48 protein-coding genes, 1 pseudogene and 1 riboswitch (1 of these 50 running past the window's edge) are annotated in these 57,671 nt (G+C 57.3%); of the genes and pseudogenes, 7 read left to right on the plus strand and 42 right to left on the minus strand.

Going from position 1 to position 57,671, the window contains the following annotated elements; genetic code table 11:
* The 11 genes from PEH01S_RS15935 to PEH01S_RS15980 form a co-directional block, all read right to left on the minus strand.
* A partial coding sequence (locus PEH01S_RS15935) for a chromate transporter (RefSeq protein ID WP_164827877.1) occupies positions 1-579 on the minus strand: 579 nt, incomplete at its 3' end.
* Between the two features lie 224 nt (positions 580-803).
* On the minus strand, positions 804-3,143 hold the full coding sequence (locus tag PEH01S_RS15940; RefSeq protein WP_127486630.1) for a hypothetical protein: 2,340 nt from the start codon (positions 3,141-3,143) through the stop codon (positions 804-806).
* Between the two features lie 38 nt (positions 3,144-3,181).
* Positions 3,182-4,360: an ABC transporter permease gene (locus PEH01S_RS15945; RefSeq protein WP_127486632.1), complete on the minus strand. Its 1,179-nt coding sequence runs from the start codon at positions 4,358-4,360 to the stop codon at positions 3,182-3,184.
* Positions 4,357-5,088, minus strand: coding sequence for an ABC transporter ATP-binding protein (locus PEH01S_RS15950; RefSeq protein ID WP_127486634.1), 732 nt, complete (start codon positions 5,086-5,088; stop codon positions 4,357-4,359). The genes PEH01S_RS15945 and PEH01S_RS15950 overlap by 4 nt, the downstream gene beginning before the upstream one ends.
* 22 nt (positions 5,089-5,110) lie before the next feature.
* Positions 5,111-6,823: an efflux RND transporter periplasmic adaptor subunit gene (locus PEH01S_RS15955; protein ID WP_127486636.1), complete on the minus strand. Its 1,713-nt coding sequence runs from the start codon at positions 6,821-6,823 to the stop codon at positions 5,111-5,113.
* A gap of 197 nt (positions 6,824-7,020) precedes the next feature.
* Positions 7,021-8,604, minus strand: coding sequence for a phosphoenolpyruvate carboxykinase (ATP) (pckA, locus tag PEH01S_RS15960; protein ID WP_025847181.1), 1,584 nt, complete (start codon positions 8,602-8,604; stop codon positions 7,021-7,023).
* Positions 8,605-8,830: 226 nt separating this feature from the next.
* Positions 8,831-9,700 carry an SDR family oxidoreductase gene (locus PEH01S_RS15965; RefSeq protein ID WP_025847183.1) on the minus strand — a complete coding sequence of 290 codons (870 nt, stop codon included), beginning with the start codon at positions 9,698-9,700 and terminating at the stop codon, positions 8,831-8,833.
* Positions 9,701-9,752: 52 nt separating this feature from the next.
* On the minus strand, positions 9,753-10,133 hold the full coding sequence (locus PEH01S_RS15970; RefSeq protein WP_127486638.1) for a DUF2188 domain-containing protein: 381 nt from the start codon (positions 10,131-10,133) through the stop codon (positions 9,753-9,755).
* Positions 10,134-10,672: 539 nt separating this feature from the next.
* Entirely contained in the window at positions 10,673-10,843 is a 171-nt protein-coding gene (locus tag PEH01S_RS34630) for a hypothetical protein (RefSeq protein ID WP_164827879.1), read from the minus strand.
* A gap of 98 nt (positions 10,844-10,941) precedes the next feature.
* Complete coding sequence (locus PEH01S_RS15975; protein WP_127486640.1) at positions 10,942-12,558, minus strand: glycosyl hydrolase family 18 protein; 1,617 nt, start codon at positions 12,556-12,558, stop codon at positions 10,942-10,944.
* Positions 12,559-12,739: 181 nt separating this feature from the next.
* A complete protein-coding gene (locus PEH01S_RS15980; RefSeq protein ID WP_084159462.1) occupies positions 12,740-12,886 on the minus strand; it encodes a DUF4023 domain-containing protein in 147 nt (48 codons plus the stop codon).
* A 208-nt stretch (positions 12,887-13,094) separates the two neighbouring features.
* On the opposite strand from PEH01S_RS15980, the gene PEH01S_RS15985 reads away from it, so the two are divergent.
* Positions 13,095-14,030, plus strand: coding sequence for an MraY family glycosyltransferase (locus tag PEH01S_RS15985; RefSeq protein ID WP_036713042.1), 936 nt, complete (start codon positions 13,095-13,097; stop codon positions 14,028-14,030).
* 165 nt (positions 14,031-14,195) lie between these two features.
* Here the strand turns inward: PEH01S_RS15985 and PEH01S_RS15990 are convergent, their stop codons facing one another.
* From PEH01S_RS15990 to PEH01S_RS16055, 14 genes are all read right to left on the minus strand, one after another.
* Positions 14,196-15,194 (minus strand): zinc-dependent alcohol dehydrogenase, encoded by a 999-nt coding sequence (locus PEH01S_RS15990; protein ID WP_025847192.1) that lies wholly within the window; start codon positions 15,192-15,194, stop codon positions 14,196-14,198.
* A gap of 42 nt (positions 15,195-15,236) precedes the next feature.
* Positions 15,237-16,049 carry a carbohydrate ABC transporter permease gene (locus PEH01S_RS15995; protein WP_025847194.1) on the minus strand — a complete coding sequence of 271 codons (813 nt, stop codon included), beginning with the start codon at positions 16,047-16,049 and terminating at the stop codon, positions 15,237-15,239.
* A 28-nt stretch (positions 16,050-16,077) separates the two neighbouring features.
* Positions 16,078-17,010 carry a carbohydrate ABC transporter permease gene (locus PEH01S_RS16000; RefSeq protein WP_174807139.1) on the minus strand — a complete coding sequence of 311 codons (933 nt, stop codon included), beginning with the start codon at positions 17,008-17,010 and terminating at the stop codon, positions 16,078-16,080.
* Positions 17,011-17,096: 86 nt separating this feature from the next.
* Entirely contained in the window at positions 17,097-18,380 is a 1,284-nt protein-coding gene (locus PEH01S_RS16005) for a sugar ABC transporter substrate-binding protein (protein ID WP_127486642.1), read from the minus strand.
* A 319-nt stretch (positions 18,381-18,699) separates the two neighbouring features.
* Complete coding sequence (locus tag PEH01S_RS16010) at positions 18,700-20,076, minus strand: extracellular solute-binding protein (RefSeq protein ID WP_127486644.1); 1,377 nt, start codon at positions 20,074-20,076, stop codon at positions 18,700-18,702.
* A gap of 179 nt (positions 20,077-20,255) precedes the next feature.
* Positions 20,256-20,636, minus strand: a complete 381-nt coding sequence (locus tag PEH01S_RS16015; RefSeq protein ID WP_025847201.1) for a YmaF family protein — start codon at positions 20,634-20,636, stop codon at positions 20,256-20,258.
* Positions 20,637-20,738: 102 nt separating this feature from the next.
* Positions 20,739-21,854: an aminopeptidase gene (locus PEH01S_RS16020; RefSeq protein ID WP_025847203.1), complete on the minus strand. Its 1,116-nt coding sequence runs from the start codon at positions 21,852-21,854 to the stop codon at positions 20,739-20,741.
* 143 nt (positions 21,855-21,997) lie between these two features.
* Positions 21,998-22,441 (minus strand): nucleoside-diphosphate kinase, encoded by a 444-nt coding sequence (gene ndk, locus PEH01S_RS16025; protein WP_127486646.1) that lies wholly within the window; start codon positions 22,439-22,441, stop codon positions 21,998-22,000.
* A 179-nt stretch (positions 22,442-22,620) separates the two neighbouring features.
* Positions 22,621-25,326, minus strand: coding sequence for a pyruvate, phosphate dikinase (gene ppdK / locus PEH01S_RS16030; protein WP_127486648.1), 2,706 nt, complete (start codon positions 25,324-25,326; stop codon positions 22,621-22,623).
* Positions 25,327-26,166: 840 nt separating this feature from the next.
* Positions 26,167-27,462, minus strand: a complete 1,296-nt coding sequence (gene murA, locus PEH01S_RS16035; protein WP_025847208.1) for a UDP-N-acetylglucosamine 1-carboxyvinyltransferase — start codon at positions 27,460-27,462, stop codon at positions 26,167-26,169.
* 29 nt (positions 27,463-27,491) lie between these two features.
* Positions 27,492-28,217: an FHA domain-containing protein gene (locus PEH01S_RS16040; RefSeq protein WP_174807140.1), complete on the minus strand. Its 726-nt coding sequence runs from the start codon at positions 28,215-28,217 to the stop codon at positions 27,492-27,494.
* 199 nt (positions 28,218-28,416) lie between these two features.
* On the minus strand, positions 28,417-28,986 hold the full coding sequence (locus tag PEH01S_RS16045; RefSeq protein ID WP_246062944.1) for a nitroreductase family protein: 570 nt from the start codon (positions 28,984-28,986) through the stop codon (positions 28,417-28,419).
* 18 nt (positions 28,987-29,004) lie between these two features.
* Positions 29,005-30,003, minus strand: a complete 999-nt coding sequence (locus PEH01S_RS16050) for an ABC transporter substrate-binding protein (protein WP_127486650.1) — start codon at positions 30,001-30,003, stop codon at positions 29,005-29,007.
* A gap of 274 nt (positions 30,004-30,277) precedes the next feature.
* Positions 30,278-31,996 (minus strand): AraC family transcriptional regulator, encoded by a 1,719-nt coding sequence (locus tag PEH01S_RS16055; RefSeq protein ID WP_127486652.1) that lies wholly within the window; start codon positions 31,994-31,996, stop codon positions 30,278-30,280.
* A gap of 163 nt (positions 31,997-32,159) precedes the next feature.
* Here PEH01S_RS16055 and PEH01S_RS16060 point away from each other — a divergent pair, with 163 nt between their 5' ends.
* Entirely contained in the window at positions 32,160-34,139 is a 1,980-nt protein-coding gene (locus PEH01S_RS16060; protein ID WP_127486654.1) for a sulfatase-like hydrolase/transferase, read from the plus strand.
* Between the two features lie 505 nt (positions 34,140-34,644).
* Here the strand turns inward: PEH01S_RS16060 and PEH01S_RS16065 are convergent.
* The 9 genes from PEH01S_RS16065 to PEH01S_RS16105 form a co-directional block, all read right to left on the minus strand.
* Positions 34,645-36,408, minus strand: coding sequence for an ABC transporter ATP-binding protein (locus tag PEH01S_RS16065; RefSeq protein ID WP_127486657.1), 1,764 nt, complete (start codon positions 36,406-36,408; stop codon positions 34,645-34,647).
* Positions 36,405-38,153, minus strand: coding sequence for an ABC transporter ATP-binding protein (locus PEH01S_RS16070; RefSeq protein WP_407669438.1), 1,749 nt, complete (start codon positions 38,151-38,153; stop codon positions 36,405-36,407). Before PEH01S_RS16070 ends, PEH01S_RS16065 begins: the two co-directional genes overlap by 4 nt.
* A 219-nt stretch (positions 38,154-38,372) precedes the next feature.
* Positions 38,373-39,455 (minus strand): VanZ family protein, encoded by a 1,083-nt coding sequence (locus tag PEH01S_RS16075; RefSeq protein ID WP_025846275.1) that lies wholly within the window; start codon positions 39,453-39,455, stop codon positions 38,373-38,375.
* A gap of 154 nt (positions 39,456-39,609) precedes the next feature.
* The gene (locus tag PEH01S_RS16080) at positions 39,610-40,053 is read right to left on the minus strand and encodes a GNAT family N-acetyltransferase (protein WP_025846273.1); all 444 of its coding nucleotides are present in this window, start codon (positions 40,051-40,053) and stop codon (positions 39,610-39,612) included.
* An 18-nt stretch (positions 40,054-40,071) separates the two neighbouring features.
* Complete coding sequence (locus tag PEH01S_RS16085) at positions 40,072-40,761, minus strand: metal-dependent hydrolase (RefSeq protein ID WP_025846271.1); 690 nt, start codon at positions 40,759-40,761, stop codon at positions 40,072-40,074.
* Positions 40,762-40,898: 137 nt separating this feature from the next.
* Positions 40,899-41,261 carry a response regulator gene (locus tag PEH01S_RS16090; RefSeq protein ID WP_025846269.1) on the minus strand — a complete coding sequence of 121 codons (363 nt, stop codon included), beginning with the start codon at positions 41,259-41,261 and terminating at the stop codon, positions 40,899-40,901.
* Between the two features lie 97 nt (positions 41,262-41,358).
* Positions 41,359-41,442: riboswitch (cyclic di-GMP riboswitch) on the minus strand.
* Between the two features lie 127 nt (positions 41,443-41,569).
* Entirely contained in the window at positions 41,570-44,002 is a 2,433-nt protein-coding gene (locus tag PEH01S_RS16095; RefSeq protein WP_127486661.1) for an EAL domain-containing protein, read from the minus strand.
* Between the two features lie 184 nt (positions 44,003-44,186).
* Positions 44,187-44,606 carry a DoxX family protein gene (locus PEH01S_RS16100; protein WP_025846266.1) on the minus strand — a complete coding sequence of 140 codons (420 nt, stop codon included), beginning with the start codon at positions 44,604-44,606 and terminating at the stop codon, positions 44,187-44,189.
* Positions 44,607-44,638: 32 nt separating this feature from the next.
* Positions 44,639-45,400, minus strand: a complete 762-nt coding sequence (locus PEH01S_RS16105) for a DODA-type extradiol aromatic ring-opening family dioxygenase (RefSeq protein ID WP_127486663.1) — start codon at positions 45,398-45,400, stop codon at positions 44,639-44,641.
* Between the two features lie 147 nt (positions 45,401-45,547).
* On the opposite strand from PEH01S_RS16105, the gene PEH01S_RS16110 reads away from it, so the two are divergent.
* Complete coding sequence (locus PEH01S_RS16110; protein ID WP_025846264.1) at positions 45,548-45,892, plus strand: winged helix-turn-helix transcriptional regulator; 345 nt, start codon at positions 45,548-45,550, stop codon at positions 45,890-45,892.
* 37 nt (positions 45,893-45,929) lie between these two features.
* Here PEH01S_RS16110 and PEH01S_RS16115 read toward each other — a convergent pair whose 3' ends face one another.
* Genes PEH01S_RS16115 through PEH01S_RS16125 form a run of 3 tightly spaced genes read right to left on the minus strand, consistent with a single transcriptional unit; the run spans position 45,930 to position 50,009 of the window.
* Positions 45,930-48,026 (minus strand): glycoside hydrolase family 31 protein, encoded by a 2,097-nt coding sequence (locus PEH01S_RS16115; protein ID WP_127486665.1) that lies wholly within the window; start codon positions 48,024-48,026, stop codon positions 45,930-45,932.
* 41 nt (positions 48,027-48,067) lie between these two features.
* Positions 48,068-49,087 (minus strand): glycoside hydrolase family protein, encoded by a 1,020-nt coding sequence (locus tag PEH01S_RS16120; protein ID WP_025846262.1) that lies wholly within the window; start codon positions 49,085-49,087, stop codon positions 48,068-48,070.
* 55 nt (positions 49,088-49,142) lie between these two features.
* Positions 49,143-50,009 carry an AraC family transcriptional regulator gene (locus PEH01S_RS16125; RefSeq protein ID WP_127486668.1) on the minus strand — a complete coding sequence of 289 codons (867 nt, stop codon included), beginning with the start codon at positions 50,007-50,009 and terminating at the stop codon, positions 49,143-49,145.
* Positions 50,010-50,360: 351 nt separating this feature from the next.
* Here PEH01S_RS16125 and PEH01S_RS16130 point away from each other — a divergent pair, with 351 nt between their 5' ends.
* From PEH01S_RS16130 to clpP, 3 genes are read left to right on the plus strand one after another with little or no spacing between them, the layout of a single operon-like run.
* A complete protein-coding gene (locus tag PEH01S_RS16130; protein WP_025846260.1) occupies positions 50,361-50,972 on the plus strand; it encodes an ArsR/SmtB family transcription factor in 612 nt (203 codons plus the stop codon).
* On the plus strand, positions 50,972-51,301 hold the full coding sequence (locus tag PEH01S_RS16135; protein ID WP_127486670.1) for a hypothetical protein: 330 nt from the start codon (positions 50,972-50,974) through the stop codon (positions 51,299-51,301). The genes PEH01S_RS16130 and PEH01S_RS16135 overlap by 1 nt, the downstream gene beginning before the upstream one ends.
* 32 nt (positions 51,302-51,333) lie before the next feature.
* Positions 51,334-51,912: an ATP-dependent Clp endopeptidase proteolytic subunit ClpP gene (clpP, locus tag PEH01S_RS16140; protein ID WP_025846257.1), complete on the plus strand. Its 579-nt coding sequence runs from the start codon at positions 51,334-51,336 to the stop codon at positions 51,910-51,912.
* Between the two features lie 67 nt (positions 51,913-51,979).
* On the opposite strand, the gene PEH01S_RS16145 is transcribed toward clpP, so the two are convergent.
* On the minus strand, positions 51,980-53,116 hold the full coding sequence (locus PEH01S_RS16145; protein WP_246062945.1) for an alginate lyase family protein: 1,137 nt from the start codon (positions 53,114-53,116) through the stop codon (positions 51,980-51,982).
* A 238-nt stretch (positions 53,117-53,354) separates the two neighbouring features.
* Here PEH01S_RS16145 and PEH01S_RS16150 point away from each other — a divergent pair, with 238 nt between their 5' ends.
* On the plus strand, positions 53,355-54,056 hold the full coding sequence (locus tag PEH01S_RS16150) for a TerC family protein (RefSeq protein WP_127486672.1): 702 nt from the start codon (positions 53,355-53,357) through the stop codon (positions 54,054-54,056).
* A 111-nt stretch (positions 54,057-54,167) separates the two neighbouring features.
* Here the strand turns inward: PEH01S_RS16150 and PEH01S_RS16155 are convergent.
* From PEH01S_RS16155 to PEH01S_RS16170, 4 genes and pseudogenes are all read right to left on the minus strand, one after another.
* A pseudogene (locus PEH01S_RS16155) lies at positions 54,168-55,742 on the minus strand (endonuclease); the annotation flags it as partial.
* Positions 55,743-55,853: 111 nt separating this feature from the next.
* Positions 55,854-56,564, minus strand: a complete 711-nt coding sequence (locus tag PEH01S_RS16160) for a hypothetical protein (RefSeq protein ID WP_025846252.1) — start codon at positions 56,562-56,564, stop codon at positions 55,854-55,856.
* Positions 56,565-57,009: 445 nt separating this feature from the next.
* Positions 57,010-57,438: a cell wall hydrolase gene (locus PEH01S_RS16165; protein ID WP_025846250.1), complete on the minus strand. Its 429-nt coding sequence runs from the start codon at positions 57,436-57,438 to the stop codon at positions 57,010-57,012.
* 104 nt (positions 57,439-57,542) lie between these two features.
* Positions 57,543-57,671: the 3' end of an elongation factor G gene (locus PEH01S_RS16170; RefSeq protein WP_127486676.1), read on the minus strand. The gene runs 1,851 nt beyond the window's last position; the window shows 129 of its 1,980 coding nt (coding positions 1,852-1,980); its start codon lies off the right edge, out of view; it ends in the stop codon at positions 57,543-57,545.

Consider the following 57,671-nt stretch of genomic DNA (forward strand, 5'->3'; position numbering starts at 1 on the left):
CGCGGCGATCAAGGCCACCTGCGTGACGGCGCTGGGGGCCAGCAGGGCGACCGCGGCCGCCGCAACGGCCAGCGTGGCGCGGGGCCGGTCGGACGCCAGACTGCGGCCCATGCCAAGCACCGCCTGCGCGACGATGGCGACGGCGACAAGCTTCAGCCCGTGAAGCCATCCGTCCTGGGCGACGGGCATCCCCTGCAGCGCAAGCGCAAACAGAGCCATGGCGAGAGCGGATGGGAGCGTAAAGCCGAGCCAGGCGATCACCCCTCCTAACAAGCCGGAGCGGATGATGCCGAGTCCGATACCGACCTGACTGCTGGCCGGTCCGGGCAAAAACTGGCACAAGGCGACCAGATCGGCATAGCCCCGCTCGTCCAGCCACTTGCGCTTGACGACATACTCGTCCCGGAAATATCCGAGATGGGCCACAGGACCCCCGAAAGAGGTCAGTCCCAGCTTCGCGGAAGCGGCGCCGATTTCCAGCAGCCGTAAAAATCCGTTCCGGGGGCGGGACGATCCGGCGGAGTTCGTATCTTCTTGATTTTGGAGCGGAGCGGATGAATCGTTCTGACCTGCAGCCATGTTGCGGTAACACTCCTTTTTTGTAAGTGCAGGGGATAATTGGTAGTCACTTTTTCATCAAAACAGATTTATCGTTCCGTTTCAAGTTAACTTTTTGTGATTTTTTTTACACCGGCCGAGCAAGGGCTCGACCGCTGAAAGATAAGGCATCCCTCCGGCTGTGGCAAAGCACGGCGGGGATGCCTTCTTTTGCTGCCCCTCTGGTTGACAAGGAGCGGTTCTGCTTACGGCTGGAACTCCCGTACCAGCCGTTTGGCCGGTCCGTTCGGCGTATCGACCGTCTCGTATACGCGGATCGTCACGCCCGATTCGATCTGCTCGGTCTTGACGTTCGTGAACGAAATGCGCTGCGTGCCGGTGATAAGCTTTTGCGTGCCGGTAAATCCGGCGGATTGAGAGCCGAGCACCCGGCCGAGCCCGTCGACAAGCTCGAACTCCATCTTCGAAAAGTTCTGGTCGACGATGACCGGCTCCCGCTGCTCGATCGTCAGCGATAAGTTCAGATGATACGAATAGCCGGTCGATTGGCTGTAGGTTGTCGCCAGATTGTTTGCATCGATGTTGACGTCGAACGGATAGAAGCTGATCTTGCCGTACTCCTCTTCCCGCTGCGCGGCGACGCGGAACGTGCCGAGATCCAGCTTGGCCGGCGCGACCGCTTTCGGGTCCGTCACCCGGAAGGCGATATTGTCCCCTTTTTCGTCCGCCGGCACCATGAACGAATAAGCGACGACATAGCTCGTTCCGGGCATAATGGAGGAAGCCGCGGACGTTTGACGGACCCCCGGGAACGCCAGTCCTTGCGAGTTCAACAGCTCCGTGCCGATGTCCGGAAGCGCGAGGACCGAGCTTCCGCGGTTCGTGTACTTCACTTTGGCGATGGCCGTTGTGTACCCGTAATCGGTATTTTCGTGCAAATGCAGCTCCACAAGCGACATGTCCAGCTTGGAGTCGATCAGGCTGCTTGGCGCAAGGGGCAGCGGCGTACCGTACTCGTAGCTTTTCGCAGCCATCGTCGGGTTGTATTGCTGCGCCATGCCTTGGAGGCCGACGACCATAACCGGACGCCCGTCCGTTTTCGCGCTTGATGCCGTGCCGGACGAAGAGCTGGTTGTGCCGCTTCCGCTTGTCGCCGTCTTCGTCTGTCCGCTCGTGCCGCTCGCAGCACTTGTGCTGCCGGCGCTTCCCCCGGCAGAGGACGAGCCGGATGTTGTGCCGGAGGTTGCTCCCGAGCTGGCGGCACTTCCGGCGGCCCCGCTGCCGGCCGTATTCGCGCTTGCGGACGTGCTCCCGCCGCTTCCGGCCGCTGTCGCGCCCGAACCGGCGCTTGTCCCTGCCGCGGCCGCGTCCTCTTTGACGCGGACCACAAGCTCCGCTGCGTCCGGCTCGACGCCGGACGGGAGCAGCGCCGTGTAGCTGAACGATACCGCAGCTTTCGGCGCCAAGTATGCGTCAACCGAGGAACGGGCTTCCGAAGCCGCCGCGGACCCGTCTTTCCCGAACTGGTAAGCGCCGGTCAGCGCAGGTACCGCGATCATCCGGTCGCTGTCATTGCGCACCGTCACGGTGGATTGCACGAGGACGCCGTCTTCCTGGCGGATTGCCGTCGCTTTCTCGGCGGCAACCGTCAGTCCGCTGCCCGTTCCGTATCGGGCCAGCGGCTTCTCGCTGCCGAGCTTGACCGCCGGCGGCAGCTCGCCAAGCGGCAGACTGCCAAGCACCTTGTCCTCGCCCGTATCTGAAATAACCATCTGCAAAGTCAACGGGCCGACGGGCAGCTCGGAAAGCTCGGCCTTCAGCGTCCGCTGAACGGCTTCATTCGGCAGCAGCGAAGAACTGTCCGAGCCTGTAAGAGCGCCGGGAAGCGTCCGTCCGTCGGACGCCAGCAGCCGGTATTGAAGAGCCGACGGAAGCGTGATGCCCGTTTTGCCGCTGCCGGTCACATACAGATTCATATACAGATACGGCTTGCCGTTCTCGACGACGCGGAAGCCGTCCCCCTGCACGAACGTCAGGAATCCATCCTCTTTGGCTGCAGGGTCTGCGTCCTTGAGCCTCATGACGGTCTGCGAAGCCGCCGACACCCCGCCGGGGAGCGAGTCCGCCACGGGCAGCGCGCCGATGTTGCGCGTCTGGTCGGCCCCGCTGCCGTCCCAGGCGTACAGGCCCACCTTCAGCCCCTCGGCCTTGACGCCCGGAGCCAGCTGGGAGTAAAAGTCGAACGTCTGCTCCTTACCCGGCTGGACGCGGGCGCTTTGCTTGCTGCCCAAGCGGGCCGGATAGCGGTTCCCCGCTTCGTCCACCACCCGGACGCCGTAGCCGTTGAAATCGACCGCGCCGCTGCCGCCGTTATGAAGCTTCAACGAGAACTGCATCAGCGGCGAATCGCCGCCCGCGGCAAGCGATGCGTTCTCCAGCGTAAAGTAAGTGTCGTTTGCCACAAAAACGCCCGGTTTCCCCGCATAAACGGGCGGCGCGGAAGCCGACAGGCACACGGCGCTGATCGCCAGCGCTCCGAGCCAAGCCGTACGGGACGGTTTCGTTAACATCTTTAAGCTTTTCACAAGCCGCTTCCTCCTTTAGTAAAAACGGGATGACAAGATTAATCGAAGCGAAGCGCGTCGATCGGGCGAAGCTTGGACGCTTTGTTCGCCGGGTACAAGCCGAACACGACACCGACCAGCACGGAGAACAAGAATGCATACAAGCCGATATCCATCGACAGCTTGGTCGTCTGGTCCGGATTGATCATCGGCCAGACAAGCGCCAGACCGCTGCCGAGCAGCAGTCCGACGAGGCCGCCGATGCCGCTGATGACCGTCGCCTCGACGAGGAACTGCATCAGAATGTTGCGACGCTTCGCCCCGATCGACTTGCGGATGCCGATTTCGCGCGTCCGCTCGCTGACCGTGACCAGCATAATATTCATAATGCCGATGCCGCCGACCAGCAGCGAGATGCAAGCTACGCTGATCAGCTGATTCGTAAGCGTGCTCGATGCGGCGACCCTCGCATTCATCAGCTCGTCCTGATTGACGAGGTTGAAGCCTTGATCGCTTTTGAATTTATAGGTCAAATACTGCTTCATCGTCTCTTGCGCTTTGTAGATGTCTTCCTTCGTCGGGGAATCGACATACGTCGTCCGGATATTGCCCAGCTTGAAGGCGCGCTGCGCCGTCGTGAGCGGGACGAATACCGCGTTGTCCATCGAGGTGCCGCCCGCCCCGGTACCCTTGCTTTTCAGCTTGCCGACCACGGTGAAGACGACGCCGTCGATGTTGATCTGCTCGCCCGTCGGATCGAGCGTGCCGAAGTACGTGTTCGACACCTCGCTGCCAAGCACGGCAACCGGGTTGCGGAATTCGAGATCGGCATCGACGATAAAGCGTCCGGTCTCAAGCTGGCCTTTCATAATGCTGAGATACCGGTCGTTCGTGCCGATGACCGTATATTTCTCCTGCGTCCGGTCGTACTTGATATTGGAGTTGGCTTTATTGATCGTCGGTGCAATCGAAGAAAACTCCGGCAGCTGCTCCAGCTGCATCAGATCGTTGTAATCGAGCTGCTGCGCCCGCCCCATCCCCAGCACATTGACAACGAGCATATTCGTGCCGAGGTTCTCGTACTGCTTCTCGATCTGGTCCGACGTCCCCCGTCCGATCGCAACGAGCGTGACGACGGAGCTGACGCCGATAATCACGCCGAGCATGGTGAGCATGGTGCGCATCGGGTTGGACAGCACCGTCCGCAGCGCCATGGTGATCAGTTCCGTCGTTCTCATGCCGTCACACCCGCCGCTCCGGCCGGGATCTCCGCCGGGATCTCCGCCAGCCTCTCGTCACGGACGATCAGGCCGTCCCGGATCGACACCACGCGTTTCGCATTCTCGGCAATATGCAGATCGTGCGTGATCAAAACGATGGTATTGCCCTGCTCGTTGAGCCGTATGATCAGCTCCAGCACTTCCTTGCCGGTCTTGGAATCCAGCGCTCCCGTCGGCTCGTCGGCCAGCATGAGCGACGGCGACACCGCCAGCGCACGGGCAATTGCCACCCGCTGCTGCTGCCCCCCGGACAGCTCGCTCGGTTTATGGTGGCCGCGCTGGCCCATCCCCAGCAGCTCCAGCATCTGGAGCGCCGTTTCGCGGCGCTTCTTGGCCTGCACACCCGAGTAAATCAAGGGCAATTCCACATTTTCCAGCGCGGTAAGCTTGGGAAGCAGATTGAACTGTTGAAAAATAAATCCGATTTTTTTGTTCCGCAGCTCCGCGAGCTGATTGTCCGTCATGTTCTCGGTCGCCACGCCGTCCAGCTTATAGGAGCCGGAGGTCGGCACGTCCAGCAAGCCGATCGTGTTCATCAGGGTCGACTTCCCGGAGCCGCTTGGCCCGACGATAGCGACGAAGTCCCCCCGCTCCACCGTAAGCGACAGGTCGTTCAATATGCGCAGCTTTTCCGCGCCCCGTTCGTATTCCTTCGTAATGTTTTTCAGCTCGATCATCGGTTCCATGCCGGGATTCCTCCTTTCACCGTTATCTGCCGGTCTGGCCGCCTCCGTTGACGCGTGTCCCGCCGCCGGTATTCCCGCCTCCTGCGCCGGCTCCGCCCGGGGCCATCTGGAACGTGCCGCCGCCCGGGAATCCGCCGCCTTGGCCGCCCTGGAACTGCTGCCGCAGCCTGTCGATCTCGGCCTGGCTTAAATTTTGCCGCTGCTGCCGCACGGGCACGACGACTTTATCGCCTTCCTTAAGCCCTTCGGTAACCTCCACCTCGGTTTTGCTGCGGATGCCGATCTTGATCTCCTTCTCCTTCCGCGTGCCGTCCGGCCGCTCCACGGTAACGAACCGTTTGCCTTTTTGCTGCTGGAGCGCCTCCATCGGCAGGACGAGAATGTCCTTTTTGTCCTGGATCAAAATATTCGCCGTTCCCGTCATGCCGTAGCGCAGGTCGCCGGTATTTTTGACCGCCACCACGGCGTCGTAGAATGTAACCCCGTTGGTCGTCGTTCCGACCGTAGACACCTGGGTCACTTCCCCCTCGAATTTGCGTCCTGGCAGCGAATCGACGGTCACTTCCGCCTTCATGCCGTTCTTCACATTCGGCAGATCAAGCTCGTCGACCTGAATGGGAAGCTGCATGAAATCGAGGCTCGCCACCGCTCCGAACAAGGTTGTCCCTTCGACTTTCGCTCCAACCGGATAGCTCGCCAGCACATTCGTTTTCTTGTTGGCAAAATCCGTGGAAAAGACCCCGTCAAAAGGCGCCTTGAGCGTCAATTGGTTTAACTTGTCTTCCAGTCCGGTAATCGTCGCCTTCTGTCGCTCGATCGCCGCCTGCTTGTTCAATATGTCGCCGGCGAGCGTATCGCTGCCGATGACGGCCAGCACATCGCCCGGATTCACATGACTTCCGTTCTTCACCTTCAGCTCGCGGATAGTTCCGTTCGCCCCGGCGAACACCGTCTCGGTTTTTATGTATTCGAGCGTTCCTTTCTCCAGCGAGTCGACACGGCGTCCGCCGATCGTCGCCGTCCCCTTCACTTTCATCCCCGCATCCAGCGTCCCGTCATTCGCTACGTTCACTTCGACATCGACCAGCTTGCCGCCGGAGCTGTCCGACCTTGTTAAGGTGCCAACCGCAGCGATCGTTCCTGTCTTCGTCAGCAGGAAGCCGTCGGGAGCCAGATCGAGCGTGTCGCCCTTCTTCAGCTGTGCAGCATCCTCCAGCAAAAACGGCAGCTTCACCGTAAGCGAGGACAAGTCCGCGATCGTGCCTATACGGCTCGATTTGGTCGTGTTCGAGCCCGTGTCCAGATTGCCGGACAACGTCAGCTTGCCGCCGATCGGAGCGGTAATTTGCAGATTCCCCTGCTGGGTCCGCAGATCGTTCAAATCATTTTCCATCTGTTGAAGGCTCGTTCGCGCCTCCTGCAGGTTCGTTTCGAGCGTCGGATCGGCGATTTCCACCAGGATGTCCCCTTTTTTCACCGGCTGGTTCCGGGTCAGGTTCATCGTCTTGATCGTTCCGTCCGCAGGCGCGATAATGTTCTGCATGTCCCTTGCCTCAAACTGGGAAGTGCCGGATACCGTTGACCGGATTTCCCCTTTTTGGACCTCGACCGTCTTGTCCTGTACGCTGGCGGCCGACTTTTTCGGTTTTTGTTGCAAATACACGTACGTTCCGGCTCCGACCACCAAGAGGCCGAGGACGCCGATGATCCATTTTTTGTAGCGCAGCCACGCCATCCGCGTCATTCCTTTCTAAATCGATGTAGCGTTGATCACCTCTTTCAATGTAGCACCCGTTTGTAAAAAAAAAGTGAAATGTCGCTTAATCCCAACTTAAAGTATGGAAGCGGCCCCTGCCGATCATTAGGGAACGCCAAAAAGCCCGCAGCAACGACAAAATCGTTATTGCAGGCTGGCGTATTTAAATTTCAGTTTTAGCTCAAACGCGGACCGGCAGCGCGAACCGCCTCAGGCGCATCCGCAAACTTCCCGAAGTTGCTGATGAACCGTTCGGCAAGCTCCCGGGCTTTGGCGTCGTAAGCTTGTTTGTCCTCCCACGTGCTGCGCGGCTGCAGCACTTCATCCGGTACGCCGGGAACGTGACTTGGCACCAGCACGCCGAATACCGGGTCCGGGGTAAACTCCCCTTGCTCCAGCTTGCCTTCCAAGGCTGCCGTGACCATCGCGCGGGTGTAGGCCAAATTCATCCGCTTGCCCACCCCGTAAGGTCCGCCGGACCAGCCGGTGTTCACCAGGTAGACGCGGGCTTCGTGCCGGTCGATCTTGCGTCCCAGCATCTCGGCATAGACGCTCGGGCTCAGCGGCAGGAACGGCGACCCGAAGCAAGCGGAGAACGTCGTCTCCGGCTCCGTCACGCCCCGCTCCGTTCCGGCCAGCTTGGACGTATAGCCGGACAGAAAATGATACATCGCCTGCTCCTTCGTCAGCTTCGCAATCGGAGGCAGCACCCCGAACGCGTCGGCCGTCAGGAAGACGATCGTCTCCGGATGCCCCGCCGTACCGGGAATCACCGCGTTCGCTATCGATTCAAGCGGGTAAGCAGCCCGCGTATTTTCCGTGCGGGAGCCGTCATGGTAATCCGCTTCCAGCGTGTCCGGACGCAGCACCACATTTTCCAGCACGGCCCCGAAGCGGATCGCATTCCAAATTTGCGGCTCCTTCTCTTCACTAAGCCCGATGCACTTGGCATAGCAGCCGCCCTCGAAGTTGAACACGCCGCGGTCCGACCAGCCGTGTTCGTCGTCGCCGATCAAGCGCCGGTTCGGATCGGCGGACAGCGTCGTTTTGCCCGTGCCGGACAGTCCGAAGAACAGCGCCACATCGCCCTTTTCTCCGACGTTGGCCGAGCAGTGCATCGGAAACACGCCTTGGAACGGCAGCAAATAGTTCAGCACGCTGAAAATCGACTTTTTCATCTCGCCCGCATATTCCGTTCCACCGATCAGCACGATGCGCTTCTCGAACGAAACGGCGATGAACGTGCCGGACTTCGTCCCGTCAGTCGCAGGGTCGGCCTGCAAGCCGGGCAGCGCAATCACCGTAAATTCCGCGCGGTGCTCCTTCAATTCCTCCGCCGTCGGGCGAATAAACAGCTGGCGCACGAACAAATTGTGCCACGCGTATTCGTTCACGACGCGGATCGGCAGCCGGTATTCCTCATCCGCACCGGCGAAGCCGTCGAACACGTACAGCTCGCGTTCCTTCATATATTGTGCCGCTTTGGCAAGTAAACGATCGAAGTGCTGCTCCGCCATCGGCTGGTTGACGGTTCCCCAAGCGATGTGTCCGTCGACGGAAGCCTCCTGCACGATATATTTATCCTTGGGCGAACGGCCCGTAAATTTTCCGGTGAAGGCCCGCAGCGCCCCGCTGGATGCAAGCTCCCCCTCCTGCCGCTTCAACGCGGCTTGAACCAAAACAGGAACCGGCAAATTATAATGAACGTTCCCCCCGGCAAGAAGCGCGGCCGTATCGAAGCTGTACTCCGTCGTTTTCATGAATTCCTCCAACCCTTTCTGTCTTCATGTCATTCCACATTTATTGTACACTATTTGTTTATATATTGTATACTATTTGATCATAATGTTCACGGTTTATACTAATAATTCCGCAAACATAACCAGTCTATAGGTGTCGTTAAAAAAAGAGGGCTTATCCAGAACATCGGATAAACCCTCTCGCGTTTTTGCGTATGCTAATGTAAAAAACGTTCTGTCATTGTTCTTATCCGCCCACAATCTCGCCGCCGTTGATATGCAGAAATTGACCGGACATATAGGATGAGTCGTCCGACGCAAGAAACACATAGGCCGGTCCGAGCTCTTCGGGCTGTCCCGGCCGTTTCATCGGCGAGTCGCCGCCGAATTCCGCAACCTTTTCCTCATCGAACGTCGAAGGAATAAGCGGCGTCCAAATCGGTCCCGGCGCGATGCCGTTCACACGGATGCCCTTGCCGACCAAGTTCATCGACAGCGAACGGGTGAAGGAGACGATCGCCCCTTTCGTCGCCGAATAGTCGATCAGCTCGGGATTGCCCCGGTATGCCGTAATGGAGGCCGTATTGATGATGGACGATCCTTCTTTTAAATGGGGCATCGCCGCTTTCGTCATATAAAAGAACGAAAACAAATTCGTCCGGAACGTCCGCTCAAGCTGCTCCTGCGAGATGTCGTCGATGCGACGCTGCGGATGCTGCTCGGCCGCATTGTTTACCAGAATGTCCAGCCTGCCGAAGGTCTCGACCGTCCGCTTCACGGTTTCTTGGCAGAACGGCTCGTCCCCGATATCCCCTTGAATCAGCAGGCACTTTCGGCCTTCCGCTTCGATCAGACGCTTCGTCTCCTCCGCATCCCCTGTTTCGTTCAAATAGACGATGGCCAAATCCGCTCCTTCCGCCGCAAAGCATACCGCCGCAGCGCGCCCGATTCCGCTGTCCCCGCCTGTGATCACCGCAACCTTTCCCTGCAGCTTCCCGCTTCCCTTGTATTTTCGGTCAACAGCCCTTGGCCTTGGGGTCATGCGGCTTTCGATGCCGGGCTGCCGATCCTGATGCTGTGCCGGCATCGTTTGCTTGTCCGTTTGAAGTGTGCTCATGTTCGATCGCTCCTCTCTCGGATTCAAACTATACTTTGCCAAGCGTAGACGGCTAAGAATAATTATGCGACATCTCCACGGTGCCGTCCTTTCGGTGCACGATCGCACTCGTATTCGCGTCGGAAGCCCATTCCTTCGCCTGGTCCACCGCCTCCAGCTTCGTGTCGGCTTGATAACGCAACGCGCCGCCCTCTTCTTTGACGGCCCACCCCTCCTCATGAGGAACGACATGGAGCTTGGCGCGGCGGCCCTCCGGCGGATGCTTCGGATGCTCCTCGCCCCACTCCTTCGCTTTGGCGGTAGCAATGGCAATCGCCCGCCCTTCTTCGTATCCTTCATCCAGCAGCGCATTCGCGATGTCGATGGCCTTCTCCCTCACTCGAGGCTCCAGGTTTTTCATGGAAACCGGATAATCTCGTTTGTTCCATGGCACGGAAACAACCTCCTCTCCTGAATGGCCTTACGTTCTTACTTACCCGCCAAGCATGCGGTGAAACAAAACAAGTGTCCCGGAGCTTCCCTACAATTAATAATGGTCATTTCCGCTTACCCTTTCCTCAAAAAAAATCCCCTCTCCCCTTGGAGAACATCCCGGATATTCCGGACGCAGCCAAATCGGGTTTACCTGGGTACGCGTGTCATGCGTTTTTAGAAAATGCGTGCCTTACCCGTTGGTTGTTCAAGCACCGCAGCCGGTTTTATGCCTTGGCTGCCTTTCATAAAGATATTATTTCGCCATCCGCCGCTTCACCGACGCTGACGTGTCCCTCCGTGGTCTATGTTCAGGCGCCTGCGGAAGCAACGGAGCGGCCCGCGCAACATGGAGCGGACCCGCAAGCATATGCCGGACGGCAAGCTGAAAGCCCCCGGGTCGATGGCGGAAAGCGCGGAGCGGCGAAACGGGTTTCCTTTGCGCAGGTTCGACGAATGGGCGGCGGGAGGATTTAAGGAAAGCGACTGCGGGCAGTTCGACTACGAGCTGCGGTTTACACCCGGCGCCTGGAGAGGCAAGGTCCGTTCGATCTCCTGGTTTTCCCAGTTGGACGAAGAAGGCAGACGGCGGGTCGACCGGGAAATTGCCGCGTTGTTCCATGGCGGATCGGAGCTGACGATTCCCACCGGTGTTCGTTCGTCCTGCATCAACGCGGCGAACGGCCTCCGGCTTCGCTTTGAACCTGCAACACAAAAAAAGCTGCCGCCCGACGATCCGTCAGGCGTGCAGCCTTTTGTCTTGTTGTGTCTTAACGCTTCGAAATCGCGTCCCAATCGGCGGCAGTCACATTCCCCATATGCCACAGCGAGACGCCCTTTAGCCCGTAATATTTGGCCAGCCACAGCTTCTTGGCGATGCTGTCCGCATCCTCATAATAGATCGTATGGCTGCCGCGCTCGTCTTGAAACGCGATTTGCTTCAGAAAATAAGGATAAGTGCGGTTCAACGCTATGCCCGGGGAAGCCATCCGCTTCTCGACCTCCGCGATATCCGGCTGCGCCAGCGTAACCCTTCCTCCCGCCGAGACCCACTGATTCGCCTGCTTCGAGATGCCCAACACCAGCTTCTCTTTAGGGACGAAGCCGAGCGCTTGCTTCACCGTATCGCTGACCAGCGGCAGCGGAGCCGAAGGCAGTCCGGAATCCTGATGGGTGAAATCGTAAGCCATCAAGATGACGCTGTCCGCGACCTCGCCGATTCCGCGCAGGTCGTATCCTTTGTAGTAATACGTCGGCGGCACGGCCACCGTCAACGTTTTGCTCCCGAGACCCGCCTTGACTTCGCGCAGGAATGCCACATAGTCGGCGGCAGCGTCCGCTTCTTTCAGTCCCTCCAAGTCGAGGCACACTCCCGTGAACGCCTCACCCGTCTCGGACAGCACGGCTTTCAGCGATTCGACGAAACTTTTCCGCGCCGCAGCATCCCGTAGAAACTCCTTCACCCGGTCCCGCGGCTCGGCCGCGAAGATCATCAGCTCCTTGCCGAGCTTTGCCCGAGTAGCGGCATCGACCGGCTCCTGCCAGCCGTCCGGAAACCGGTACTCCGTCGCCTTCGTATCCAGCTTCGCGCTTCCCACGCCCGGATAGGACAAGCCAGACCAGCCGAACGCGACGCGATCAAGCAGCGGCATCCGCTGTATGGCCGGATACGACCGGATCGCATAAAAGCCCGTCACTTCAAGCTTTCGCTCCCCGAGCCCGGCATTCAACAGCCGGTAGATCGTTGCGGCGGCTTCCTTGCGTGTCAAAGAGCTTGCGGGACGAAACCCGTTTCCGTCGCCTTCCATGATCCCTTGACGGACGGCATAATACACGTAGGGCGCAAGGCCCTGACCGATAACTCCATGATCGGAAAACTGCCGCAGCTCCCGCTCCTTCGTCCATTCGTCCTCCGTCCAGCGCTTCGCGAAATCGGGCGCTTCGAGGCTCAACAAATATTTTCCGATGGCAGCGGCCACTTCCTCCCGTTTCACCTCAAGCTCCGGATGAAGCGCTCCTGACGCATCCGGCATAAAATCGATCCACTGCTTCTCCAGCGCCGCGGTAATGTAAGGATAAGACCACCGCTCCGCAGGCACATCCGTCAGCTTCGCGCCACCCTTGTCCTGATCGTTCCGGGTATCCGGGCGCGCCGCGTTCACGAGCAGCTTGACGAACGCTTCGCGGGACAACGAATCGTTGGGGCGGTACGTCAGGTCTTCGTAGCCCTCGATCACCCCAAGCGCCGACAAGGAATATACGGCTTCCTCCGACCAGTCCCTGGGCGCCAAATCCGCAAAAGGCTTCAACTGAGCCTCGTAAGCGGAAGCCGTTCCCGCAGCCGCGAGCAGCATGCCTGCCGCAAGCAGCACCATTTTCTTCATCATTCCGTCTTCCCCTCTCTCATGGTAGCGTAAAGTTATACGCCACGAAGAGAGAGGAGGTTGCGCTCGGATCGGCTGACAGCTGTCTGACAACTGACTGACACCAAGCTGACTTCCCTCTCATACGCCGGGACAAGCAAAACCCGACGGAACGTCGCTTCCGGCGGGCTTTTCAGGTACGGAATCAGTCTTGATGGCTTTTTCGCTTTGCCGGCAGCTTCTTCCCGGGATGGCCTTCCCCGTGATGCTCCCGGTTTTTCTCATCCTTCTCCTGCGTTTCGTGCAGCTTGTCCACCCAGGCCTCCGTATCGCCGGCCAAGTCGTCTCTCATCTGCGCTATCCCTCCTTTCGTCGTCGCTATTATGCCCTTGACGCCGAAAAATATGGGTTGATCCCGCCAAAGCTGCCTGACGCAATCCTGATAAACCGATGACTACGCTTTGTATCGGACAAGCCGTGTGGTATAATGGGGAATCATAACTAATCGAATATTGACGGAATGTGGAGGGATTTTTATTCTTTACTTGGCCGCCTTTCTCATGTCATTTACCATCGTATTCCTGCTCATCCCCCCGCTGCGCCGTTTGGCGTTTCGCATCGATTTTGTGGACAAGCCGAAAGTCGACAACGAAAGGAAAATACATAGAGAACCGATACCATTGACGGCCGGCCTCGCGATCTTCGCCGGGTTCGTGATCACTTACTTATTCTTCGTACGGGACGATTGGAAGCAGTCCGCCGCCATTCTGGCCGGATCGCTGCTGATTCTTATCATCGGTATGGTGGACGACTGGTACAAAACCCACGGCAAGGAGCTCGCCGCTTGGCCGAAGCTGATCGTGCAGCTTTCCGCAGCCGTCATCGTGTACAGCTCCGGCGTCGTCTTTTACGGGTTCAACAATCCGTTCACCGGAAGCGACGTCATCCTGCCGGTCTGGCTGCAATTTTTTCTGACCGTCATGTGGATTTTCGGAGTAACGACCGTCATTAACTTTACGGACGGGATGGACGGACTGGCCGGCGGGCTTTCGGCGATTTCGGCGGTTACGCTGTTCGTTGTCGCACTGGCTAAAGCGCAGTCCGATTCGGCGATGCTCGCCATCATTCTGGTCGGAGCGGCATTAGCCTACTTGAAATACAACAAGCCTCCGGCCAAAGTGTTCATGGGCGACGCGGGCGCGACGCTGTTCGGTTTTCTGCTCGGCGTCATCGCCTTGGACGGGGCGTTCAAAGGCGCGACCGTGCTGTCGCTGCTCGTTCCGATTCTGGCGCTCGGCGTACCGATTTTCGACAACCTGTTCGTCGTGTTCAAGCGGATGATGAACGGCAAGCCGATCTATCAGGCGGACGCCAGCCAAGCGCACTACCGGCTGCTGCGCAGCGGCTTGAATCCGAAGCAAGTCGTGCTGTTCCTTTGCTTGATCAATACGTGCTTCAGCTTAACCTCGATCATTTTATTATTGCTTACGGTATAATTCATCGCGTTATTTTTAATATGAAAAGTCGCAAAACAAGCCCTGCCGCATATTGCTGCAAGGCTTGTTTTTTTATTTATCGGATATGCATTTCAAAACCAGAGCCGGGCTCCAGGCACCCGGGAGGGCCCGGAACCGGCTTTGGGCAGCTTCACAATTCTCAGATCAATAAGTAAGCAATACGCCAAGCGTTTCTTTCGGGGCGCGCAGGTACCATTCGTACGCCTCTCCCGCCCGGTCCACCGGAAGCTTCATGGAAATCAGCGGTAAAACGTCGATCTTCCGCTCGCCAAGCAATCGAATATATTCGTACATGTTGCGCCCTTCCGTCCAACGCACGAAGCCGACCGGATAATCGACGCCATCCTGCTCGTAACCGGCGTCGTACCGCCCCGGGCCGCCCGCACGCGCGATGCGCAGCTCCGCTTCTTTGGCGAACATGAGCTCCCGGGACAATTCGGCGTGCATGTCCCCCACGATGACAATGCGGCCCCGGTCCCGCAGCCAGCCGAGCGACCGGTTCAACAGCTCCGCGCCCCCGCCGCTGGCGCACAGGACGACCGCATCCGCGCCTTCGACCAAATAATCCGTCCGCAGCGAAGCTTCCAGCTCCTCGTAGGAGGCAAACACCGCCTGAAGCCCGGAGCGCCGAAGCATCGAGCACCGCTCCTCCAGCAAATCCAGCGCGTACACCCGGTATCCCGCCGCTTCCGCAATCTGGCAGGTGAGCTGGCCGAGAATGCCCAGCCCGACCACGGCGACTTTGCTGCCGAATTGCAGCTCGGCCTGCCGCAGCCCGTGAATCGCAATCGCTCCGAGACCGACGAACGCCGCCTCCTCGGCCGACAGAAAGTCCGGGAGCGGAACGGCGAGCGCTTTGGGCACGGCGAGCAGCTCCGCGTGCTTCACGTACGGAGCACCGTAGCAGGCCACCCGGTCGCCCGGGCGGACATGCGTCACCCCTTCGCCCGTTTGGAGCACCGTGCCGACCGCACTGTAGCCGAGCGAGACCGGCGTCGCGCCGGCCCGTTTTTTCATCTCGATCTCCGTGCCCGGGCTGATCGCCGAACAGATCGTGCGCACCAGAATGCTATTCGGCTCCACGACCGGCTCAGGCACTTGTCTGACCTCCGCCTCTCCGTTGATGGCGACTACTGCCCTCATGATGGTGTCCCCTCTCTTTTTCCTAACCGAAATCCAAGTCAATTATTTCAAGCCGGACATCGTAATGCCCTCGGTGAAGTAACGCTGGAAAAACAAAAAGATCAAAAACGTCGGAACGAACGAGATCACCGCCCCGGCCATTTCGAATCCGAAATTGCCCTCCTTGGTCAACAAAGAGGCGAGGCCTACCGTGAGCGGGAACATTTTCTCGGACGTCGTAAAAATAAGCGGCGTAAACAAGTCATTCCAGCACGAGATGAACGCAAACGTTCCGACGGTGGCCAGCGCCGGCTTGGCCAGCGGCACCATGAGCCGGAACAAAATTTTGAAATCCCCGGCCCCGTCGAGATAAGCCGCTTCTTCCAGGTCCTTAGGGATCGTCTGCATGAACTGCCGCACCAGAAATACGCCCATGATCGCCCACAGCTCCGGTACGATAATGGCGGAATACGTGTTGATCCAATGCATTTTGCTGAACATGATGTATTTCGGAATAATCAGCATTTGATTCGGGATCATGACCATCGCCATAAAGCACCAGAAGATCGTCTCTTTGAACCGGAACTGCTTTTTGGCGAAAATATAACCGAGCACGCCGGCGAAAAACATCTGCGTCGCAACCGGCACCAAAGTCATGACGAGCGAGTTGAACAACCACCGCGTCATGCTGCCGCTGTTGAAAATGTAACTATAGTTATACCAGGTCGGCCGGTCGGGAATCCAAAAGGAAGGATCGGCGAGCGCCACATCCAGCTTTTTGAACGACCCGAGCACCATTACGACAAACGGGAACATGAACGCGATGCCCGCCAGCACGAGCGGGATATAGACCAGCGTTTTTCGCCCAGCCGTCATGCCGTCCGCCTCCTTTTTTCCGCGAAGTTTAATGGTAGGATACGTCTTTGCCGAGAAATTTGCGCTGCACGAGCGAGATCGTAAAAATGATGAAAAAAAGCACATACGCAAGCACGCTGCCGTAGCCGAAGCGCAGCGACGTGAAGCCTTCCTGGTACAAGTAATACACGATCGTCGTCGTCGAGTAATCCGGGCCTCCTCCCGTCAGCAGGAACGCGGAATCGAAAATTTGAAACGATCCGATGGTCGTAATGATCGCCACGTAAAAATGAATCGGCAGTAGCAGCGGAAACGTGACGCTCCAGAACGTTCGCCAGCCTGTCGCGCCGTCCATCTTCGCCGCTTCGTACAGATGACCCGGAATCGACTGCAGCCCGGCGTAATAATACACCATCGTGCTTCCGCATACTTTGAAAATGCTCAAAGCGGCAAGCACCGGCAGCGCCTGCTTCGAATCGGAGAAAAAGAGCTGCGGTTCGATCCCGATATAGCTGAGCAGATGGTTAGCCACCCCGTAGTCCGTTCCCTTGAACAGCCAGGCCCAGATGCCCGACAAGATAACGAACGACGTGACGACCGGAAGGAAGAACATGCCCTTAAACAGTCCGGCCAGCTTGACTCTGGAGTAAACGAGCAGCGCCAAAATCAAGCCGAGTGCCATCGTCGGCACGATATAATAGACCGAGAACAGCACGGTGTTCCAGATCGACCGCCAGGCCAGCTTATCCTGCAGGAACCGCTCCCAGTTGCCGAGTCCCGCAAAGGACGGCTCGCCGATCATCGGCCAATCCATGAAGGTCAGAACGAAGCTGAAGACGAGCGGGGCGAACTGAAATACGAGAAAATGCAGCAATACCGGCAGCAGAAAAACATAGATAATGGCGTTCTTTTTCCAGCTATGCGCGATCCGTCCGGACAGCACGCTGCGATGATGGATATGCGAGTTTCGTACGGATTCCATACGGCGAATCGTCACCTCCGGCAGGTCCGAGGCGCAGGGAAAGGCGGCATCAGCCGGTGCCTCTCCCCGCGACTTTGGGTTTGGCATTACTTTTTCGCGTCGAGCTTAAGCGCTTCGGCAGCGGCATCGGCCGCTTGCTTCGGCGTCTTCTTGCCTTCCAGCATCGCGCCGAGCTCCGCTTGAATCTTGGGCATAAACCCGCGGGCGGCCGGATGGGAGATGCCGGGGATCGTCAGATCGGCGTACTTCATAAATTCCTTCATGTCTTGGTCGCCGCTATAAATGTCGCCCGCCGATTTGCGCACGGGCAAATAACCGGTCAATTTATTGAACGCCTTGGCCGTATCCGTGCTCGTCAGAAATTTGGCGAATTCGACGGCAGCGGCTTTTTTTTTGCTCGTTTTCGAGACGACGAACATGCCTACCGTGCCGAAGCTCGCCTGCTTTTCCTTTTTCAGCGGCGGTCCGATGACATACGGTTTTTTCTGCGCTTTCAGCGTCGTCAGCGTCGAGCCTTGTCCCCAGACCGCCAGCATTTTGCCGGACAAAAATTCGGGGAACTGGTTGTCGTTGGAGATGGAGTCTTTCGGAATCCAGCCGTTGTCGTACATTTTCTTTACATACTCGAACGCCTGCACGCCTTTGTCATTGTTCAAAATAATGCTGCCTGCGTCGTCCACGACATTGCCGCCGCTCTGCCACAGCAACGGGTACAGCGTCGCATTGCAGCAGCCCGCGCCGCCTTCGAAATTACGCGCATACAAGCCTTGGGCTTTCGCCTTCTCGGCCCAGCGGTCGAATTCGTCCCAAGTCGTCGGCAGCTTCGCCGGATCTTCGCCGATCGCCTTGATTAAGTCCGGGTTATAGATCAGCGTCTGAACCTCCTGCAGGATCGGAAGCGCATACAATTTGCCCTGATAAGTCGCTCCGGCTAACGCTCCCTTGCTGAAATCGTCCGTTTGGATATCTTTACTGTAGGCGTCAAGCGGCTCCAGTGCATTATTGCCGGCAAACTGCGGAATTTGATCTGGAAGCTGATAGAAGACGTCCGGACCGGATCCGGCGGCGAGCGCGGTCAATATTTTTTGCTCCCGGTTTTTCCACGGAATCTCTTCGTAGTTCACTTTTACGTCGGGATATTTCTGCTTGAACGCGGCAATCGTGTCGTTCCAGAACGCTTTGAGCTGCTCCTTCTTATCGTCGCCGACATAAGGATGCCCCCATATGGTAATTTCTCCAGCCACCTTATCCCCGGCCGCCCCCGGATCGGGTGCGTTGTCAGGGCTGCCCGCATCCGAGCCGCAGCCGGACAATACGATGCCGAGCGAAAGCGCAGCCGGCAGTACCATCGATAATGCACGTTTGGTCATAGATAAGACCCTCCTCGCTTGTAGACTGAACTGACGAATCCATGACTTGTTTCGGACCCACCGGACTTTGATCGACGATTGACGCTTGACGATTGACGCTGTGGTCTATTGACGGACGGGCCGTCCCCCTTTCAGCCATAAGAACCACCAATGATCCAGTTCATGAGGAAAGCGATTTTTATGCTCATCTAGATCATATCTGGTATTTATTTATACTATAACGACACAGGAAAGCGCTGTCAACCACCCTGTCAAAAAATTATGCGGAGACTACCCGAACGACACGGCCCGCAGAAAAAAAAGAAAAGCCGTCCGGCTCTTAGGACAGCGCCTCCTCGAGCCGACGGCAAATCGTATCTTCCTCTTCCATGCGGGACCAGAACCACTTCAGTTCCCGGTGCATCGCATCCACCTGCCTTGCGTTCAGATGAATGTCCGTCGTCCAGCGGAACGACGGAATAATTTCGCGGTACATGGGGTAACGCGACGGATGCTTGACCGCTCCCTTCCCGCGCCATTCCGCAGCCTTCTTCAGGCTCGGAATGCTGAAGGTATTCTGACGCAGCGTCAGTTGGGCCGCTTCTCCCAGCAAGTAATCGATCAGCGTTCGCGCCGCTTCCTTTTGCTCCGAATGGCGGTTCATCCCAAGCGCAACCGAGAGCAGCAGCGTCCGCGGCTCGTTCAGGTACGGCAGCGGCGCCACGTCGAACGAAAATCCGGCCTCCCGGATATCGTTCAAGCTGAAATAGGTCGTCATGATCATCGACACTTTTTCCTGAAGGAACAGCGCTTCCGCGTCGGCATCGTTCTCCGCCGCAAACCATGGAAACACGCCTTCCTTATAGATGAGCTCGCGGCACTTGCGGAGGCCCTCCATCAGCTTCGTCCCGCAAAACAGCGGACGCCCCTGCGCGTCGGAACGGACCGCGTCCCCGCTTTGCAGCAAAAATACCGGCCACCGGTTCTGGGACAGAAAATAAAAATAAAACCCGAACCGCCCCCGCTCGTCCGCGAGCTTCTGCGCCGTTTCGGTCAAATCGTCCCACGTCCAGCCGCTGTCCGGCTCCTCCAGCCCTTTGTCGGTAAAGTGATTGCGGTTATAACACAGGACGACCGGGGAAAACGCGAACGGCAGCGCCAGCCACCGGTCGCGATGCTTAAAGGCGCTCTGCAGAAACGGGTACTGTCCGGCGGGCGGGGTCATCGGCTCCAGCCATTCCTGCCGGCCGCTGTCCACCACATGCTGATAATCGGAATGATTGATCGTGAAGACATCGATCATGCCGCTCTTCATATATTCCTCGATCGCCTGTGCGTAGTTATCGTAAGGAAGAGCTACCGTTTGCACCCGGATATGCGGAAAAGCCACATGAAAATCCGACAGCAGCCGGTTCAAATCCATCTGTTCCATGACGGAGGTATAATAACCCAGCTTGATCGTAACGCTGCCTTGGACCGCGGGGCTGCTTACCCGATTGCCGACTCTCGGCACCTTCTCGATCAACTGCTCGTCCACCAGCATATCCAGTCCTTTGCGGACCGAATTTTTGCTGAGCTGGTACTGCTTGCCGAGCTCCACCTCGGATGGCAGGTGCTCCCCGACGGAGAGCTTGCCGCTGACGATATCTTCCCTGAGCTGGGCAACCATATGATCCAGACGCTTATGAAACGTCGTGCGGCTGGGCTTTTTCGGCATCGCAATGTCCCTCCTGCCTATCGAATAAACTGGTTCTCATCTAGTTTATATAATGGCAGGTTGGATGTCAATGAGCGCAGGAAGTACAAGCCTATGTGCACAAAAAAACGCCTGCCCCGCGCTTGCACCGGAACATGCGTTTTTTTTGGTAGGACGCCCAATGGCTGTCACTCCAGACCTTATACCTCGTTGCCCGTATTGCCGCCGTACCTGTGAGTGTGAGGTATACTGCCGTTGACGGTCGTATGCCCTTCGAAATAGTGGTAATGTCCTCCGCCGGACAGCGGGATGGCCGGGCCGGTCGTCCCGCGAATGGTATGGCTATGCCCATCGTCAAACGAAGTGACTGCGAAATAGCCGTGAACATGCTGAACCCCGCTGGGCGCCGGTTCGGTCATGCCGGCATACTGATGCCGATGCCCGACATCGTACGAAGTCGTTCCCGAGAAAGGATGGACGTGAACCGGCCGGCCGTCCCACGACGTAATATAAAGCCTGTGTGCGTGATGAGGATCTTCACCGCCGGAATGAACCACGAAGCCCGTAACGGGTATGTCCATATGCACCAACCTCTCCTCCCTGATGAGTCGTACTCCATCGTATGGGAAAAGAGCTTTGGCCGTACGGGCGTTTGTCTCAACCGAACCTGTCCGCTAACCGCCCTATTTCAAATGCTCGGGATTCAGCTTCTCCAGCTCCGGCACGACAAAGCGGCCGTCCTTGCGGATCAGACGATCGTCAAAATAAATTTCGCCGCCGCCGTATTCCGGACGCTGGATCAGCACCATATCCCAATGAACCGAGGAGCGGTTGCCGTTATCCGCATCCGTGTAAGCGTTACCCGGCGTAAAGTGGATGCTGCCGTCGATTTTCTCGTCGAACAAAATGTCTTTCATCGGCTGCTGTATGTACGGATTGACGCCGATCGCGAACTCGCCGACAAAGCGGGCCCCGTCGTCAGTATCCAAAATTTCGTTCAGCTTGGCGGAATTGTTCGCTGTCGCCTCGACGATCTTGCCGTTGTCAAAGCGGAGCGTGACGTTCTCGAACGAAGTTCCCATATAGATCGTCGGAGTGTTATAAGAGATGACGCCGTTAACCGAATCCTTCACCGGCGCTGTGAAGACTTCACCGTCCGGAATATTGTTCTGGCCTGCGCATTTGATCGCCGGAATGTCCTTGATTGAAAAGCTAAGATCGGTGCCCGGTCCGACGAGCCGCACCTTGTCCGTCTTGTTCATCAACTCGACAAGCGCGTCCATGGCTGCGGACATTTTGCTGTAATCCAGGTTGCACACTTGGAAATAAAAATCTTCGAACGCCTCGGTGCTCGTATTCGCCTGCTGCGCCATCGACGGGTTCGGGTAACGCATCACGCACCATTTGGTATGATTGACCCGCTGGTCGACGACCGGACGCTGGTACACCTTCATGAACAAGCGCAGCTTGTCCTCAGGCACATCGGACGTTTCGGTGATGTTGTCGCCGCTGCGAACGGCAATGTACGCTTGCATCTGCTTCATGCGGTTCAGCTCGATGGCCGCCATCCGCTCGTACAGCTCCTGGTTGCCGCCAAGCATCAGCTTGCGCGTGACTTCGGGATAGCGGTACTCGATGAACGGATGTCCGCCTGCCGCGTACACCTCTTCTATTAAACACTTGGTCAATTCCTGATCGCGAAGGCCGATCATTTCTATCAGGATGTTCTCACCCGGCTGAAGGTCGACGGAATACCGTACCAGGTTTCTCGCAAACTGCTGCAAACGTGGATCTCGCATCTTCTTTCTCTCCTTTGGGGACAGCATCTGAACTCACCTTCTCAACGTACCAAATTTTCACGGAAAGTTCAAACCCCTTACGAAGGTTTTCGGACAAAAGATCGCAAATATTTTACATTTTGAGGAAGACCCTTGCCGGATGGCTAAATCCAGCTTTGCAGCGGACGGTCGTAAGCAAGAAGCTCTTCCGGCTTGAAAAAGTTGGCAATTTCCCGTTCCGCGCTTTCCGGAGAATCGGAGCCGTGAATGATGTTGTTGCCGGTATGAACCGCGTAATCGCCCCGGATCGTTCCCGGCACGGCGTCGAGCGGGTTCGTCTTGCCCATCATGGCGCGGGATAGCGCAATGACGTTATCGCCCTGCCATACCATCGCAAAAACCGGACCGGAGGTAATAAACTGAACCAGCTCGCCGAAAAACGGCTTTTCCTTATGCTCGGCATAGTGGAATTCCGCTTGCTCCTTGGTGATGACCATCAATTTGGAGCCGATGAGCTGAAAGCCCTTATCCTCAAAGCGCTGAACCAGCCTGCCGATCAATCCCCGTTGTACGCCGTCAGGCTTAATCATCAAAAATGTTTTTTCCATGTTCGTTCCACTCCGTTTCTAAATGATAGATTGCTAATGATAATCTTGCAGCTGTGTGCATCCCAGTATATCCATTTCCTTCAATTTCCATGCCTGCGGGTGTTCCGGAACAAGACACAAGAGCGCCGCCTGCACCCTTGCCCATGCAGGCGGCGTCTGATTGTGCGACGACTTGCTGTTTAAGCGCTCCGTCCGGACGTGACGGCTTCTTCCGCAGCCGTCTCCGGCGCAGCGGCGCTTCCCAAGGCCAGCTGCGCTTGCGCAGCCGCGATTCTTGCCAGCGGCACCCGGTATGGCGAGCAGCTGACGTAATCCAGCCCCGCCCCGTGGCAGAAGAAGATCGACTGCTTGTCGCCTCCGTGCTCGCCGCAGATGCCGGTCTTGAGCTTCGGCTTCACGGCGCGTCCGCGCTCGACCGCCCATTCGATCAACGTTCCGACGCCGTCCCGGTCGAGCACCTGGAACGGATTGTCGGGAAGCAGCTTCGTCTCCACGTAATGCGTCAAAAATTTGCCTTCGGCGTCGTCCCGGCTGTAGCCGAACGTCATCTGCGTCAGATCGTTCGTGCCGAACGAGAAGAAATCCGCATGCTGCGCAATGTCCCCTGCCGTGACGGCAGCCCGCGGCACTTCGATCATCGTGCCGACGCGGTAGCGGAACGTGCGGGCGAACTCGCCGAGCACCTCGTCCGCTTTGCGGGTCACAAGCTCGCGCATCCGCTTCAGCTCGTTGGCATGGCCGACAAGCGGAATCATAATATCCGGCCGGACGTCAAGCTGCTCGCGCAGACAACTGAGCACGGCGCGGAAAACGGCCTCGATCTGCATCTCGTAAATGTCCGGCAGCACGAGTCCGAGACGGCAGCCCCGGGTGCCAAGCATCGGGTTCATCTCATGCAGCGTCCTTACTTTGCGCAGCAGCTTCTCCAGACGCTCCTTGCGGTCCGGGTCCGCGTCCGGCTGGCCGTTCAAGCGCTCCCGCTCGACGACCAACTGCTCCATATTCGGCAAAAACTCATGCAGCGGCGGGTCGAGCAGGCGAATCGTCACCGGCAGTCCGTCCATTGCCCGGAAAATGCCCTCGAAGTCCTCCTGCTGCATCGGCAGCAGCTTCGCCAGCGCTTCCGCCCGTTCTTCGGCCGTCTCCGCCAAAATCATCGCTTGTACGACCGGCACCCGCTCGGCGCTCATGAACATGTGCTCCGTCCGGCACAGCCCGATGCCTTCGGCGCCGAAGCTGCGCGCCTTGGCCGCATCCTCCGGCGTATCGGCGTTCGTATACACCTCCAGCGTGCGAATCTCGTCCGCCCAGGCGAGAAGCTGCTCCAGCTCGCCCGTCAGCTCGGGCTCGCGCAAGCTGACTTCGCCGAGGATTACCCGTCCGGTCGCGCCGTCGATGGAAAGCGCGTCGCCCTCCCGCACCGTGACGGCTTCTCCGTCAGCGGTCGTCACGGCAAAGGCGCGGTCCGTCAAACGCAGCGCTTCGCAGCCGCAGACGCACGGCTTGCCCATCCCGCGGGCAACGACCGCCGCATGGCTGGTCATGCCGCCCCGGCTGGTCAGCACGCCTTCGGCTGCCAGCACGCCGTGAATATCCTCCGGCGTCGTCTCCGAGCGCACGAGGATGACTTTGCGCCCCGCGCGGGCCCATGCCTCGGCCGTGTCCGCGTCGAACACCGCGACGCCGGATGCGGCTCCCGGCGACGCCGGCAGGCCGGCCGCCAGCACATGCAGCGGCTTGTCGGTATCGATCGCGCGGTGCAGCAGCTGATCCAGATGAAACGGCTCGATGCGGTTGACCGCTTCGCCCGTATCGATGACGCCCTCGCGCACCAGATCGACGGCGATTTTGACCGCAGCTTGGGCCGTCCGCTTGCCGTTGCGCGTTTGCAGCAGGTAAAGCTTGCCCTGCTCGACCGTAAATTCGATATCCTGCATGTCCGTATAATGCCGCTCCAGCTTCTCCGCCGTCCGCACGAGCTGGTCAAAGACGAGCGGCATTTCCTCGCCGAGCTTCGCAATCGGAACGGGCGTCCGCACGCCGGCCACGACGTCCTCCCCTTGCGCATTCATCAAGTATTCGCCGTACAGCACGGGTTCTCCGGTAGACGGATTTCGCGTGAACACGACGCCTGTCCCGCAGTCGCTGCCCATATTGCCGAACACCATCGTCTGAATGTTGACGGCCGTCCCTTGCTCGTCGGGAATCTGGTGCACCTTGCGGTAAACCTGCGCCCGCGCATTGTTCCACGAACGGAATACCGCTTCAATGGCCAGCGCGAGCTGCTCCTCCACCTGCTGCGGAAACTCGCGTCCCGCTTCCTTGCGGATCACCGCCTTGTACTCTCCGATCAGCTCCGTCCAGCCTTCGGCGCTCACTTCGCTGTCCAGGCTGACCGCCAACCGCTGCTTGAGGCGGTGCAGCAGCCGTTCGAATTGATACGTTTCGATGTCGAACACGACATTGCCGAACATTTGGATCAAACGGCGGTAACAATCGAACGCAAATCTCGGGTTGCCGGTCAATGACGCAAGCCCTTGCACCGTTTCGTCGTTCAAGCCCAGGTTGAGAATCGTATCCATCATACCGGGCATCGAAGTCACCGATCCCGACCGGACGGACACGAGCAGCGGCTTAGCCGGATCGCCGAAGCCTTGGCCCTTCGCCTGCTCCAGCTCCCGCATCGCTTGGTGGACCTGCTCCATCAATCCCGCCGGAAGCTGCTTGCCGGCCTCATAATAAGAGCGGCATACGTCCGTCGTAATGGTAAATCCCGGCGGTACCGGCAAACCGGCGTTCGTCATCTCTGCGAGATTGGCCCCTTTTCCGCCCAGGAGCTGCTTCAAGCCAGCATGACCCGAATGAAACGGCACTACACTTTGCATGATTGATAATCCTCCCGTCATTTTAGAACCTACGGTACGCAGACCGCGAGTACACGCATGGAACGTTGTGGATGTTTAATGATGTATAAAACATACCATAGCTTTATTCCATTGTAAATAGTATGTATTATTTATATTTAATACACACTATTTACTCGATAACTGTAGTTCCCGGCCCGGCGGAAAAGTACCCGCGCCCGATAAAGCTGTAGACCGGATTGGGGATAGTGCGAACGGCCAGGAGGATACCGAAATTTAGCTTGCCTAATTCACGTCTAGAAAAGAAGAGGAGCTATGGGAGGGTGTTTGTTTAATCCATTTCGGTATAGTTATCGCGTAGTTGATAGGTGCGGGATTGCTATTCGTAATCCCTTCGTTAAATAACCGATAGGTTGATAATGCAGCGACAGTCCAAGACTTTATTTTCTCGTCAACGGTTGCCGCGCAAGACAGCGGAACTGCCGTTCGCTATTTGTTGTCTTAGATGGCCTGTTCCCAGAATAACGAACATGTGTTCCCCTATTCATGTTGAAACATATTTAGCAAGGTTAAAATATGGCTTTTAGCGTATCTGCGTTCCTCTGGGGTTGCAAGAAGAGATCAAAAAGCAGGTTTAGAGGAAGTTTTCCGCCTCTATTTTGCTGACGCTCGATCCCGCAACAAGTGAAAATCGCCTACGCAGCTTATCCCATCCCATCCGAGGTTCTTTGCAACTCCCCCATTATCGACGGTCCTACCGGCGCAAGCTCTTGAACAAACAAAAAAACCTCTCCGCAGAGAGGTTACAACGTTACAATATTGAGGCATGTTAAAGCATGCCCATCCGTTTCTATGATCTTGTCACGCCATCCCGGCCGCCCGGCCATCCTGCTGCTCCGTCTCCCGCTCATGCAGCGAAAGCTTCGCGCCCAGCGCGCGGAAGCTGCCGATGACGTCCTCGTAGCCGCGCTCCAGATGCTCCACGCCCGTAATGCGCGTGCAGCCTTCGGCCACGAGGCCCGCCAGCACCAGACACGTGCCCGCGCGCACATCGGTCGCATGCACCCAATCGCCGACAAGCGGCCGTCCGCCCTGGATAAAAGCACTCTCTCCGCGGACCTCGATCTCCGCTCCCATGCGGCGAAGCTGCGGCACGTGATTGAACCGGTTTGGGTACACCCGTTCCGTGACGATGCTCTTGCCTTTGGCCTGCGTCAGCAAAGCCGTCATCGGCTGCTGCAGGTCCGTTGCGAAGCCCGGATACATCGTCGCCCGGACCCGGGTCGCGCGGATCTGGCCCGTGCTGCGGGCGGTAATGCTGTTTTCGTCCCACTCCATCTCAAGACCGGCCTCGCGCAGCTTGGCGATGCACGCCCCGAGATGCTCGGGAATGACATCCTTCACCGTCACGCTTCCGCCGGTAATGCCCGCACTCATCAAGAATGCCCCGGCGATGAGCCGGTCGGGAATCACGGTATGCCTTCCCCCGTTCAAATAAGGCACGCCCTCGATTCGTATGCGGTCCGTACCTGCGCCGTAAATGCGCGCCCCCAGACCGTTCAGGAACGCGGCCGTATCGACGACCTCCGGATCGACAGCGGCATGATACAGGTTCGTCCGGCCTTGAGCGCGGACAGCCGCCAGCATGGCGTTGATCGTCGCGCCCGATGTCACGGTGTCGAAATAAATGTCCGCCCCATGCAAGGTTTTGGCCTCTACAATATAGTGATCCTCGCGGAATTCCACCGTCGCGCCCAGCGCTTGGAACGCCTTCATATGCTGGTCGATCGGCCTGGAGACAAAGTTGTCTCCTCCCGGAAACCCGACCGTCACCCGGCCGAACTTGGCAAGCAAGGCCCCGGCAAAATAATAGGACGCCCGGTAAGCGGACGCCTTGCCCGGATCGATGATCGCGCTGTGGATGTAACGCGGGTCCAGCACAATTTCGCCGGATGGGCGGCGGGTGACCGTCAGACCGATGTCCTTGCCGATCTGGCCGATCAATTTCACATCGTCGATATTCGGAATGCCCTCCAGCGTCACCAGACCGTCTGCCAGCGAGGCGGCGGCCAACAAAGCAAGCGAGCTGTTTTTAGAACCGGGAATATGTACGCAGCCGTTCAGCGGGCCGGCAGGTTCCACTTCAATCCATCTCATTGACCCTTACCCACTTTCCGATGTTGTCGTTATTGGTTATGAAGCTCCAGCACGTATCCGCTGCCGCGAACCGCACTGATGAGAAAGGTGTCTTTGCCGTATTTTTTGCGAATCCGGTACACCAGCGCATTCAATTCATCCATCGTTACATCCGGAACCCCGTCCTCGCCGACCGAGCGCTCCGGCCATACGGCCTGCTTGATTTCGGCAATCGGCACGAGCCGATTGGCATGATTGTATAACAGCTGAATCAGCAAAAATTCCTTCTCCGACATCGCAATCCGCTTACCGTCAACCACGCACTCCCGTTTCTCCCAATGGATCGTCAGCGGGCCGTTCGGCTCATCCCACCGCTGCGTAATGCTGAGCGGCTCGAACTCCAGCGTCTGATCGGCGAAAAGATACGAAAAATGCAGTACCGTCATCCCTTTGGCCAGCTTGATGATATCAAACGATTTCAGCGGGTACGGTTGATTCGGCTCGACGATCACACCGTTGATTTCCGTACCGTGCGTGCTGCCCAGATCGTACAGGACCGCACGCTCCTCTTCTTTGCGGATCACTATATGTTTACGGGAAATAAACGCGTTCGAAAAAGCGAAGTCCGGTGAATACGAGTTCGACGCCCTCCCGATCACCGTTTCGGCGGCGGTCAGATTCAGGCACGTTCCCGAGCGGAAAGGCTCTCCGCGAATCACATAAAGACAAGCGAAAGTATCCAGTTTCGTTCCCTCCGAGTGCTGCACAGCGGTCATTCGTCGTTGTGCGGTCGATAAAAATAAAGTTGACCTCCTATCATCATAGCTTATTTCGGCCTTGAAGGAAAATAGGCTTCGCTGACGCATTAGTTATATTTCGGTAATACGGACCTGTCAGAGAAAAAGCGGACACAAAAAAGCCCGCTTCGCCGAATGGTTCTACGGGAAGCGGACAGCGGTCCATTCATCATTCGTTTTATTCAAACAATGTCAACAGCTCGGATACCGGCGTACGCGGCTTCGGACGCGGCACTTTACTCTCGTCGAAATAGCCCAAGTGGAGCGTGCCGACGATCTTCTCTCCGGGCTTCACCCCGATTGCCTGACGGAAACCCGGGTCCCAATTGTATTCGTTCGTTTTCCAGACGACGCCGATTTTTCGTTCCCAAGCGAGCAGCTGGAGATTTTGAATAAGCGCGCTGGCGGCGGAAAACGCTTCTTCCCACTTGTTCGGCCGCGGTTCTTCGGTGATCGCGACAACCAGATGGACCGGCACGGTATGGCAATAAGCATGCGCGACCTGTTCGCCGTACTGCTCAAGCTGTTCCTTCGGGTACGTCGCAAGCACCGCATCCGAAAACTTTTTCCGCCCTTCCCCCATGAACAGGAAGAAGCGCCAAGGCTCCTTTCGCGAATGGAACGGCGCCCATACGGCATCCTCCAACAGCTCCATAATCATTTCTTTCGGAACCGGCTCCCCGTTGAATTGATTGATTGTCCGCCGCTCGCGAACGGTAGCGGCTATACCCGGACGTGTTTCCATCATATCAACCGTCTCCTCTGCTTATTTTTTCGCCAACGTTTGCAGCACGTCGTCTATTTTTTTCTCGTAGGCCAGAAGACCGAAGGTCATCCAGACGTCGGTGGTCACTTCGTGGACCTGTCCCTTTTTAACGGCAGGGATACTTTTCCACACACTGCTGTTCATCAACTCCTTCGCCTGCTCGCTCCGTCCTTCGTCTACGACGAGAAACAAGTGGTCGGCATCAAGCTGAGCCAGCACTTCGGACGATATCACCTTCATGCCGCCATCGTCCGTCCAAGCAATCGATTTGACGAGATTAGGCGGATTGAGCCCGAGATCCTTGTACAGCACGCTGCCCGAATAGCCGTCCGGCCCGCCGTAGAGGCGCATTCCCTTCTTATGTACGCGGATGAGCGCTACGGTCTCGCGGCCGATCGATTGCTCCAGCGTTTTGCGCGCTTGAGCCGCTTTTTCCTCGTAGCGCTTGAGCAATTGCTCCGCTTGTTCGGACTTGCCAAGCAGACTGCCGACCGTACGAAGCGTTCCCCGCCAGTCGTCAGCGGCATCATCATCGAAGACATAAGTTGGGGCGATTTTGGAAAACTTCTCGTATTTCCCCTCCGCTCCGTAATCCGGGAATCCGAGCAGGATCAGATCGGGCTTCGCTTCCAGCACCGCTTCGAAGTTCATCGCGCTTGTATCCAGCTTCGGCAGACCCGCGGTATAGTTCTCCAAATATTGTTGGGTGAACGAGCCGACAACCGTCTGCATGACTGGTTTTACGTCCAGCGCGGACAAGAAGTCCTCCAGATATAAACCGACGACCCGCTGCGGTTGTGCAGGCACTTCCGTTTCCCCCATCACATGCTTGAATTTGCGTGGCGCCGACGCCTCCTTTTTGTCCGCGGAGCCTCCTGCCGGATGCGCTCCGGTAGAAGCCTGCTGGGCCGTCTGCCCATTGCCGCCGCAAGCAGCGAGCAGAGCAAGCAGAGTGATGATGCTGCATAACCGTAACATCTGACCAAGTGCCGAGTTCATAGCTGTGTCCCCTTCGCTATATGAAAATGATTCTCAATATCAATAAGAAGTTTAGCATGATCTTCTTCCCTAGAGCCATCCGATATTGTGCGAACCTCCCTATAGAATTGTGGGATCCGAGGGAAGGGGACATGCGGCTTGCGGATACAGCCTCCCAGCGCAGCGGCCCCGGCGGGAGACCGCCTTCCATTCCGATGCTTGCTTCTTCCCGCGCGGCTGCTGCGGGCACTGTACGACGGACGATCAGACTCCATGCGTTAGAGATGCGGAAAATTTACGCCCGGCAAGTCAGCGCGTTCAGCACGTCGTCGATTTTACGCTCGTGGGCGATCATGCCGAAGCTCATCCATACGTCGATACTCACCTCGTACACCTGCCCTCTGCGCACCGCGGGATGGGTTCGCCAGCTCTCGCCGTTCATCCATTGCCGCGCCTGATCCCGGCCTTCTTCGTCAATCACGACAAACAAATGGTCGGCATCCAGACGCCGCAGCATGTCCGGCGATATCGTCCTGATGCTCCGCTCTCCCCACGCCAGCTCCCGCACGAGCTCGGGAGGCTCCAGACCCAAGTCGCCATACAATACCGGTCCCGTATAGCAGGTTTGCGGTCCGCCGTAAAGAAGGAGCCGTTTTCTCCGGTCGACCCGAAGGAGCGCAACTTTCTCGCGGCCGATCGCCTGCTCCAGCTGCTTTCTAGCCGCCGCCGCAAGCACTTCATAACGGCGGATCGATGCCTCCGCCCGTGCCGATTGCCCTGTCAGCCGTCCGACCGTACGCAGCGTTTCCCGCCAATCGACCGCGGCACGCTCGAATACGTATGTCGGGGCAATTTGCGTAAAGCGATCGAAGCGCCCTTCCTCCGCCCAATCGGGAAACCCGAGCAGAATCAAATCCGGTTCGGCCCGCATGACGGCTTCAAAATCGATTCGATTCACATTCAGCTTGTTCACCCCGCTCAAAAAAGGCTCCAAATACCGCTGATAATAGGTCCCCCATGCGAACTGCAGCACCGGCTTCAAGCCAAGCACCGTCAAGTAGTCTTCAAAAAATAAGCCGATCACCCGCCCCCGGCCTGCCTGCGGCACACCGCTCACCGGACTCCCAAGCTGCGGCGTGAACGGGTAAGCGCGCGCAATGCTGCGGCCGCGCTGCTGTTTGACGAACTCCGTCGGAGATACGCCAGTGACCTGCTTGAAGCGGCTGCTGAAATAAAACTCATTGCTGTACCCTACGCTCTGCGCAATATCCTTGATGCGGGCATCGGACCACAGCAGCTTTTCCTTGGCCCGGTTCACACGCGTTTCCGTCAAATAATCGGTCGGCGTCTTTCCCGTCATTTTCTTAAACAAAGACGAATAATGCCATGGACTGAGTCCGGCCAATTCGGCCAGTCGGTCTCTCGTCCACTGCTCATCGCAAGCCTGCTCCATCTGCTCAATCGTCCGCTTGATCGCGAGCGTCGAGTCCTTTCCCGCCCGCTCCCGTTCGGCATCCTCCCAGAGCGTGCCCAACAGCTTTTGAAAAAGCAGCTGACGGTTAAACCTCTGCAGCTCGCCCCGTTCCTTCATCCCTTCGTGAAGCCCCACGATCGTGCGCTTGATCTCCGCAAACCGTTCCGCAAGCGCCTCCCCCTCGAACGGCACAGCCTCCCTGCGGACAGGGAACGTTCCCAAAGAAGGCGAATCTTCGATTCGAAACACGTCGAAGGCTACGCGATACCCCTTGAGCGGCGTATCCGCATCGCTTGAAATCTCCATAGGGGCATTGCGGGACAGGAGCAAGCATTTGCCGTAAAAAAGCCGCTCCGTCCGCCCGTTCCGGCGCAGATGCCCTTTGCCTCCTGTAATGAGCAGCAGCATGCCTGCCGTAAGCCGAAGCTCCTCCGTTCCCGGATCATCCGCCCACTCGGAAGCCGTCTCTATATACCGAATCTGCCGGAGGGTGAATGCAAGCGGCTTCTCTGTCACGGGTTTGGCCGATTGAGCTTCCATCCCGTTCACCTGCCTTTTTTAATTGAGAATGATTATCAATTATATAGTAAAATAAATTGTTAAGCTCTACAATTACCTTGATGCGCCGCACTACCTACAAGACGAATGTCCGTGGTATAATAGCACTAATTTAACGAAAACGCATTCACCGGGAGATCCGCCTATGCCTTTGTTTCTTCGCCTAACGGCTTTGACCTGCGGCTTGTTTCTTCTTGTTATTTTGCAGGCTTCGGGCTACATTCGGCCTCCCGTCCCTCTGCCGCCGCCCGAGATTGAGATGCAAACCGAGTGGTCGCCCGAAGAGCTGCAAAAGCCCCCGAACATCATCATCCTGCTGAGCGAAGCGTTTTGGGACATCACTCAGATCAAAAGCCTGCACTTCAGCGAGGACCCGGCGCCGATGTTTCATGCGCTGCAGGAGAAATTCACCCACGGCACGCTGCTTTCCCCGATGTTCGGCGGCGGTACGGCCAACGTCGAGCTGGAAGTGCTGACCGGGCATTCGATGCGCTTTTTCCCGGAGGATTCCACTCCGTACGAGCAATACATCAAGCAGCCGACCGCTTCGCTGGCCAGCCTGTTATCGGAACAAGGGTATGCGACGACGGCGATCAGCCCGTTTTACCATTGGTTCTTCAACAGCTCGGAGGTATACAAGCATCTCGGATTTTCGCGCTTCATCAGTCTGGAATATTTCAATCCGGACGAATATGTCGGCCCTTACATCGGAGATCACGCCGTCGTGCGGCGCATTATCGAAGAAACCGAACGAAGTCCGGGCGCGGACTTCATTTTTGCCAATACGATGGAAAACCATTACCATTATTGGCCGGGCAAGTTTAAGAAGAATCATATCGAAGTGAAAGGCCACTTGTCCAATACGGCCAAGGGCATCGCCGAGACCTACGCGCAAGGCATGTCTGGCGCCGATCGGGCGCTGCAGGAGCTGATTTTGCATTTCAGCAGGTTGAAGGAGCCGACGATCGTTGTATTTTTCGGCGATCACCTGCCTTCCTTGGAAAAGCTGCAGGTTTATAAGGAATCGAATTACATCGGCGGCGAGGACGACCCCGACTTCTTGGAAAAAATGCACAACACTCCCGTCGTCATCTGGAGCAACTACTTGCCGAAGGAATCAAAAGAGGAGCTGCATATGAGCCCGTCGTTTCTCGGCCCATACGTATTGAATCTGGCGAAGCGCCCCGGCAGTCCGTATACGGACTATTTGTCCGATCTGTACCGAAAAATGCCGGTGCTGCCGCCGAAAGCGTATTATGAAGCGATGAACATCGACGTGAATTTGGTGAAGCAGTACGAAGATAGGCAGAAAGCCATCCTGGAGCTGGAAAAGCAGGCCGCTGCCGCAAGCGCGCCCGGTGCGGTGCACGGTGACACCACCGGCGCCGCCGGTGGTGTCGACGCGTACAGCGAGGACGCGAGTAACGCGGTTAGTGCTGGCGGCGCGAGTGACACTGTAAACGGTGACGCTGTGGCGGGCAGCGACGCAAGTAACGCAACTGGCCGTGCTGATGCGGCCGGCAGCGACGTCAGTAGCGCGGCTGCTGAGGCCGGAACGGCGGACAACAGCGACGTGAATCCCGCGGCTGGTCGGGCCGGAATGGCGGACAACAGCCCAAGTGGCTCGACTGGCACTGGCGATGCGAGTGACACAGCGGGCAATACCGCGCCGGACAACAGCGACGTGAATCCCGCGGCCGCTGAGGCCGGGATGGCGGACAACAGCTCAAGTGGCTCGACTGGCACTGGCGATGCGAGTGACACAGCGGGCAGTGCTGGCGCAGCAGGCGGCGATACGAAAGGGAAGCCGTTTATCCTCGGCTACGGGGAACCGCTGATCGAACGGGTGAGCCCCGCTTCCCTAACCGTCGGGGGCGATACGTTCGGAAGATCCCAGCTTACCATCCATGGCGGAAGATACGGCCTTGGCTGCACCGTCTTCATCAACGGCGAAGCGCAGCAGACGACTTGGCAGAGCGAATCGTCGCTTAGCGTCAACCTGCCGAAAACACTGACAACCCATGCCGGAACACTTGACGTCCAGGTACGCGTCGTCGATTCCAAAAACCGGGTGCTGGCCGCCTCGCGCCTCGTAAAGATACCTGTGCAAGAAAAGAAGCACTAAAAAGCCGAAGATACGGCCCATCCCCTACGAATCGGGTGCGTATCCTCGGCTTTCTTAATTTCTCGATATCAGGCGATAGCACATTCTCTCCCGGCATCATGCCCCTGAAGCAGCCCACCTAAAATTGCGCATCCGAGATGCCCTATTAGAGGTAAATCCAGCCATCAATAAATCTTTGAGGAACTCAGAGGCTTTATTCATATCGAAATTTCTCACCACCTGCCCAACATAGCGAATCCCACTTCCTTTATTTCCCACACCACACCTTCCCGCTGGCCATTAGCGGAAATACGATGCTCTATCTTCCATCCTCTGCAAAAATAGCGAAGCCGATGCTCACGAACAAGACACCGGCTCACTATCACTTTAAACGTTCGGACACCGCGATGGTCCGGACGTTTTTTCATACTCCTCGCACTGTTGAAGCGTGTCGATTCCTGCGCTTGCCCGGGAAATGGACGAAGCGCAGCGGCCTGGCAAACAGCACCTGCCCCAATCGCCCCCTTTACGCCTCGCCGCGGTGCCACAGCCGCTGCAGCTCCGCGTTCGACTCCAGCAGCTCCTCCAGCGTGCCTTGGGCATCAACGCGTCCGTCCTTCAGGACGACGATGCGGTCCGCCCGGGCCAGCGCCGCTTTGCGGTGGGAAATAACCAGGCAGGTCGCACCTTGCCGCAGTTCTTTGAGCCGCTCCCACAGCTTCCCCTCGGTATCGACGTCCAGCGCGCTTGACAAATCGTCGAAGACGAGCAGCTCCGCATCGCGTACGAACATCCGGGCGGCCGCGGTACGTTGGGCTTGCCCGCCGGACAGCTTCACGCCGCGCGGCCCGATGACCGTGTCGAGGCCATGCGGCAAATACCCCAGATCCTGCTCCAGCACGGCCGAGCGGATCGCCCGCTGGAGCTGCTCCGGCTCGGCATGCATGCCGAGCAAAATATTGTTCTCCAGCGTATCGCTGTACAGCCGCGGGATTTGCGGCGTATAGGCGCTTCGCGGCGGAATGAAAAATTCGTCCGGCTTCGCCACAGGCTCGCCGTTCCAGCGAATATCTCCCGCCTGCAGGGGCAGCAGCCCGAGCAGCGTGCGCGCCAGCGTCGTCTTCCCGGAACCGACCCGTCCGGTAATGACGGTGAACGAACCGCGCGGCAGCGTCAGGTCGATCCCTTCGATCCCCCGGCCTGTTTCGGGATAGCGGTACGTCAGACCGCGCACCTCCAGCTTCTCCAAGGTCCGGCTTCCGACAACCGCAGCCCCTTCGTCCATGTCCGGCAAGCTTCCCCGCAAATGCAGCGGGTGGTATTCCGTCAGTCTCTCCTCGTCCGCCCCTTGCAGCAGCGTCACCAGACGGTCCTTCGAAACCGTGCTTTGCTTGAAATAAGTCATGAACTTCCCGAAGTTCTGGATGAACTGCGTCACGAACGTGAGGTAATAAACGAACAGCGCGAAATCGCCGACCGTAAAGCTGCCGTCCCGCATCGATTGCGCGGCCAGCAGCAAAATGAGTCCGGTGCCGAAATTAACCGCATTGGAGAAAATCGACTCGAGCGTCGTACTCAGCAGCCTGTCCTTCAGCATCGCTTCCCGGCGCTGGTCGTTCAATCGCTTGAAGCGGCCGATGACCCGGTCTTCCGCGCCTGCCACCTGAATCGACTGCACCGTAGAGAACATCTCGCTGATCGCTCCGGTGACTTGGCTTGTCGCTTCCCGGCTCGCCGCCCGGTATTTTTGCAGCATTGTTGTCGACAATTGCGCGATCGTGACCACAACGACAAGCGGCAAAAATACCCACAGCGTCATCTCTGCGTTAATGCGAATGAGAATGTAGCACGAAACCGCGGCGAACAGCGTCATCCCGAACGAGTCCACCGACCAGCTGACCGTTTCCTCCACCTGCTCGACATCGTCCCGGAACGAGCTGATCGCCTCGCCCGGCGAGATCGGAATTGCCCGCGCCCCCGGCTCTTTCAGCACATGCCGCAGCAGGTTACGGCGCAGCAGCCCCGCGACGCGGAAACGGAACTGGACGTCCGTGATAAAGCCGAACACAATGAGCACGACCCGCGCCAACGCCGCCAGCAGCAGAAAGAGGACCAGCGTCCAAATCCCGAAGCTGTAAGCGGAATGACCGGACAGCTCGTCAAAGAACGCCTTCGTTACAAGCCCGGGAACGATCGGGGCCAAATAAATCAAAGACCAAGCGAGCGCATTCAAAATATAAAGCCCTAACCGGTAACGCGTCAGCCGCCATAAAAAAGAAAAGGTCGTCATACCAGCATTTCCTCCATTCCGACCTTCAGCATCCGGCTGTAGCGGGAATCCGGATCGGCCCCAAGCCTTGCCCGGTCTCCCTCCTCGGCGATGCGTCCGTTGTCGAGAATAAGAATGCGGTCCGCCCGCTGGATCGTCGCCAGCCGGTGGGCGATAATAATGCAGGTCCGGCCCAGCAGCAGCCGGTTCATTGCCCGCTCGATGCGCTGCTCGGTCGCCGGGTCCAGCCGGGAAGACGCCTCGTCGAGAATGACGAGCCCCGGATCGGACAAGAACACCCGGGCGAACGACAACAGCTGCGCCTCGCCTGCGGACAATCCTCCGCCCCCGGACTCCAGCATCGTATCCAAGCCGCCGGGGAGCGAGCGAAGCCACGGCTCCATCCCCAGCTCCCGAAGCACCTGCTCCACCCGTTCGTCGGGGATCGTATCGTCAAAGAACGTCAGGTTGTCGCGGACCGTCCCTTGGAACAGCTCGATCGACTGGGTCACCATCCCTACCCTGCTGCGCAGCTGCTGCAGCTTGGCCTCGCGAATATCCGTCTCTCCGAGAACAATCCTACCCTCACCCGGATCATAGAAACGCAGCAGCAAGCGCGCCAGCGTCGTTTTACCGCTGCCCGTCCGGCCGAGCAAGCCCAGCACCTGCCCCGGCTCCAAGCGGAAGCTCACGTCCTTCAGCGTCAGGCGGTCCGCATCGTAGCCGAAGCGGACGCCCTCGAACGCGACCGACAACGCTCCGTGCGGCACCGGCGTGCCCGGTCCGTCCTCAATCACGGACCGCGTCTCCAGCAGCTCCTTCACCCGGACGATGCTGGCGTCCGCCTTTTGCAAATCTTCCATTTGCGTGCGGATTTGCTCGATCGGTTTGGCCATCAGCTCCGTATAGTAAAAGATCATGTACACGGTGCCGAGCGTAATCGAACCCTTTTTCCACAAATAAAAGCTCAGCGCAAACGCAACCGCGTTGCCGATCGCAAACACGATCAAGGTCGTGATCCACATCGACGCCCAACCGAGAAACGCACGCACGCGGACCGGCAGCCATTCACGCAGCAGCTCGTGATACCTCCGCATCACATACCCGGTTGCGCCGTTGGCCCGTGTGTCCTCCGTCCCTTCCAGATGCTCGCCCAAAAAGCCGTAAAACCTCGCGCTCACCTGTCTCAGCTTCCCCCAATGGGGCACCGCAAACTTCCGGATATACTGAATGGAGACGATCGCGAACACGACAAAAAAAAGCATGCCGACGCCGATCAGCCATCCCTCCAGGAAGAGCAGCACCAGCATCCCCGCCACCAGCACAAGATTGCTCAGCAGCGTAATGACGAAGCTGGAGAAAAAGTTGGACAAATTGTTGATGTCCCCATCCACCCGCTCGATGATCGCACCGGACGTTTGCGACTTATGGAACGTCATATCGAGCTTCAAGCAATGATCGGCCACATCGCCGCGAAGCTGATTGGTTGCCAGCCACCCGACGTTCGCGCCCACATACGATGCGGCCACGGCAACAACCTGTTGCATCAGGGTGACGGCAATGAACAGACCGCCTGCGATAAGCAAGGGTCTGGTGCTGGACTGGGACTGCGCCGTATCGATGAAATAACGGATAATTTGCGGGTTTACCAGCTGCATCACAATGCCGCTTACGAGCAGTACGGCCAGCAAAATCATGCTTTTGCGCTGCGGCTTCAAGTAGCGGCTCAGCAAGAGGGCGTATTCACGAACCGGTATTTTTCGCATCGCTTTCTTCAAACTTCCCGTCCCTCCTTTATCGTACAAACATTCTATCACAGGAAACACTTGTTCGGCCATCCATTTCCAAAAGAAAAAACAATTATAACCAAATTTCCAACCTCGCCGGCAGCCAACAGACTTCGATAAAGCCGCCAAACGAAAAAGACGGCCCCGTGGTGCCGTATTTAACAACGGCGCCTCAAGGCCATCTTCCAAACTGGGTATCTACGTTATCGAATGCTTCGTCTCGCTCCACCGCTCGTAGAACAGCATCCGGTCCCGCCGCACGAAGCAGAGCAGCGCATGGATGCCGAAGACAAGGTTCAGGAGCCCGGCGACAAGCAGCAGCGGGATCATTACCGCCGAAGGGAAGTGGTTCATTCCGCCGCTGATATACAGCACATTAGGACCGCCAATGAGAAAATACAACGAAACGCAGCGGACCAAAAGCGCGTGCAGCGTCAACCCGCCGTCTTTTCCGTGCAGACGGATGCGCACGATCCGCTTGCCCAGCGTCCTGCCTTCGGTTAGGTATGGCACAACGACAAAATAGAAGAGGACGGCACCCGCGACGGGAAGCAGCATATGCCGCCCCAGGAAAAATAGAACGAACGGCGACAATACCGCCCAATCGATCAGCCATGCCACAAAACGGCGGGTGTAGCTGACGCGCGTCACGGACAGATCGACGCCTTCGTCCAGCGTATCGCTTTTGGGCATAAAGGCTGTCAGCCATGGAGCAACCGCATAACCGATCAGGCCGCCCAGCGTGTTAAGCATCAGATCGTCCACATCGAACAAGCGGTAAGGGCAGTCATAAATGCCATACAGCCCGGTCCCCTGCGTCACTTCGAAAAACAGCGACACCAGAAACGTCGTAACCGTCGTCCGCAAAATGCGGCGCCGGAAATAATAGCGCAAAAACACGCCCAGCGGGACAAGCAGAAGCACATTAAATGCCACTTGGAGAAACGCCCGTTCCCCGAACACCTTAAGATAAGTGGCCGGATTGCTCCACTGCAGGCCGGTTTCCCGCAGAAAATCACGGACAAACTGAAACGGCACCCATTGATTGAACGAGCTCACCGTCCCGGAGCAAGTATGCCGGGTATCCGGCAGCGGCAGGATAACCAAGTACAAAGCGCACAATAAATACAGCAAAAAGGAATACAGTACGATGACGCGTATTTTGTTAACATAGCCGTATTTCCGGTATTGCACGATCAGAAACGGCAGCGTAAAAACGAACGCCAGCATCGGAAAGGTCAGCAGCGCGTAGCCAATCGGAAACAAATAAGCCTGAAGCATCGTCATTCACACCTAGTCTGTAAATATTTAATAAAATTATAACGGAACTCCGCAGGATTTCCCATCGATCCGGCTTACTTGAGTGACATTATTGTCACCTTAGATACGCAAAAAAACACGCTGAAAACCAGCGTGTCATGCGATTTATGCTTCTTCACAGCTCCTTGCGCATACGCACGTGCCAGATTCCGGCGTCGAGAAACGGCTCGTCGGAAATCGTTCGGTAGCCTAATTTCTCGTAAAACGCCTCCGCTTGGGTCTGAGCGTCCAGAATGACCGCTGGCACGCCTTGCGCCCGAACGTCCTCTTCCATCGCCTGAATGATCTGACGTCCGATCCCCTGTCCGCGGTATGGCTTCATCACAGCAATCCGCTGGAGCTTGGCCGTCTTCCCGTCGTACATAATCCAGCGGGCAGCCGCGGCGGGCTCATTTCCGTTCATGATCAGAAAATGCCTTGCGGCGCTCGGCGAAGCATCGTAATCATCCATCTCTTCTTCCGGCGCAACCCCTTGCTCTTCCACGAACACGCGAATACGTACGGCAAAACAGCTGCGCAGCTGTTCTTCGGTATGTACGGGCATGATGCTTAAACCCATGTTGTCTTCTCCCCCAAGCTATAGCGTAAGTTTTTCTCCCGGCTGCAATGCCCGGCTCTCGATGCCCTTATCCCGAAGTCCGGCGGCGAAGCGGTCCGCATCCTGAACGATCGGCGGGAACGTATTAAAATGAAGCGGAACGACCGCTTTTGCGCCCAGCCACTCGGCGGCTACGGCTGCATCGTCCGGTCCCATCGTAAATACGTCGCCGATCGGCAGGAACGCCAGATCGATCTTGTGACGCTGCCCGATCAGCTTCATATCGGAGAACAATGCCGTGTCCCCGCTGTGTAGAATCGTCAGCCCGTCCCACTTGATCACATAACCGCCGGGCATGCCGCCATAGATGATCTTCTTCTCTTCCTCCAGCACGATTCCCGAGCTGTGGAACGCTTGAATCATCTCGATCTCCGCAAATCCGATCGACGTTCGGCCGCCGATATTCATCGCGAAGGTGTTCAGACCTTGCCAGCTCATGTAAGTCGCCAGCTCGAACGTTGCAATGACCGTTGCATGATTACTTTTGGCGATAGGCACGGTATCGAGAATATGGTCGGGATGGCCGTGTGTCAGAAGGACATATTCCGCCTTCACATCCTCAGGCTTGGTTGTGGCCAGACGGTTCCCGGAAATAAACGGATCGATGATTAGGGAATGTCCTCCGTGAGTTAATTGAACACACGAATGACCATGATACCAAATCTCCATACGACCAGCTCCTTCTTTTCATTCGAATAGTTGCTTTCACGAAGTCTATTGTACCAAAGAAAAGACGTGAAACTCAAAAAAAGAAAGGCCTCCGTTCCGGACGGATCCTTTCAAGGCTGCGCTATGCATCGTAAACTCTAGCTCGCAAACGCCTTCTTCAAAGCCTCCCGGACCCGGTCCTTGCTGAACGGCTTGACGATAAAGTCGCTTGCTCCCATCGAGACGGCCCGAATCAACAGCGCCTGCTGGCCCATAGCGGACACCATGATTACTTTTGCGTCGGGGTCCATATTCTTGATCTCTTCCAGAGCCGTGATCCCGTCCATTTCGGGCATCGTAATGTCAAGCGTAACAAGATCCGGCTTCAGTTCAGAGTATAATGTCAGCGCTTCCAGTCCATTGCTCGCCTCGGCTACCGTTTCGTAACCCAATTCCTGAATTACGTTTTTCAGTATCATCCGCATGAATAGCGAATCGTCCACGATCAAGATTTTTTTCACGCCGAACTAGCCCCCAACCCGTTGTTTTTATACACAAAAAAATAAGACCACCCCAAGCGCCAAAAGGGAGGCCGTGTTCGACTATTTCCTCTTGTCCTTCGGCAGCTGGCTGACATCGTGTTACACCTTAGTCCCTATAGCTTTGCGTCCTTGACTTTCGTCAAGTTTGCCCATGTCGGTGACAAAAACCGATTGTAAATTGTATTATAAGCATCCGTCAGAAAAAATACAAGTACGGAGCCCAAGAAGACCTCTTCGCAACGCCCCTGTCCGTTCAGAGTTTCGTTTGAGAGGCCTCCTCTATGGGGTCAAGCAGGCTCGGCGGAACGGGCCCTGTTTTTCAAGTATCGTGCAAACTCGTCCGGCGGCAGCGGCGGGCTGTAATAGTAGCCTTGCACCAGATCGCATTTTTTGTCGCGTAAAAAATCGATCTGCTCCTGTGTCTCCACGCCTTCCGCGATGACCTGCAGGCCGAGATGGTGCGCCATGGCTACAATCGTAGCGACAATCGACGCCCCGCTGGACCCGTGGGCAATGTCGCGCACGAACGATTGATCGATTTTCAGCTTGTCGATCGGGAACCGGTTCAAATAGCTGAGCGAGCTGTAACCCGTGCCAAAATCGTCCATGCTGACTTGCACGCCGATTTGCTTCAGCCGGCGCAGCGTCGTTTCTGCATTGTTCGCGTCCGCGGCCATCATGCTTTCCGTAATTTCCAAATCGAGATATTTCGGCTCCAAACCCGATTCCTGCAGCGCTTCCCGGATCGATTCGATCAAATGCGGCTGCTCGAACTGCTTGTTCGACAGGTTGACGGAAACGGGCATCGGCGGGAATCCGGCATCCTGCCATAATTTGTTTTGCCGGCAGGCCATGCGCAGCACGCGTTCGCCGATCCGATGAATCAGCCCGCTTTCCTCGGCGACCGGGATGAATAACCCCGGCGGGACGAGGCCTTGCTCGGGATGCCGCCAGCGCACCAGCGCCTCGGCGCCGATCACATGCCCCTGCATATTCACCTGCGGCTGATAGTGCACCTCGAACTCATCCCGCTCCAGCGCAAGCCTTAAGCCGTTCTCAAGCGCCAGCTTCTGTTCGGACGCTTCATCCATTTCCGAGGAATAAGCCTGTATCCGGTTGCGCCCCTGTTTTTTGGAATAAAACAATGCCGAATCGGCGTGCTTCAGCAGCGTTTCCCCGTTATTGGCCGCAGACTGCACGGCATAGCCAATGGTGAGGCTGAGATGCACTTTGTGCGCCCCCAGCGTAAAGGGACGCTGGAGCCTCTCATGAAGCTGCAGCGCTTCCGCGGCCGCTTCGCTCTCTCCTCCCGCAAGCCCGCACAGCAGCACGGCAAACTCATCGCTGCCGATTCGCGCGATAACCTTGCCTTCGCCGGCGGCGTGATGCAGGCGGTCCGACAGCTGCCGGAGCAGCTTGTCCCCTTGCTTTTGCCCGATGGAATCGTTGATCAGCTTGAAGCGGTCGATATCGATAACCAGAAGCGCCCTTTCGATTTCTTCTTCCGCCTCCGGCAGTCCGTTCAACGTTTCCAGCAAATAACGGCGGTTCGGCATCCCTGTCAGATCGTCCCGGTAAGCGAGATCGTTAATCCGGCGCTCCGCTTGTTTCTTTTGCGTGATGTCTTGACAAATCCCGAACAGCCCGGTAACCTCCCGGTTCACGACAATAGGCACGCAGGTGACGCTGAGATCTATCGCCTGCCCTTGCTTATGCTTGATCGTCATTTCGAACTTTTGGGGGATGCCCTTTACGGATTCCGCAAACCTCCAATTGAGCTCATCGGTATGCCAAAGCTCCGAAATACGGCTCAACGTACGCCCTACGGTCTCCTTCGACGAATAGCCCGTAATCGCCTCAACCGCCGGATTCGCGGCGATGAAGCGCCCTTCCAGATCGATGGAAAACACCGCATCCGTATTATAATCAAACAACGATTGAAAATGCTGCTCGCTCTCGCGAAGCTTGGCCGCATGGTACGCAAGCCTCTTGTCCACGAACGACGTAACAAGCGCAATCCCCAGCAGCAATAGCGTCATCATGCCGATCACATAAGCAATCAACGACGTTTCCACGCTCAGCTCGTTGTTCATCCAATTCATATGATCCAGACTGATGAAGCGGGCTGCCCCCATCCCCGTGTAATGCACGCCGGAAATCGCCGCGCCCATTATCAAGCCGCTGCCGATTTTACGGTAAATGCGGGACTTGCCGATATCATCGCGAAAATAGAAGGTAAGCCACATCGCCGCCATGGACGCCGCTACCGCAATGACAACGGATAAGCCCAAGAGCAGCGGACGGTACTGAATGACCGCGCTCATCTTCATCGCCGTCATTCCCGTATAATGCATGCCTACGAGGCCGAAGGCCATAAACAGGCCGCCGACGGTCCAATTGCGCCATCCAAATTGCCTGCCCCCAACCGAAGCCAAAGCAATATACGAGGCGATGACGGCAAATACCATCGAAAGCAGAACAAGAGCGACGTCATAATGGACTTCCATCGGCATCCGGTAGGCGAGCATTCCCACAAAATGCATCGACCAGATCCCAAGCCCCATCGCCAACGCCCCGCCGCTAAGCCAGATTAGTCTGGGGCGTCCCCGAGCCGCATTGATTCTGCCGCCCATATCCAATGCAGTGTAGGAAGCCAGGACCGAGATCACATAGGAAAGAAAGACCAAAAACCAGTCATAGGTGCCGATCATTTGCTGCATAGTCTTTACCTTCTTTCCAATTTGATCCTTTTCTTTTCTATATTATACCTACGAGGCCTACATACCGTCTACATCTTTTTGTCGAATTAGCTCGAATATCCTAAAGATGTTGAAAAGACAGCATATTCTAAGGGCATGCAAAAGAAGCAGATCTGTGCAGACCTGCTTCTTTCGTATTTGTTATTTATGCAGCGGCGCGTTTGGATTTGCCTGCAGACAGCAGACCGTCGAGTGCCAACAGCGAGCTGCCGGCAATGGCCAAAGCCAGCGCCATGACGAAGAATGCCAAATCCAATTCGTACCCGGCCATCTGAGGACTTCCCAAAAATCCGCCGGCCCATTTCGCCGTCACGATGGCGCCGATCATGATCAATGCGAACAATGAAGAAACGATCCGGGTACCGAGGCCCAGGATCAGAGCGATTCCTCCGGCCACCTCGATAATCGCTACGACATAGGCGGCGAAGCCCGGCAGACCTATGCTTTCGAACCAACCGGCGATATTGCCGATCCCGCTCTGAAATTTAACCACGCCATGAATCAAAAAAGAAATGCCTAATACGAAACGGATCAATAGCAGACTAACCTCATATTTCCTATTCAAAAGTTCCCTCTCCTTATTTCCTGCAGATTTCGTTAAAATTGCAAACACATATAGCTGAGCGTACCTAAATCGTAGCTCCGATGGATCATCTGAGCTTCCCCTTCCCCGCATCCCATCGCGATGAACAGCGGTACGAAATGCTCCGCTCTCGGCACGGCCTGACGGGCATACGGGGCTTGCTCCGCATAATGGAACAACGCGTTCAAGTCACCGGATTGCAGCTTCTCCAGCAGCCAGTCGTCGAAGGAGACCGCCCACGGCTCCGGCGTCTTCTGCCCCCAATTCACCATCCGGAGATTATGCACGGTTACCCCGCTGCCGATCACCAGAATGCCTTCCTGTCCCAGTCCCCGAATCGCCTCGCCGATCCGGTATTGCCGCTCAGGGGCAAGGTAAGGGTTTACCGATACTTGGACGACCGGAATGTCTGCCTTCGGATACATGCGGTGAAGCAGCGTCCAAGCGCCGTGATCGAGTCCCCTGACCGAATCGGTGCGGACTTCGATACCGTTTGCGGTCAGCTTTTGCTCCAGCATCGCCGCGATCGCTTTGGACCCTCTGGCCGGATACTTGACCTGATACAGCTCATCCGGAAAGCCTCCAAAATCATAGATCGTATCGTAGACATCGTCCGTCGATGAAATCGTTAGCGTCTCGCTTTCCCAATGTGCCGTAAAGATCACAATCGCCCGGGGTTCGTACCGCTCTCCCAATTTTGCCAAAAAATCGGTATAAGGCGTCTGCTCGATCGCGAGCATCGGAGAGCCGTGCGCTAAAAATAAAGCTGGAATCATCATGCTTCCCCCTAAGTAATAAGGTTACTTTATGTAAGTAAGTATATAATGATAATTTATCTATGTCAAGTAACTATATTTTTGTTTGCAACTATATTATTTTCGATGATCGTGCGGTATAATAGAACTATAGCGAGGTGACGGGATATGAATCAGACTTCAGTCTGCCCCAGATTCGAAAAAGGCATGCGGATCGTCAGCAAACGATGGGCCGGTCTTATTATCCATCAGCTGCTTGAGGGCCCTCAACGGTTCTGCACCATAGAGAGCGCCCTTCAGATCAGCGGAAGATTGTTGTCGGAGCGATTAAAAGATTTGGAGCATGAGGGGATCGTGAAGCGGAACGTGTATCCGGAAACTCCCGTTCGTATCGAGTACTCTCTTACGGACAAAGGCTGCGCTCTGGCCCCCGTCTTCCGGGAAATGGAGAAGTGGACGAGCGCCTGGATCGAGCTCGACGAGGAACCTGCGGCCGATCCGCTTACAAAATAAAAGCATGCAAAAAGGCGCCCTTCGGCGCCTTTTTGCATTAATGAAACACCCACGCGAACCGGCCGTACGCGGACGACCAACCAGGCTCCGTGCTGCTGACGGAGCCGCTTTTGCGGCCTTCGGCATCCACGGCTACTTCGGCCGTTCGCCAGCGGTACCCGCCTCTCTCGTAGGCAAATGTCTCTCCATCGTCGTCAAACAGACGGAATTTGCCCGGGCCCGGGCCGTAATGGTGCAGCTCCAGGTCGATCTTTTCTCCGGCGCGCGGCGCATGGTCCCTGACAGCCATCATCGGAATAATCGCGCCGTCCTTGACGAACACCGGAATTTTCTCAAGTCCCGGTTGGACGCTGACCGCGCGGCCGCCTTCGAAGCGTTCCCCCGTATCGAAGTCATACCATGCGCCTTGCGGCAAATAAACGGTCCGCCCGGTTTCCCCTTCAAACAACGGGGCGACAAGCAGCGAATCGCCGAACATGAACTGATCGTCCCATTCTTTATCCGCTGCGCCCCCATAGGCGAATTCATCCGAATCGAAGCGGCCGCTGCCACCTTGCGCGCGCTCCGTCACGCCGGCTTCCAGAGCCATGGCCCGCACCGGAGGCACGCCTTCCGCCCAATAGTTGGCGAAGGCCGAATACAGATAAGGCAGCAATTGCATGCGCAAGCGAATGTAGCGGGTCACGATGGGCTCGACCTCGGGGAACGACCACGGCTTCGTCCCGTCCGCCCATGCGTTCAGCATGGCAAGCGGCGAGAAGCATACGGTCTGCATCCGGCGGACCCAGTCTTCGCTGCTCCGCGCTTTTCGCACCTCGGGCGTCCAGAGCAAGCCGCTGAAGCCCGAATTGCACAACGCGCGGACATAATCGCGGTGATCGTACAGATCGGAATAAAGCACGTAAGGAAGCGACGAAGCGGCGCCCGCGGAAGCACGAACCAAGCCGTACGTCCGGCGGTTATGGGAGCGGTACAGATCGTCGGTCATTTTCTGAAGCAGCAAGCCGTACAATTGCCGCAGCTGCTCGCCATCGCCGCCTGACGGAAAGCTTGCATGCGCAGGAAACATCCACGAGTTGCGGGTCAGCTCGCTGCCGTCGCACTCGTCCAGCTTGTAGCCGGACACGCCGATCTTCACGTGCTCGCGTTCATGCTGCTCCATATAAATCGCCTGCGCCTCGGGCAGCGTATAATCCGGCGCCAGCCCGTGCCATACCGTGTGGGAGCCGGAAAGCGGCCGTAGCGCCTCGTAGATGGCCGCATCCGGCGATACGTACGGGTGCTCCCACAGGTTGACTTTGAAGCCGTCCTTTTCCAGGTCCCGTACAAATTGCTCCGGGTCGGGAAACAGCTCCCGGTTCCATTCGTACGTCACCGGATAGCTGCGGGTGTGCCAGCCCGGCTCAAGTCCGATGACATCGCACGGAATGCCCCGTTCCCGGAAGGCCGCCGCTTCGGCACGCACTTCGTCGGCGGAATAGCTTTTGGGCACCCGGTGCCAGAAGCCAAGCCCCCAGCGCGGGGGAAGCGAGCCGCCGCCAAAATACAAGTTGTAGCGGCGAACGGCGTCAAGCGGCGTCGGCCCGGCGAAAACATAAACGTCCAGCCCCTCGTCCGCTACCGTAATTTCCACCCGGTCGCTCACCGGCGTCGCTTTCCATGACGAGTCGCGGTTGCGATCCTTGGCGTTCCCGGACAGAGCGCTGTCCGCCCGGACCGAAGAGCCGCAGCACAAGGTCACGATGCGCGAGGTATCGGCATATACCCCGTAGCCTCGGCTGGACACATAGAACGGAACGGGCGCATGCGTCTCCCCCGTATCCTGCTTCGGGTCGCTGTTGACGCGCAAATAACGCGTCCGGCCGCGGTGATTCAGCTTCAGAAGCTGCAGACCCAGTCCGTACAGCGATTCCTCGCCTCCGAGCGGCAGCGCCACGACGATACGCCCGCCAACCCGCTCGATTCTCACCTCTGCGGCATCGAACGGGAAGCCGGCTTCCCCCATCGATTGCAAAGCTGCCGTCTTGGGAGTCCGGCTCATGACCGAAGCGGGGGACAGCGTCGAAGGCCGTCCCGCCTTCAGCCGCCATATTCCCGGAGCTACCGTCTGCCAAGTTAATGTCGATTCTGCCATTTGCGTCCCCTCTTTGGTCCGATTTTTACGATTCCTGCCGTTCACTTCGTCTTTAACGGAAATACCTGGTTCCAGGTGTTGCTGCAATCCGAAAAGCCCTTCACGCCGTCCGATACCGCTGCAAACAGATGCGTAGGCATGCCGTTCGCGTCAAAAAGCAGAAACGGCCGCTCCAGATTGCCGAGCGTCGTAACCGTGCCGTCATCCCAGACAACGGTACGCGAATACGCTTGAGGCTCCTCGCTTACTTCCCAATTCAGCCCGTCCCGGGAATGCGCGCGGATGCCGCCGTATTTTTCGCCGCAGACGGTGCCGTCCATATCTTTGGCAATCAATTCATAGCCGTCCCCGGTCCGCCAAATAAACGGATCTTCGAGATGGAACCGCTCCGGCGGAAAAACGGGCGTTTCCTGCAGCACCCGGTACGGGCCCTCGTAATGATCGGCCGCAGCGGCGCCGATGGTCATTTTGCCGTGCACGTTGCCTTCATACCGGCGCGCTTTGTAGATCAGCAGCACGGAACCGTCCTCGCCGACGCTCGGCGCCGGGTTAGACGTCAGGAAGCTGTCGAACTTGCCGGGCCGTACGCCGAGAATCGGGGCATCCCGCCGTGTCCAAGGACCGAACACGCTGGTCGCCGTTGCGAGACCGATGCGCTTGTTCGCCCGTGCCACGATGGTCCGGGGATCGTTCACGCCTTCGAACGTTTCCGGATCGGGATCGCTGAGCGGGTTCGTCGAGCCCATATAAAACAGCAAATACCGGTCTTTATGCTTCACAATGTGGGGATTGTGCGTACTGCGCCCGTCCCAGTATTGAGCGCCGCGGGCAGGCAGCACGACTTCCTGAAAAGCATACGGGCCTTCCGGCGTATCCGACACCGCACGGACCACCTCGGATTGCAGAAGCCAGCCCGGATGCATCGGCAGCGACTTCGGCCAGCGCGAAGCGAACATGTGATATTTGCCGTCCTCGCCTTGCACGACGGAGCCGCACCATACCCAATACCCTTCCATCCGGAAGCCGCCATGTCGCGGCGCCGGCAGCATTTCCCATTTCATTCCATTCGCCTCTCTTCTCTCGAAGTATGTAAGTTTAGTCCCGTACCGCCCGTCGTCAAAAATGCTTCATGGAGGAGACCACGGATTTCGTCTTTTTTTTCCTGTATTGCGAGGGCGACTCGCCTTTACGCTCATGAAACAGCCGGGAAAAGTAGGACGTTGTCCAGCCGACGCTTTCGCTGATTTCCGTTACGGTCATCGTCGTCGATTCGAGCAGCTCCATCGCTTTGAGCAGCCGCACTTCCTGCAAATATTGAATCGGACTCATCCCCAGCCGGCGGTTGAACATACGTATAATGTAGTGCGGGTGGAATCCGAAGCGTTTGGCCATATCGTCGAGCGTAACTTTGGCGGCATAATGATTGCGGATGTAATCGGCCATCGGAAACGGACCGCCGCCGGAGAAAGCTTGCTCGGAGCGAATCTCGTGAGTCGTCGGCTTTCGCACCGTACCCAACCGCGCCAAAGTAAGCAGCACCGTCTTGACCGCCGCGTCCATCCGGTAGGGCGCCAAAGGATCATCCGTATCGCCAGGCAAGCCTCCCGCTTGCAGCCAATATTCGATGTCGGACACCGCAGCCGAGCCGCAAGCTCCCATCCATGGCATGGCCCGGACGATCAGCTCCAGTCCGCCGTCGCGCAATTCGAACCGGACGCCGAGCACCCGCCCTTCCGTTGACAGCGCGAGCTTACAGCCGTGCTCCGGAGGAACGAGATAATAGTAGCCGGAGAGCACGACGAACGATTCCGTATCGATCCGCAGTTCTCCGCGGCCTTTTAATGCCAGCAGCAATAAGTAAGCCTCGCCGTTCTTCCTGCCGGAAGGCACTTCGTTCTGGCATCCGCCGCCGAAACTGTAGAACCCGGTTGCCCGAAGCCCCGCGTCCCTCAACTCGTTATGCGTCAACTCGATCCCGTTCATGGAAGCCCCCCTTTCCCTTAGGCGCGAACCGATCCCGCTGCCGGTCCGCGCACCGGTTCATCTCGAATCGCTTAGGTTATGCGCCTGCGATGTCGCGCTTGCATGGCGGCTCTGTATGTTGAAAGCTTCGGCGCATCCTGACTTTCCTTTTGTTCTAAGCTCATCTTAAACGGAATCGGAGCGTGAATAATTACGGAGTTTTAAGATCATGTGTCGCTCTTTTGCTATTTCTTTCTATACTCCACTCCGCTGCTGCTTGGATGGATATTTTCTCGCGGCCATTGACAGCAACAAATTTACGTAATAATATATTTTTACGTAGCAAATACTGTTTTACGGAGTTGAACCACTGTGACCGAAGACATACTGGAAAGCCTGCGGATTGAAACACCGGAGCAAGCGATGGTGCTGCTTAATCCGCTGCGGGCGGATATTGCCGCCCGGCTGGCAACCCCCGCTTCCGCGGCGGAAGTGGCCCGTGCGATCGGCGAAGCCCCTCAACGGATCAACTATCACCTGAAGGCGCTGGAGAAAGCCGGGCTCGTGCGCCGGGTCGGCACCCGGCAGGTACGCAACCTGGTCGAGGTGCTCTATCAAGCCGTCGCCAAGACGTTCATCCTGTCCGATCAACTTGGCATGAAGCCGGAGACGGTCCGCCGCCTCAAGGACCAAGGGTCGTTGTCCCATCTGGTTCAAACGGCGGAGCGCATCAAACAGGATGCGCTGCTCCTGATGGAGCATTCGGACGAAGGCCAGGACATTCCAAGCGCGTCGCTGCAGTTTCAAGTCACTCTGCGGGATGCGCAGGAGCGGCACGCTTTTGTCGAAGAGTACGCGGCCCTTGTCCGGCAGTTGACCGCCAAATACCGCAAACCGGCGAACGAAGCGGAGCCCGCAGACCCGTACCAAGTCGTGCTGGCCGTGTATCCGCAAATCGATCAATCCTCGGGAGGGAATGACTAATGGAACGCCAACGAGAGCACGAAGCAAAGCAGAGCAGCGCAGCCGAAGCTGGCGGAGAAAAAAACTCCCCAGCCGTCGTATGGCAGTGGTCGGAGCCGCAAAAGGACCGGGAAGCCGAACGAGGCGGCCGGCCCGTGACGCATTTGGACGATTACCGGCAAGCCGGAAACGATCGCTCGGAAGCGACAGTGACCCGCTGGCCGCTGGCTTCGCGAACCGGGGAGCCGGGCGCCGAGGAAGTTCTCATCATGGTCTCCTCGGGCTTTACGGCACGCAGCCAACGCGGCCTGAGCCGTGGAGGCACGAATATTCAAGCGCTGGCCGCCTGAGCGGTCTAAGCCACACAAGGAGGGCATCACGCATGAACTATGTACCGGTTGTCGTGGAACAAACTGGCCGCGGGGAGCGTTCCTACGATATTTATTCCCGCTTGCTGAAAGACCGCATCGTCTTTCTCGGAAGCGAGATCGACGATCAGGTCGCCAACTCGATTATCGCTCAGCTGCTGCTGCTGTCGGCGGAGGACCCCGAGAAAGACATTCATCTCTACATCAATTCGCCCGGCGGCTCGACGACCGCAGGCTTCGCGATTTACGATACGATGCAGTTCATCAAACCGGACGTATCGACCATCTGCGTAGGCTTCGCCGCCTCCTTCGCCGCCGTTCTGCTCGTCGCCGGAGCCAAAGGCAAGCGGTATGCGCTGCCTAACGCCGAGGTCATGATCCATCAGCCATGGGGCGGGATGAAGGGGCAAGCGTCCGATATGAAAATTCATGCCGACCGCATTCTCGATACCCGGGACCGGCTGAACCGGATCGTCTCCGAGCGCTCGGGCCAGCCGCTGGAGAAGGTGGCGCGGGATATGGACCGCGATTACTTCCTGTCCGCAGACGATGCCGTGACCTACGGCCTGATCGACAAGGTCATGCAGCCTTAAGTTACGGCAGCGATTAAGGATCGGGGCTTCTTCCGAGGAAGCCCGGTCCTTTTTGGTATTTGCGCCACTATAGCCAAAGCAGCGGCTGGCGAATCGCGATATTGCGCCGCACCTCGGGATCGGACGGGTCCGCGTCCAGCCGCTGCCAAAGCTCGACGTATTCCGGCCGCCTCAGCGCAAGTCCGGCAAACAGCAGCGACGATACCTTCGCCGGCCAGCCTTCGTCATGCTCCACATCCGGGGGGAGCGGCCATGAGCTTTTGTCGGCCAGGTACGGAAACAAATATTCGAAGCCCCTCCGGATACCCCGGCCGTCCGGCAGCTCAAAGCGCCAGAGATCGTCCTCCGGCGTCGACAACACGTGGCACAAGGTCGTCAAGTTATCGAGCGCGAAGATCGAGTAGCCGTAAGGCTTCGTGCGGCCGAGCTCGCGGGGAAAGCTGCCGTCCTCGGCCATTTGCTCCGGCAGCAGCGATTCCTTGTAACGTTGGCGGCAAAAGCGCAGCATTTCCCGGTCGCCCGTAAACCGTGCGAACACGGCCGCCTGCACAAACCAGCAAATGCCGTGATTGTTGCCCTCGTTCATTTCTTCGATTCCGTTCTTATGCGTACGCATCCAGCGCAAGTAATCGGCGAACCAGCGCCGCAGCGCTTCATACAGCTCCGACGTCAAATGCGGAGAGTCTCTCAACGCTTCAATCGCGACAGGCACGTCGATCAAATGCAGCGTATCGATAATGCCGATGCCTCGCCCCGCGCAAATGCCCGGAATCGCTTGAGCGTACGCCAAGTGCGGGTTCATCCGGGTCGCATCGTCCGCAAAGAAGGTGCGCAACAAGGACGCCGCCTTTTTCGCATAAGCCTCTTCCCTTGTCAGCCTATAGGCCGCCGCCAAATGCGCCGTATGCGTCCGCATGCTGCGAAGAAGGAGCCGGTGGCTGTCAAAATTGCCCGGGTTGCTCTCCCCGTCCCGCCGGACATATGGCAGCCCGTCCGGCGTATCCGGGTTCGGCCACCAATAATCGCCGTTGGAATAATAATCGTGAGGCCCTCCTTCGCTCAGCGGCGCCGGCCGATCCGTTATCGCAACGGGCCTTGTCCGCATTGCCGCCTCCGCATGCTTCATCATCCAATCCCGCTCGAAGAGTGACGCGGCCCCGCCAAATGGCTTCATCAGCTCCTCCGTTTTTCCAAGCTCCCTCATCGCTTCCGCTCCTCACTAATGCAGCCGGTTTTTAAATCTGCCTACATTATAGATGGAAGCGGAAATACCCGATATGGAATATTCTCAGCTGTTTTTGGCTTTTACTCAGGTTTTTGGGAATAGCGTGAAGCCGCCTACTCAATTCTTTTATTAATAAATCATTTCATAGTAAATAAATTAGCAGTATAATAGACTAGTTCGGGCACTGCATACTGAGGCAAGTGGAAGGAGTCTGCGTATGGAAGGCGATTTGTTAGTCGGGCTGCTAAAATTAATTCTGATCAACATCGTGCTCAGCGGAGACAATGCCGTCGTCATCGCTTTGGCCTGCCGCAATTTGCCGGCGGATCAACAGAAAAAAGCCGTATTCTGGGGGAGCTGCGGTGCGATTTTGCTGCGGATCCTTCTCACCTTCGCAGCCGTCTGGCTGCTGCAAGTTCCGTTCGTACAAGTGGCCGGTGCGCTGCTGCTCCTGTATATCGCCGTGAACTTGTTGAAGGGCGAAGATCATACCGAGGCCTTGAAAGCCAGCAGCAAGATCGGAGAAGCGATCCGAACGATCATCGTCGCCGATCTGGTCATGAGTCTCGATAACGTGCTTGCGGTGGCGGGTGCCGCCGGCGGAAACCTGCTGCTGATCGTCGCGGGACTTGCCATTAGCATCCCGCTGATCGTTTGGGGAAGCCGGCTGCTGATGCGCCTCATGAACCGTTTTCCTGTCATCGTTCTGCTCGGGGCGGCGCTGCTTGGCTATACTGCGGGGGAAATGGCACTTAGCGACAAGGCCGTCGGTCATTGGATCGAGGCAAGCTTCCCTGCCGGTCATTATATGCTGCCAATCGGACTGGCTGTAATGGTCGTCGTGGTCGGTAAGCTGGCCGGCCGGAGGCTGGAGAAGGAACATGCCCAAAAAGAAGCGGAAAATCACTCCGTTTCCTAAATAAAAAGCACTCTTCGTCCCCTACGTCGCGCGTGGCGCCGACGGGCGAAGAGTGCTTTGTTTTTTCAGAGGCTCTTACATTCGGTTAATCTGCGGTAACGCCAAGGCTTAAGGCAGCGGCTGTGCAGGTACATTCGAGATGGTGACAGCCTCCGTCTTCAAATTGTTGCTCGCTTGTCTGAGCCGGAGATTCGCCGAACCGCTCGTTCCCGGCTTAATCTGAACGGTCAAATCTTTCGTGGCCTTCCCTTGACTGTTCGCCGTAACCGAGAAATTCGCGCTGTAACCGTAGCCCGTCGGCCACGAGCCATCCGCATTGCGGATCTTCGCCACTTGGGTACCGCCTGTCACATAAATGCCCAGGTTTAAGTTCGATACCGTAGCACCAGGAGCCAAGTTGTCCACGACGACACGAATCTGGAACTCTTGGGCATTCGGAAGCGGCTCCTGCTTGACGAAGCTGTACGCCGGATTGCTGACCACCGACCCGGAGCCGTACGATCCCGGCTTGAACGTCGAACGGTCCCACCATTTGTACCCGGCTGCCGGCGCCGCCCACGGCTCAGGCTTCGGCTCGGTCGAGTTCGCGGGGGTTTCGAACGGCAGCAGCGCAGTCGGTTGGTCCAGCTGCAGATTCGGGACTTGGCTGAGCTGCGTGTAGCTTTCCTTTTTGGCGAGCCAGTTAACGAGATTCACCAGCAGCTTGCCGTCGTCCTTCTCCTTGAAGCCGTCGTAGGTCTTTTTGGCTTGTCCGGTTTCTTCGCGGAGGTATTTCGGCGTGGCATCCTCGACCGGCGACGAATCGCCGATGAATGCCGCCTTCCCTGCCGCCACTTTGGCGACAGCCGCGTACGGCCCTTCCGCCGTTCCGCCGCCGTTGTACACGCCTTGATCGACCGCATTCGGCCAAGCGGCGTTCGTCTGCGGCAGATATACGATGCCTTTCGCCTTGAGGGGATCGGTAATGGCAAGAGTCGAACCGGCATGCATCGCGACCTCCGAGACGCCTTGGGTAATGCCGAACGCCTGGGTGGGCGCAACGATCTGGTTAGCCGTAACGTCTCCCAGCGCATTGTAACGGAAACGGACGCCGAAATTCGTGGCGAGCCAATCCGAGCTGGCCACTCCCTGCATCGCGTCGGAGCCGCGCTCTTCGGCGCTCATGCCTTTCCCCGGGTCGGTCCAAGCTCCGCGCCGGAAGCCGTTCATCACTTCCGAGGAATCCCAGCGGTTTTTGTTGCGGTCCGCATTATAATGGTCGGCGATGAAAAAGATGCTCCCGCCATTCCGAACGTACTGCACCATCGCGTCCTGCTCGCTTGTTTTGTAAGGAATGTTGGCCTCTCCGATCACGAATACGTCGTATCCGCTCAAATCGCTCAGCGTGATCGGCGCCGTTTTGCGAAGCTCCTTGACGTAGTAGCCGTTGTTCGCGAGCGCATTGGCAAAATCCGAGAACGCTCCGTCAATGACCCAGTCGGCGGCCCCGGCCGTCTGCCCGTGCGTATTGTCGAACAGAATTTTTTTGCCCGCATTCTCGTTCACAACCGTAGGATTAAGGAACGGGGCAGGGTCCGCCGGCCCTTCCGCCAGCGCTCTCGGCGCCTCCCCGATCCATCCGGGCAGCGGAAGGAGCAGCGAAAACGCCAGTGCCGTCTTTGCAAGAACAGCTTTAAAGGATCTCATCAGTTACCTCCAGTTTTTACTATATTGGGGCATACTGCCCAGATCCATTGTACCATTTTGTAAAACTTTAGGAGATTAATTTTTCGTAAAAAAAGAGGAACAAAAAGCGGCTCACAGATCGGTGACATGCTTCTCATTCCCTTCCTCCCGGCGCATGGCGTCGAGTTCACCGCGGAACTTTCGTTCAATCGCTTCCTTGTCTCCGTATACGAACAAGATATCCCCCTCTTGAAGGGCCAGCTGCAGGCATTCCCGGCGTATTTTCGTTTCTCCTCTTTGCACGAACAAGACGTTGATATCCTCTCCCGGACGGCAAACATCGCGGAGACCGCGCCCCGCCATCTCGGACCCCTTGCAGATCGAAATGCCGGAAAATAAATCGCTGCCCGTAAAATACAGCACCTCTTCGATCGGCAGCTCGTGCAGCTCGAATTCCTGCTTGAGATGCTTGTGAAACCGCCGCTTCAAGCTCTTGACGACCCGCTTGTTTTTGGTCGCGAGCAAAAAGACGCCGAACATTACCGTCACACCTGTCAGCTGCGGCACGCGGAAGCTTTGGGCCAACAGATTGCTGAGCGTGGATATCATCACCGCGAGCGAGAACACCCCGAACAAGATAAGAAAGACGCCGATCTTGCGCCGGACGGGATGCCGCAGGATCAGCTCCGACTCCTTGGTGGTGAACCCGGTGGAGGTGAGCATGGAGACAGCTTGGAAGCGGGCGATTTCGCTGTCGAGACCGGTGACGATCAGCAGCATGACGGCAATTTCCAGCACGATAAAAATCAAGATAAAATAGACCAAAATGAAAAGAAAGCCCATTCCCCCGGCTCCTCTCTATCCGTTTCTATTCTCTTAATTACCATGCTTGTCCGCCGGTGAACCCGGTGCAGCCCGTTCCTATTGCTTTTACCGTTCGCTGTGTTGGTGAGTTCGCAAGCTTTGCGGAACTGCGATGCGCTAATACATTCATATTCGTCGTCCTGGCCAAAATAGAGCACCTGCGGTGCGCTGCCGACCTCATTCCGGGAAGGATGAACATTTTTCGACACACTTACATCATCCTGCCTCCTCTATTCTCGCCTTGGTACTTCAGAGGTTCGATTAACGCACCGCCGTTCCTCTATCGGCCCATGAAAACAAACCGCCGCCCCTTCGTTCACGGAAGCTGCAGCTTGAACTGCGGCTATCCCGGGACAGAAGGAGCGGCGCTCCGGCATCGGCTGTCGGCGGCAGTGCCGGGCCATCCGCCCGAGGTCTGCACGCGTTAAAATGTGCTATAAATGTTATCGCATTCTTCCGAGGTTGGCTGGTAGAAGCAGTGCTTCTTGTACCTGGCCACAAGCGGCTGGTTATACCATGTCGGCGGACAATCTCCTTGCGGCCGGAAATACCAAAGACTGAACTTGGCCGGCCATTGCCGTTCACCGTTCACCGCCCGACGCGCCAAGCGTTTCTCCCGGTCTCTGGCTTTTTGATAAAAGTACCCGTGAATAACGGCTTCAAACGCATGCGGCTGATAAATCATTTGCGGAATCGTGCGCAGCCCTTTAAAGTCCGAGCAATTCGCGCGAATGCGGTTAATTCCTACATTGCCGACCAATATCATCCCTTTTTCCCCTTCTCCCTCCGCTTCCGCGCGAAGCAGTCGGGCCAGCAGATCGATATCTTGCTGCCTGGCTTTGACAACGGCCATGATGTCACCTCTGTTATCGTTATGATACTTACAGCGTATTGCCGTACTTGCCCATAGGTGACAATCACGGAGCGGCTTTTTCCAGGAAGACGGCCGCCACGGCCTTAATAAGCGCGCAGAACATGAAGCAAATATTCATTCCGGTTTAACGGATTGGAATCGGTCCGCGCCCTGGCCGGCACATCGCCATGCATCCTGACGAATCCGGCCGGTTCGACGAGCATGAAGCCTTC

Source organism: Paenibacillus ehimensis NBRC 15659 (assembly GCF_004000785.1).
GTDB classification, from domain to species: Bacteria; Bacillota; Bacilli; order Paenibacillales; family NBRC-103111; genus Paenibacillus_G; species Paenibacillus_G ehimensis.

Bases quoted from the DNA above. Each gene is read 5' to 3' on its own strand.
- PEH01S_RS15945 (WP_127486632.1), bottom strand. From the start codon at position 4,360: ATGAGAACGACGGAACTGATCACCATGGCGCTGCGGACGGTGCTGTCC.
- PEH01S_RS15950 (WP_127486634.1), bottom strand. From the start codon at position 5,088: ATGGAACCGATGATCGAGCTGAAAAACATTACGAAGGAATACGAACGG.
- PEH01S_RS15955 (WP_127486636.1), bottom strand. From the start codon at position 6,823: ATGGCGTGGCTGCGCTACAAAAAATGGATCATCGGCGTCCTCGGCCTC.
- pckA (WP_025847181.1), bottom strand. From the start codon at position 8,604: ATGAAAACGACGGAGTACAGCTTCGATACGGCCGCGCTTCTTGCCGGG.
- PEH01S_RS15965 (WP_025847183.1), bottom strand. From the start codon at position 9,700: ATGAGCACACTTCAAACGGACAAGCAAACGATGCCGGCACAGCATCAG.
- PEH01S_RS15975 (WP_127486640.1), bottom strand. From the start codon at position 12,558: ATGATGAAGAAAATGGTGCTGCTTGCGGCAGGCATGCTGCTCGCGGCT.
- PEH01S_RS15980 (WP_084159462.1), bottom strand. From the start codon at position 12,886: ATGAGAGACGACTTGGCCGGCGATACGGAGGCCTGGGTGGACAAGCTG.
- PEH01S_RS15985 (WP_036713042.1), top strand. From the start codon at position 13,095: ATGTCATTTACCATCGTATTCCTGCTCATCCCCCCGCTGCGCCGTTTG.
- PEH01S_RS15990 (WP_025847192.1), bottom strand. From the start codon at position 15,194: ATGAGGGCAGTAGTCGCCATCAACGGAGAGGCGGAGGTCAGACAAGTG.
- PEH01S_RS15995 (WP_025847194.1), bottom strand. From the start codon at position 16,049: ATGACGGCTGGGCGAAAAACGCTGGTCTATATCCCGCTCGTGCTGGCG.
- PEH01S_RS16000 (WP_174807139.1), bottom strand. From the start codon at position 17,010: ATGGAATCCGTACGAAACTCGCATATCCATCATCGCAGCGTGCTGTCC.
- PEH01S_RS16005 (WP_127486642.1), bottom strand. From the start codon at position 18,380: ATGACCAAACGTGCATTATCGATGGTACTGCCGGCTGCGCTTTCGCTC.
- PEH01S_RS16010 (WP_127486644.1), bottom strand. From the start codon at position 20,076: ATGCCGAAAAAGCCCAGCCGCACGACGTTTCATAAGCGTCTGGATCAT.
- PEH01S_RS16015 (WP_025847201.1), bottom strand. From the start codon at position 20,636: ATGGACATACCCGTTACGGGCTTCGTGGTTCATTCCGGCGGTGAAGAT.
- PEH01S_RS16020 (WP_025847203.1), bottom strand. From the start codon at position 21,854: ATGCGAGATCCACGTTTGCAGCAGTTTGCGAGAAACCTGGTACGGTAT.
- ndk (WP_127486646.1), bottom strand. From the start codon at position 22,441: ATGGAAAAAACATTTTTGATGATTAAGCCTGACGGCGTACAACGGGGA.
- ppdK (WP_127486648.1), bottom strand. From the start codon at position 25,326: ATGCAAAGTGTAGTGCCGTTTCATTCGGGTCATGCTGGCTTGAAGCAG.
- murA (WP_025847208.1), bottom strand. From the start codon at position 27,462: ATGAGATGGATTGAAGTGGAACCTGCCGGCCCGCTGAACGGCTGCGTA.
- PEH01S_RS16040 (WP_174807140.1), bottom strand. From the start codon at position 28,217: ATGACCGCTGTGCAGCACTCGGAGGGAACGAAACTGGATACTTTCGCT.
- PEH01S_RS16045 (WP_246062944.1), bottom strand. From the start codon at position 28,986: ATGATGGAAACACGTCCGGGTATAGCCGCTACCGTTCGCGAGCGGCGG.
- PEH01S_RS16050 (WP_127486650.1), bottom strand. From the start codon at position 30,003: ATGAACTCGGCACTTGGTCAGATGTTACGGTTATGCAGCATCATCACT.
- PEH01S_RS16055 (WP_127486652.1), bottom strand. From the start codon at position 31,996: ATGGAAGCTCAATCGGCCAAACCCGTGACAGAGAAGCCGCTTGCATTC.
- PEH01S_RS16060 (WP_127486654.1), top strand. From the start codon at position 32,160: ATGCCTTTGTTTCTTCGCCTAACGGCTTTGACCTGCGGCTTGTTTCTT.
- PEH01S_RS16065 (WP_127486657.1), bottom strand. From the start codon at position 36,408: ATGACGACCTTTTCTTTTTTATGGCGGCTGACGCGTTACCGGTTAGGG.
- PEH01S_RS16070 (WP_407669438.1), bottom strand. From the start codon at position 38,153: ATGCGAAAAATACCGGTTCGTGAATACGCCCTCTTGCTGAGCCGCTAC.
- PEH01S_RS16075 (WP_025846275.1), bottom strand. From the start codon at position 39,455: ATGCTTCAGGCTTATTTGTTTCCGATTGGCTACGCGCTGCTGACCTTT.
- PEH01S_RS16080 (WP_025846273.1), bottom strand. From the start codon at position 40,053: ATGGGTTTAAGCATCATGCCCGTACATACCGAAGAACAGCTGCGCAGC.
- PEH01S_RS16085 (WP_025846271.1), bottom strand. From the start codon at position 40,761: ATGGAGATTTGGTATCATGGTCATTCGTGTGTTCAATTAACTCACGGA.
- PEH01S_RS16095 (WP_127486661.1), bottom strand. From the start codon at position 44,002: ATGCAGCAAATGATCGGCACCTATGACTGGTTTTTGGTCTTTCTTTCC.
- PEH01S_RS16105 (WP_127486663.1), bottom strand. From the start codon at position 45,400: ATGATTCCAGCTTTATTTTTAGCGCACGGCTCTCCGATGCTCGCGATC.
- PEH01S_RS16110 (WP_025846264.1), top strand. From the start codon at position 45,548: ATGAATCAGACTTCAGTCTGCCCCAGATTCGAAAAAGGCATGCGGATC.
- PEH01S_RS16115 (WP_127486665.1), bottom strand. From the start codon at position 48,026: ATGGCAGAATCGACATTAACTTGGCAGACGGTAGCTCCGGGAATATGG.
- PEH01S_RS16120 (WP_025846262.1), bottom strand. From the start codon at position 49,087: ATGAAATGGGAAATGCTGCCGGCGCCGCGACATGGCGGCTTCCGGATG.
- PEH01S_RS16125 (WP_127486668.1), bottom strand. From the start codon at position 50,009: ATGAACGGGATCGAGTTGACGCATAACGAGTTGAGGGACGCGGGGCTT.
- PEH01S_RS16135 (WP_127486670.1), top strand. From the start codon at position 50,972: ATGGAACGCCAACGAGAGCACGAAGCAAAGCAGAGCAGCGCAGCCGAA.
- clpP (WP_025846257.1), top strand. From the start codon at position 51,334: ATGAACTATGTACCGGTTGTCGTGGAACAAACTGGCCGCGGGGAGCGT.
- PEH01S_RS16145 (WP_246062945.1), bottom strand. From the start codon at position 53,116: ATGAGGGAGCTTGGAAAAACGGAGGAGCTGATGAAGCCATTTGGCGGG.
- PEH01S_RS16150 (WP_127486672.1), top strand. From the start codon at position 53,355: ATGGAAGGCGATTTGTTAGTCGGGCTGCTAAAATTAATTCTGATCAAC.
- PEH01S_RS16160 (WP_025846252.1), bottom strand. From the start codon at position 56,564: ATGGGCTTTCTTTTCATTTTGGTCTATTTTATCTTGATTTTTATCGTG.
- PEH01S_RS16165 (WP_025846250.1), bottom strand. From the start codon at position 57,438: ATGGCCGTTGTCAAAGCCAGGCAGCAAGATATCGATCTGCTGGCCCGA.